The organism is Vibrio sp. E14, assembly GCF_020515785.1.
Classification (GTDB): Bacteria; Pseudomonadota; Gammaproteobacteria; order Enterobacterales; family Vibrionaceae; genus Vibrio; species Vibrio diabolicus.
Genome location: NZ_JAHPJI010000005.1, coordinates 1 through 57,671, shown reverse-complemented (window position 1 = coordinate 57,671; position 57,671 = coordinate 1). Strand labels below are relative to the sequence as shown.

The window sequence follows — 57,671 nt, the reverse complement described above, 5'->3', positions numbered from 1 at the left end:
AGCGGCATCACATCTAACATGGCAAATAGTTTTAACGGTAATTCCGCGTTGAACACGGCTTCATAACCATCGCTCACGTATTGGCTTATAGCGTTACCACCAAAAGCGGTCATCCATAACACACAAACAGAAGAAGGGATAAGGATAACGCAAATAATGAACTCACGAACGGAACGACCACGAGATACACGCGCAATGAACATACCGACAAATGGTGACCAAGAAATCCACCAAGCCCAGTAGAATGCTGTCCAACCTTGAGAATAGTTTACGTCTTCTCGTCCAAATGGCATTGATAGCGCAGGAATATTAGCCACATATGACACTATATTTTCGAAGAAACCCGTTAAAATCGCGATCGTCGGGCCGACAACAATAACGAAAAGCAGTAAAAGCGCAGCGAGACCCATGTTGATCTCAGATAAGATTTTCACGCCTTTGTCTAGTCCCGCAACGACTGAGATTAAAGCGAGTGCGGTGATGCCAATAATCAATAGTACCTGCGTAGTATTCGTCATTGGAACATCAAACAGGAAGTTCAAACCCGTTGCGGCTTGAGACGCACCGTAACCTAGAGACGTTGCCAGACCAAAAACTGTCGCGACAACGGCAAGAATGTCGATAATGTGACCAGTCCAACCCCATACACGCTCACCAAACAGTGGGTAAAAAATGGATCGCATGGTAAGTGGTAAGCCTTTGTTAAACGAGAAAATCGCCAAACCAAGAGCCAATAGCGCATAAATTGACCACGGATGAAGTGCCCAGTGGTAAATCGTCGCCGCCATGCCTAGTGCAGATGCAGCACTTGCATCGCCTTCTGCACCACCTAGAGGGGCCCAGTCAGTACGAACACCGTTCTCAACGTTCACGCCACCAATAGCAGAACTAAAATGAGACATAGGTTCTGATACACCAAAGAACACCAGACCGATACCCATACCTGCTGCAAAGAGCATTGCCAGCCAACCCGCATAGGAATAATCTGGCGTCGCTTCTGTACCGCCGATTCGTACCCGACCTAGCGGTGTAAAAATCAACCCAACACAGACAATGACAAAAATATTACCAGATGCGAGAAAGAACCAATCCAAATGGTGTAACAAACCCGCTCTTAGATCTGCGAAAAACGGCTCTACCTGTTCTCGAAATAATAGTGTTACTACAACAAATAGGATGATTGCTAAACCAGAAATTGCAAAAACACGGTTATGAATATCAAGGCCAAACGGGCCTACTTTTAACGCGACGTTATCCTGACCAATTTGATAGTCAGTGTCTATCGCGTTTACCTTTCCATCGGGGCGTTGAATGCCACCGTTATTATCGGTGCTCACGGATAATCTCCTTAAAAATACGTGACCAAATTTAAATTACTTTCGTCGGAGTTTGAGTGATGAAGCCTCCCATCACTACCAAGCACATGTTCAAAAAACATAGTTCTTATAAGCGGTTACTCAGTCCGCCATCATAATCGCAAAGCCCCCTACCTTTCATTGCATTTTATTGTCTTCATCATAAACAACGCTTATTGCCAAATCGAAGAGATTGGCATGCTTCGATTAAAATGATATTGCAACTGTGCTTGAAACAGTTCAGCAGTTGCCAGCGCATCGGTCAAAGCATGATGAGGTTGATAAGCAGGAAGGTGATACCTTTCACGAGCATGCCCCAGCCTGACAGAGCCTGGCTTCTTACCTTTTAACTTATTGAATAGGCCACTGCATTCACGGCGCTGTATCGCGTGTTCAATGTCTAGCGTATCGACAACGGGAAACTGTATCCCCTCCCCAATGCTATTTAGCAACGCGTTATTAAAAAACTGCCTTTCGATATTTTTATAATGAACAAGCACAACTTTGCCTGACAGCGCATCCAATATTTCCCCTAAAATGTGGGTTAATTGGGGCGCGTTTTTGACTTCAGAATCAGTGATGCCATGAATCACGACTGACTCTTCGTTTAACTCACGATTAGGGTTAACAACCCAATGCGCAGAGCCACTACATTGAACACGATCAATGGTAAACGGCACAAGTCCAATCGTGAGAATTGCATCCTCTTCCGCATTCAAACCTGTCGTTTCAAAATCTACCGAGACAAATGGCACTTCCTCAACTGGGGTTTCCCCATTAACCATCGGTGTCGAGTAATAACGTTTGAGTCTCTCGTCTCTTGCTTCTTTCTCGAGCTGTTTGAATAACGTTGACCACTCTGGCGTCCGAGACGTATCCAACAACGGCTGATCTTTTGCTGCCTTTTTTGAGAACCACATTACTTGCTACTTCTCTGGTATCGGAACTTGATGAAGTTCTGTGCATTACTAAGGATTTGGAAAGCAGCTTTTAAGTTTCGGCGCTCAAACTCTGACATGTTCTCTGGCTCAATGTTGTTATCTGGTTCATCTCCATTTTCGATATCGAGTGCTTGATGACGAATTCGAACCATGTAGATCAATTCCATTGCATCCCTCAAGTCCATTCCTCGACCTTTAGGTAAAATGCCCGCATTATTGATATCGTCTAAACGGTCAAACGAGTTTTGCGAACGGGAACCAATTGCCAATGAATGTACTCGAATCAAATCTGCCAATGGCGCAGTACCTCTTCTTTTCAAATTAATAGAATTGCGGTGACGACCATCTTTTTCCATAACAAAATCTTTGAAGAAGCCCAATGGCGGTGTACGACGTATCGCGTTGTAAGCCATACATGCAAGGAAGCGGTTGTTTCTTTTCGCGCGCCTAACAATAAAGCTGCTTAATTGTTCCGCCCACTTCACTCGCCCATGAACACCTAATAAATCAAAAAAGATATTACTGTTTAACAACCTTTCAGGAGTTGGGTTATCTATCCAGTTGCCAAAGCACTCCTCCCACTCCGCTCGGGTTTTTCGCCACTCTGGATTGGTTGCCATAATGTCGCCAGTACAGTAAGCATAGCCGCATGCTGCTAAACCATCACAAACAAATTTGGCAAACTTTTCAAAGTACTCCCCGTGCATCTCAACATCATAACTGTTGTCGAGAATAAGGGCGTTGTCTTGGTCCGTTACAATTAACTGCTCATCCCTGGCCATCGATCCCATAGCGACCAAACAATACGGAATTGGCGCAGGGCCAAGTTCTTGCTCTGCTAATTCAGCCAAACGCTGTTTAAAGCTACTACCAATTACCGACATGGCTCGACCAATCATATGAGCGTTGGCATCTTCATTCACCATTCGTACAAAGCAGTCTTTCACTTGTTCAGAAACTTGCTTGAGATCTTCAACGCTGGTTTGTTGGAAGATAGAGCTAACGAGCAGCAAGCTGTTTTGAGATTCATAACGGACAATATCCGTCATGCCAATAATTCCTATCGGCTTTTTATCTTTTAAAATTGGGAGATGGTGCACGTTGTAGCGCAACATGGTTAACATGGCTTCAAAGACATAAGCGTTGTAATCCAGAGACACCACGTCATAACTCATGACCTCACTCACTGGGATATTGGTATCAATGCCCTGAGCTAATACGCGAATGCATAGATCGCGGTCAGTCAATATTCCAAGTAGTTGTTCATCATCTTCTTCTGTGAGTTCTTCTGCTGGGCGAACAATAAGCAAAGAGGTGACATTTTCCTCCGCCATCAGTATCGCGGCTTCTTGAATCGATGCCGTCGCCTCCAACGTTACCGGATCTCTCGCTAAGATCTTACGTGCCTTGGCAGTGGTAAAGTCATTGCTTTCTGAGCGGCTGGATATTGCGCTTCGCAAACGCGCGCTGTCTTCCAGTTCCATGTAGTCAGCAAAGTTTTCAAACTCGTCACAAAGCTCGTTGAAAATATCCTCCGGAATACAGTAAACCAAGGTGTCTTCTATCGCTTTGGCAGGCATACGCACACGGTTGTTCATTAACAACCCCATCTGTCCAAACAGTCCACCAGCGTCAATCCTGTTATAGAGTTCGCCTTTACGTCGGTAGATCTCCACAGCGCCGCTTCTCACCATATATAAGTCGCGGATCGTGTCTCCAAAATTGAGTATCTCTGTGCCTTGCCGAAAGTATGCAACCTCGGCATTTAGAGCGATCTTTTTTAACTGCTCTTCGGGTAGATCATCGAAAGGTGGGTACTGACTAATGAAGTTGAGCACTTCTAACTGTTCGGCTTCCATCTTTTATTCCATACGTTGCCTAAACTACAGCGATAAATATCACCAAGATTGAAATCAATCAATGAATAAATCTAAGAATAACAACACCTAACCCAGTTCGCAGAATAAAACTCCAATTAAAAATTAGAGCTCTAACGTTTTTAAATATAGACCTCTAATCTATTTCTCCTTATAGCTATGCAGGTGGGCTGAGTTGAAATGTACTAAAAACTTCAAAATAAATTCAAACCAATGTCATGGAAAAGTTATGCAAAGACAAGACTAACCATAAGTATCTATTTTTGTTAATAAAAACACCATTTAGCCACACCTACTTAATTGTTCATTGTATGCACATAAAACCCAGTTAACCGAACCCCATTCGTTGAAAGTTGAACTAAAATTAATTAGAGTACAAATCGTTAAACAGTTATAAACACACAAAAAAGGACAGATAACATGGATCCCATACTGGAAGTTAAGGGACTGTATAAAGTGTTTGGAGAAGACCCAGAAAGAGCCTTCTCGCTTATCGAAAAAGGTATCGATAAGGACGGTATTTTTGAACAGACAGGTTTAACAGTCGGCGTAAACGATGTATCTCTCACCATTAACGAAGGTGAAATTTTCGTAATCATGGGGCTTTCTGGTTCGGGAAAATCTACTCTCGTTCGACTCCTAAACCGACTCATTGAGCCAACGAAAGGCAGTGTTTATCTCAAAGGGAAAGATATTGCCCATATCTCTGAAGACGAACTTCGAGAAGTTCGTCGCAACAATATCTCAATGGTGTTTCAAAGTTTCGCACTTATGCCTCACATGACGGTGATCGAAAACGCTGCATTCGGTTTAGAACTTGCTGGCATTGATGTTAATGAACGTCAGAAAAGTGCCCTTTCCGCCTTGGAAAGAGTTGGCTTAGACCCTTATGCAGAATCTTTCCCTGACGAGTTATCCGGTGGTATGAAACAGCGCGTGGGTTTAGCAAGGGCATTGGCTTGTGACCCAGACATTCTATTAATGGACGAGGCGTTTTCCGCTTTAGACCCATTAATCCGTTCTGAGATGCAGGATGAGCTTATTCGTCTACAAAACGATGATAAACGCACAATTGTCTTCATATCTCATGATTTGGACGAAGCAATGCGTATTGGTGATCGTATCGCCATCATGCAAAACGGTGAGGTTGTTCAGGTTGGCACACCTGATGAAATATTGCACAGCCCAGCAAATGATTATGTTGAAGCATTTTTCCGCGGCGTAAACATCGCAAGTGTCTTGACAGCAAAAGATATCGCTCGCAAGAAGCCAGCCGCCGTCTTTAAGAAATCGGAAAATGATGGCCCGGGCTCTGCGATGCAGATTCTGATGGATCATGACCGTGATTACGGCATTGTCGTCGATAAATCTAGCCGATATTCCGGCATCGTGTCTCTTGACTCACTACGTTTGGCTCACAAAGAAAACCGCTCTCTAGCCAGTGCTCAATTGACGGATGAAGTCACTCTTCAGCCAGAGCAGTCAATCAATGACATTTTGGGACTAGTTGCAGGCGTTCCTTATGCCGTACCTGTCGTTGATGAGCAAGGTACTTACTTTGGTGTCGTGACTAAATCACGTCTTCTACAAACACTAGATAAGGATTAACACGATGTCTTCAGAGCAAACTAACAATGATCCCTGGTCGAATACCGCTCCTGCACAAGATGATCCTTGGTCACAAGGTGTAGGTGCTGACGCTGCCCCAAGTAATGACTGGTTAAGCTCAGAAACTGTAGAGCAAGCGCCATTCGACATTATGAACCCATTCCAAGATGCGGTTCTACCACTTGATAGCTGGGTAGAATCGGGATTGAACTGGTTGGTGGAACATGGTCGCCCTGTTTTCCAAGCAATTCGAGTTCCAATCGACTTTATTCTTACCTCGTTTGAAACTGCTTTGGTGTCCACACCTGCGCCCATCATGGTGCTCATTTTATTTTTGCTGGCGTGGCAGTTTTCCAATGTAAAACTCGGTTTTTCAACGCTTGTATCCCTTGTTTTTATCGGCCTAATTGGTGCGTGGTCACAGGCGATGACAACGCTCGCACTGGTTTTAACCGCCGTCTTCTTCTGTTTGCTTATCGGGCTACCGATGGGGATATGGTTGGCGAGAAGCCAAACCGCAGCCAAATTTGTTAGACCAATACTCGATGCAATGCAAACGACCCCCGCGTTCGTTTATCTAGTGCCAATCGTTATGCTATTCGGTATTGGTAACGTTCCTGGCGTTGTAGTAACCATCATTTTCGCACTGCCTCCCGTTGTGCGCCTGACTATTTTAGGGATTCAGCAAGTACCTGAAGAGCTGATCGAAGCGGGCCACTCTTTCGGGGCAAACAAAAAACAGATGCTTTACCGCATCCAATTGCCATTGGCGTTACCAACGATTATGGCAGGGGTAAACCAAACCTTGATGCTTTCACTTTCTATGGTAGTGATCGCTTCAATGATTGCGGTTGGCGGCTTGGGCCAAATGGTACTTCGTGGTATCGGCCGACTTGATATGGGTCTTGCTGCTGTCGGTGGCTTAGGCATCGTAATTCTTGCCATTTTATTAGACCGTATTACCCAAGTATTAGGGGTTAATGCGGGTAACACCAAGCTTCGCTGGTATCACACAGGTCCTGTTTCATACCTATTAAAACTGAAAACAAAGACGAACCAAGACGATCTAAAACTTAGGAGAAACATCAATGAATAATTCATGGAAGAAAGCGCTCTCTGTTGGAGCTCTAAGTACTATCGCATTTTCAACTTATGGTGTGGCAAGCGAACTACCGGGTGAAGGTGTGACTGTTCAGCCAGTTCAATCAACCGTTGCAGAGGAAACGTTTCAAACATTGATCGTAAACCGTGCACTTGAAGAGCTTGGTTACGATGTAAAACCAACTAAAGAAGTGGATTACAACGTAGGCTATACCTCTATTGCTAAAGGCGACGCCACTTTCTTAGCAGTAGGTTGGTTCCCTCTTCACGCCGATAAGTACACAATGTCTGGCGGTGATGATAAGTTTTTCCGCAAAGGTCAATATGTAAGTGGTGCTGCGCAAGGCTACTTGATCGATAAAAAAACCGCTGAAAAATATGGCATCACAAATATTGGTCAATTAAAAGATCCAAAACTGGCCAAGCTTTTCGATGCCAACGGTGACGGTAAAGCGGACTTAACAGGTTGTAACCCAGGTTGGGGTTGTGAAATGGTCGTTGAGCATCAGTTGGATGCATTCAAGCTTCGTGACACAGTAACGCACAACCAAGGTAACTACGCTGCGATTATCGCTGACACGATTTCTCGTTACAAAAAAGGCGATCCGATTCTTTACTACACTTGGACACCTTACTGGGTAAGCGGCGTCTTAGTTCCGGGTAAAAATGTTGTTTGGTTAGAAGTGCCATTCTCTTCACTTCCTGGTGAGCGTAAGGACATCGACACAACACTAGAGAACGGTAAGAACTACGGCTTTGAGATGAACTCTATGCGCATCGTTGCGAACAAAGAGTTTACTGAAAAGAACCCAGCAGCAGAGAAGCTGTTTGAAATCATCAAGCTAAACATCAATGATGTTAGTGCGCAGAATATGATGATGAGCCAAGGTAAGAACAGCTCAGCAGACATCGAGTCTCATGTAAATGGCTGGATCAAAGCGAACCAGAAGAAGTTCGACGCATGGGTAGACGAAGCTAAAAAAGCAGCCATGTAACCGACACGACCATTAAAATACGTGACACCTAACTTTAGAGCCAACCGATCACATCGGTTGGCTCTAATTTTATTCACCGTAGTAAAAAGGGTTACAACAATATTGAGCCCTGCTCCCAAGTATTTTCTTAAAGTTTCTATTTAATTTCATTCCTTAAGAGTTTCTTAAGTTTCGCGTTTTATTTTGTTGATATCCAATCAAACAAAGGAAGCGCTCATGAAACACCATGCACAAATTTCTGCAGATGGCTTTACTTTAGACATCGTCTATCCAATGCATCCGCTTTGGAGCCAAGTTATCGAGCATGTTTCTCAGCGTTATCAAGAAGCATTCTTTGCCGAGCTCAAACAGTTTATGCCGGCGTATTTAACCCTCATTGACGGCGGTCAAATTATTTCCGTATGCGGCTTTCGCATCGCCGAAGATGAACCTTTGTTCCTTGAACAGTATTTAGAAGACGACGCCCAAAAGCTGGTTTCTAACGTATTTAACTGCGACGTAAAACGTTCGAACTTAGTGGAGTTTGGTCACTTGGCATCTTTCGCTAAGGGCATGTCATCTCTGCACTTCTACCTGATCGCAGAAATGCTGGTCAATCTCGGTTTTGAATGGTGCATCTTCACCGCGACAGACCCACTTCACGCAATGATGGCGCGTCTAGGATTGGAGCCTCATATCATCGCGCAGGCCGATCAAAATAAAGTCCCCTATGCCAAGTCCACTTGGGGTTCGTACTACGAACATCAACCGCGTGTGTTAGCAGGCAATTTGCAAAAAGGACTCGAACGTCTTCGATTAGTCCAAGAAAGAAAACGCAAGCAAGCCTAGATAGAAAAGTAAACGTCGTTAAAAACGCAAACACAACCACAACAACTTGGTTAAACACAACGCAGAATATAGGTGATGTATGAATATTCTCCTCGATGCCATTACAAAATGGGCAAAAACGACACCAGATCGAGTAGCACTTGTCGGCTACGAAGCGAATCAAACGGTTGAACTGACTTACTCTGAATTGTTAAACAAGATCGAACTCGTTGCCGCCGAGCTTATTGCACAGAACATCAAAGCACTCGCGCTACGCGCAGAAAACAGCATCGATTGGGCCATTGTTGATTTGTCGGCGATGGCGGCAGACATAGTCGTCGTGCCTATTCCGACTTTTTTCTCTGATGCACAAGTTGAACATACGTTAGAACAATCAGACGTCGATGCTTTAGTCGGCGATTGGCAAGCATGGTTGGCTTCTCATCCTAAGCAAAACTTTAACCAGCAAGACCATCCGTTTTCCATTGCAAATTTGCCTTTGCTGCGTCGTAACCAGTTGGGAGATGAAGATACACAGGTAGCTTATCTACCAGAAACCGGAAAAATCACATTTACGTCGGGCTCGACTGGTCAGCCTAAAGGCGTGTGTTTAAGCAATGATCATTTGTGTTTAGTGGCGAAATCGCTCGCCGACGCAGTAAACGGCACGGCGCACTCGCACTTAGTGCTGCTTCCGTTATCGACGCTTCTCGAAAACATAACCGGTGTTTATGTACCACTCATGTTGGGCGTGACGTCATATATTTTACCCGGAGAGCAAACCGGCCTACTCGGTTCAAGCCAATTCGAACCGCGTTTGTTTGCACAAGCATTAGCGACCATCAAACCAGAAAGTTTAGTGCTAACACCGGCTTTATTGCTTGCGCTCATTCACATCGCGAAACAGCAGCCCTCTCTTGTGGATTCTCTAAAATTTGTCGCCGTTGGCGGTGCAAGAGTATCGCCACAACTGATTAACACCGCGCATGCGCTGAACATCCCTGCATTTGAAGGTTATGGCTTGTCTGAATGTGGCTCCGTCGTTTGTTTGAATACACCAGCCGCATTTAAAGCAGGAACGTGTGGCAAACCTCTTCCGCACACTCAAATTCGTATCGCGGAAGATGGTGAACTGCTCGTCAAAGGCAACGTTGCTCTTGGCTATTTGAATGAGCCGTTTACTCAAGAATGGTTGGCAACTGGCGACTTAGCCCAAATTGATGCGCAAGGCTTTGTCACTCTCTCGGGGCGTAAGAAGAACCTTATCGTCACCGCGTATGGAAGAAATGTCTCACCGGAATGGATTGAATCAGAAGCGTTGGCGTATTTGCCGATGACGCCACTGATCGTTACGGGCGATAACCAACAAACATTATGCGCTGTCATTGCCAATAGCGAAGACGTCGAAGCAAAGGTTCATGCATTAAACCGAACCCTACCCGATTACGCTCAAATCCGAACCTTATTGCTGCTGGACAACCCACGAGCCATCTCTGGTTGGTACACGGATAACGGCAAGCTCAAACGAAATCAAATCGAACATGATGTGGCTCAGTTATTAGCGTGCACAACGCCTGAATTAACGCTGCAAGCGCAAAAGATCCAACGCATCGATTGGCCCTTTCAGCAACACATTACGTCTTTCCAAACTGCATCTTAGTTAACGGCTTCTTAAGGAGAAGGTTATGACTTTATTTTTCGAACAACTCAAACAAAGCACTGCAGCTGCTCAACAAGCAATATTAACTGCGCCAGTCATCGCAGACGTTCAACAAGGCAACATTTCCAAAGGTATGTATATCGCCTTTCTAACCCAAGCTTACCATCACGTTAAGCACACCGTTCCCTTGCTGATGGCGTGTGGGGGCCGACTATCTGGCGAATACGAATGGGTACGAGACGCCATTGCCGAATACATCGAGGAAGAGAAAGGCCATCAAGAATGGATTTTAAATGACATCAAAGCGTGCGGCGGCGATGCCGAAGCGGTGCGCAATAACAAAGATGTAGGTCACGTCGGTGCGCCGATTGAATTAATGGTTTCCTACCTTTACCACAACATTGACCGCCACAACCCACTCGCGCTGTTTGGCATGGTGTGGGTATTAGAAGGCACTAGCGTCGGTATTGGTGGCCAAATGGCTGAAAAAATCCAGTCAACGCTAAGCCTACCGCCTTCCGCAATGACTTACCTAGTTTCACACAGCGTGTTAGACCAAGATCATCTGCAATTTTTTGAATCACTGATGAACAAAATCACCAAAGTGGACGATCAACAAGTCATCATCGACTCCGCAAAAATGGTGTTCGCATTGTACGGACAAATGCTGCGTTCTTTGCCTTCTTTCTCAACCCAACAAGCGGCGTGAGGTGAAGCATGATCATTGACAACAGCACCATTCTCCTGACAGGCGCAACGGGCGGAATTGGGCAAGCCATCGCGCAAGAGTTAGCAAAACGCGGTGCCAGCCTCATTCTTGTTGGGCGAAACGAAGAGAGCTTGCAAACACTACAGCGTGAACTGTCGAATCCAGAATGCCATAACCTAGTCGTTGCAGACATCACCTCATCAGAAGGATTAACTATGATTAAAGATCGAGCGCGCCAACATCAAAAAGTGGACGCACTGATTAACAATGCGGGCAGCAACGATTTCTCGTTGTTAAGCCACAAACGACCAACGCAGATTGCAGACGAAATCCAACTCAATCTCGTTGCGCCAATGCTGCTGTGCCAATCGGCGTTAACGTGGTTAAAACAGCCTGGGGTGATTCTCAATATAGGTTCCACATTCGGCTCAATTGGCTACCCAGGCTATACCTCCTATTGCGCGGCAAAAGCGGGGTTGCACCGTTTTACCGAATCGCTCGACAGAGAGCTGTTCGCAACCGGAATCCGTGCGCTGTATTTGGCACCAAGGGCGACAGAAACCTCACTCAATAGTGATGCCGTCAATGAAATGAATCGACAACTGGGTAACAAAACGGACTCGCCGCAAGTTGTAGCCGATCACGTTGTCACCATGTTGGAAAAAGAAATTTCCGCGAAATGGATTGGTTGGCCAGAAAAGCTTTTTGCGCGCATCAATCAACTGCTTCCAAGCGTGGTTTCTTCTGCGATTCGTAAGCAGCAAGAAACCATTCATCAATACGTAAACCGAGTCAGTCACTGAAGAGGACATAGACGATGAAGACCAAACAACTACTTTGCGCTTTGACGGTTTGTTCAACGTTAGCTTCGACCGCTGCGTTGGCAGGTAATACTCCACTGCAACAAGTTCAAAAGAAATGGGCGGAATGTCAGTACAACACGCCCGATGGAGACGAAAAGGAACAATGCTTCCATCGCGCGATTGCCAAAACCAGTATTTATCTCGACAGAGAACCGGGCAATCCCGAACTCACTGTTTGGCTGGCAATCAATAAAGCATCGCTGGCTGGTGCTCAAGGTGGCTTGGGTGCACTATCACTCGCCAAAGAAGCCAAATCTTTACTCGAAGGGGTAATCGCAACTTCACCGCAAGCACTTGATGGATCTGCATACACCAGTTTAGGTTCTCTGTATTACAAAGTTCCGGGGTGGCCAATTGGCTTTGGTGATGACGATAAAGCCGAAGAAATGTTGAAAAAGGCGTTAGAGATCAATCCAAAAGGCATCGATCCGAACTATTTTTATGGAGACTTCCTTGCAGAAGAGGGTCGAGACAAAGAAGCGAAAGTGTATTTGACTCGCGCAATGCAGGCGTCACCTCGCCCTGACCGACCTTTGGCTGATAAAGGTCGAAAACTGGAAATTGAAGCGACTCTTGGGAGTTTGAAATAATCCATGCGCTTATTACTCGTAGAAGATGACAAACTACTCGGTCAATCCATGGTGACTTCATTAAGTCGCCATGGGTACACCGTGGATTGGGTGGAAAAAGGCTCTGGCGTGACTAGCGCACTCAAAACAGAAGCGTTCACCGCCGTAATATTGGATCTCACTCTCCCCGATATCGATGGATTGGAAGTTCTGCGTAATATTCGCAAAGGCGGATTTAAGCTCCCAGTGATGATACTTACCGCACGAGACGACATTCGCGATCGCGTTCAAGGCCTTGATGGCGGCGCAGATGATTACCTCGGAAAACCGTTTGCACTCGAAGAGTTGCTCGCTCGCTTGCGTGTGTTGATTCGCCGTCAATCCGGTAGTGCAGAAGAAATCATTCAAGTTGGACAGTTATCTTTATCCTTATCGGAACAAAGCATTCGCTACGATGACGCGCCGCTTAAACTCACACGCAATGAATTTAAAATCCTCACCAGTTTGATGACGAACGCCGGACGCGTGCAAAGTAAGGAGCAATTGCAACAATCACTACACGGCTGGGATGAAGGTTCAAGCGACAACGCTATCGAAGTTCATATTCACAATTTGCGTAAAAAAGCGCCCAAAGTGGTCATTAAAAATATTCGCGGTGTGGGGTACATTCTTGAAAGATAAGAAATCGTACTCGATCAAACGTCAGTTAACTCTATCAGTAGGCGTGTTGGTAAGTGTTCTCTTACTCATCTCACTTTATTTCAGTTTCCAATCTGCGAAGCACGAGGTCGAAGAAGTTTATGACGCTAGGCTTGGACAATCCGCAAAATTAATGTTGCTGACGCTCTCAATTTCAACGGAAGAGAGGACTCTCGCTAACCATCGAGAATTATTTAATGAGTGGATGGAAAACATTGAGTCAATGTCAAAGTCTGACGACGACAATGTCACAAAATTCGGCCACCCTTATGAACAAAACTTGGTTTTTCAATTCTATCGAGACAACACACTGATCTGGAGCTCTGATCAAGGCTTGCACGCACTCTCTACGTCCTTTGATAATAACGGCTACGCTGATATCGTAAAAGACGGTACACAATGGCGTACATTTCAGATTTCACTGCCACAAACAAAACATGATAATGAATACGTCGTGGTTGCAGAAAAATACAAGATACGTAAAGAGATCATTCACGAAATTGCCCTATCCACATCAATAGAACAATTGCTGATACTACCAACTTTGTTGCTTTTGCTGTTTTGGTTGATCGATAAACATTTCCGACCGATTAACGACCTGCGCACCGCCATCACACAAAGAAACGTACACCGATTAGATCGCATTCATGTAAAAGACAACACCGTTGAACTCGCACCACTTGTCGATTCACTCAACTCTCTCCTCTCTGAACTAGAGTTAGCCTGGCAAAGAGAGAAACGCTTTACACGTGCTGCAGCGCATGAACTAAAAACCCCACTAACAATCCTTCGTCTTAACGTAGAAAATGCACTTGAAAGTAATGATCCGGAGCAACTAAGAGGAGATTTATACAACATTCTACAAGGCATTGAACGCACTGACCGCCTTATCCATCAGCTACTGACTTTAGCTAAAGTAGATAGCTTATCAGAACGTGTATTCGACACCGTTAAGCTAACCCCTTTGTTGCAAACCGTTGTTGCTGATTTGGCACCGTTAGCATTGAAGCATAAGCAAGACATCAGTTTATCATCTTCCAACATCGCTATATCCGGTGATCGAATGTTGTTAGAGGTGTTATTTCGTAACCTCGTCGATAATGCGATTCGTTACTCCGGCGAGCACAGTGATATCCAAGTAAGCGTCACAGAGAACAATAATACAATCAAAGTCTTAATTTCCGACACTGGCCCAGAGATTCCACAAGAAACGCGAGAAAGGATCTTTGAACAATTCTACCGAGGTCACTCAGAAAAAGGCGATGGTGCGGGGTTGGGCATGTCTATTTGCAAAGATATCGCCACGCTACACAGCGCAACGATAGAGCTGATTCCGAGAGAAAACGGCAAGAACACGTTTGTCGTCGCATTCCCAAAGTACTAGCGAAAAAAGACGACTAAAAAGGCGATATGGAGCACACTTCTATCGCCTTGTTTCGCACCAAGCATGAGACGTCCCCCACTCTTACATAGACATACCAACACTTACACTACTCGACCATAAACCCACATTATAATTCACGTTTATTTCACGCTTGCTTTGTTAAAAACAACACAACATAACAATTAAACTATTCGAATAAATATGAAAAACTTATCTAAGGGCTCTGTGTGGGGGCCTTTGCAGCCAATTGCTGCTTTTTCTTTGTTTTCACTTATATTTTTGTCTATCTCACGCGTTTTGCTCGCCTTTTGGCAGCTTGATCGAATTGACTCTTTCAACGACTTAATTTATATCCTAGGCCAAGGCTTACGCGTAGACATTGCAACACTGTGCTGGTTGTTCATTCTCCCTGCACTGCTTTCTGCCCTAATGCCATTAAACGGCAAGATTGGGCAATGCTGGAAATGGATATTGCGCATATGGATGGTTTTAGGGCTTTGGATTCTCGTATATATGGAACTGGCAACGGCACCATTCATTCAGGAATATGACCTACGCCCAAACCGTCTGTTTGTGGAATACCTTATCTATCCGAAAGAGGTCATGAGCATGCTTTGGACTGGCTATAAGCTAGAGCTGTTTATTGGCGCGTTAGGCACGGCATTAACTCTAGTTTTGGGTTGGAAGTGGAGCAAAAAACTGACCGACAATGCACAGCAGATCAAATGGAAGTGGCGCCCACTATTAGCCATTTTTGTTGTACTTCTTGGTGTTGCAGGCGCACGCTCGTCTTTAGGCCACCGCCCACTAAACCCTGCCATGGTGGCATTTTCTAACGATCCACTGCTTAACGACTTAGCATTAAACTCATCTTACTCACTGCTGTTTGCTGTCAACAGCATGAAGTCAGAAAAAAGCGCAGAGCAGTTCTACGGCAAGATGGATAATCAAAAGATGCTGGAGCTAGTTCGCGCTTCGTCAAAAAAGTCCGACTTTGATCCAACATTGCTTCCAACCATGAACAGTAACCCCGCGACTTACCATGGTAAACGTAAGAACTTAGTGATCTTGCTACAAGAGAGCTTAGGAGCGCAATTTGTGGGTTCTTTGGGTGGTCTGCCTCTTACGCCAAACCTAGATGAACTCATGGCTGAAGGTTGGCAGTTCACGCAAATGTACGCAACGGGGACTCGTTCTGTTCGTGGTATCGAAGCTGTAACCACGGGTTTTCCTCCATCCCCTTCTCGCGCAGTGGTGAAACTAAGCAAAAGCCAAACAGGCTTCTTTACCATCGCAGACTTACTCAAAGCACAAGGCTATCACACGCAATTTATTTATGGCGGTGAAGCAAACTTCGATAACATGAAAACCTTCTTCTTCGGTAATGGTTTTGATCAAATCGTCGAAGAAGATGATTACAATAACCCAAGCTTTGTTGGCTCTTGGGGGGTCAGTGATGAAGACTTATACAACAAAGCAGACGAAGAGTTTGAACGTCTTTCAAAAAGCGACAAACCTTTTTTCAGCTTAGTTTTTACGTCAAGCAATCACAGTCCTTATGAGTATCCGAAAGGTAAAATTGAGCCATACGATTCCGAACACATGACGCGTAACAACGCTGTGAAATATTCAGATTACGCTTTGGGTACGTTCTTTGAAAAGGCGAAAAACTCATCCTACTGGGATGATACTATTTTCATTGTCATTGCAGACCACGATGCCCGCGTGTCTGGCGCTAACTTGGTTCCAGTTAAGCACTTCCACATTCCTGCATTGATCATTGGTAAAGACATTCAACCACGTAAAGATGACCGTATCGCAAACAACATAGATATGCCGCCTACGCTGTTGTCTCTTATTGGCGTAGACGCCAAAACGCCGATGATTGGTCGTGATTTAACGAAACCACTGGCTCGCGAAGATGAACGCGCAATGATGCAATACGACAAAAACTTTGGTTATTTAACGCGTGACAACCTAGTTGTGCTTTCTCCTGGTGAAAAAGTATCGACCCTGGCGTACGACTTTGAAAGCCAAACCATGAAACCGCTAGAAGTCGATGAATCCGTTATTGAACGCGCAAAAGCAAACGCATTGTTTGCATCTAAGGCGTATCAAAACAACTGGTACGCTTCGAAACGTACCAACTAATATCCGCTGATTCAGTTAAAAGGGAGCCAACTGGCTCCTTTTCTTTATTCTTACACTCTCCTTCGAATCTTCTACTGACAGAACTCGTCTTACCCTTCCGTTAGATTCAACCTCATACTTCTAGTAAATTGAGAAACAGACCATGCTAACTATCAATTCATTCGTCCTCTATGTTGAGGACATCCACGTAAGCCAAGCTTTTTACTCGAAACTGTTTGATTGTGAGGTCACGTTTTTGTCTCCAACATTTGCTTCTATGCCACTCGCAAATGGCTTAAAACTGTCACTCAAGCAAAGTGATGTTCTTTCCCCTTCCAGCGACATCAAAGGTGGTGGCACCGAGTTATCATTTGCAGTGCGCAACCGCCATACGTTAGAGCACGTTTACAACAGTTGGAAAAACATGGGCGTTGAGTTTGCTCAACCACCAATGACTTCGGTGTATGGCTTAAATTTTGTGGCTACCGATCCGGATAAACATCGCATTCGCGTTTTTATTAGTGAATAAAAATGCGTTAAAAATGCTTTTTACCCATTCCCAATGTGACTTCAATAAATTAGACTCAGGGAAACATCAAAAGCTGCGTTGTATATAAGAAGGAATGCCCATGAGCTCAAGTATGATCCTTAGCGAATCTCTAATCGAGAGTGGAAGAGATATCCCCCTCAAAGAACTGCTTTATGCAAAGCGCGTGCTGGATAACTACATGGCGGTAGCAAAAGAGAGCAGCCCACTTGAGCTGTTGACAGAGATGAAATCGGCAGCAAAGCAAGTGGAATACTTTACCACTACGAGTAACCCGTGTGAGGCTCGTAATGTCATCAGTCAGATGATTGATAAAATCGACACCGCGGAATCTTTTGAGTCGTTCAAGGCTTTAGCAGGCAAGCCCTCACTAGCTCTCAATGAACTGATTGAAGATCGCGCCCAACTGATTAAACATGAGCGAGAATTGCTGCTTGCTTCAGGCTATGACGCCTCGCGTATCTAAGAATAAACGCTAGCTCCCGAGTTTAAAGCTAGCAACGAAAAAGGAGCTCTTAAAGAGCTCCTTTTACTTTCCAAAATCAGGTATAAAAGATCTAGAGGCCGATATCTTCAGTTATTGCTTTGATTTGCTTGAGATCCATTTTATAAACTTCAATCATTTGATCGACCTGACTTAGTCGTGAATTGGCTTCATCGTGTTTATCACACGCGTCCGATTTCACGTCCCAAGATTTACCTTCCAAAAATACATCACACTCTTTTTTGAGTTTCTCGATCTTAGGCAATAATTTCGCCCTTTCTTTCTCTAGAGACTCCAATTCTTGCGAAATTTTCAGCTCTTTTTGAAACACCTCGCGCGATCGTTCAAAGATAGTCGCTTGCATATCCGCTTGACGACTCAGCTTCTCATTTTCCGACTTCGTCGTGTTGATCTTATCTGCCTGTTGTTTCAATTGAGACTCTAGCGACAGGTTAACTTTCTCGACCTCAGTCAATTGCTTTTGTAACTTCTTAAGCGCTTTCTCGTGCGCTTCATCTTTCGCTGCGAGCAGTTCAGTGACTTTATCTTGTATTTCTTGGTCGAGCGCTTCTTCACGCACTTTTACTTGAGACACCAACTGCGTTTTATCTTGCGTCAACGCTTGGTATTTTTCTTCTAGCACATGATAAGTCGATTCCCACTTATTCGCAGTGACAATCGATCCAACAAGGCCACCAAATGCCAAGCCTAATACCGCAGCAATCGCGATATAGATATGAGTACGTTTGTCACGCTCTTCAATGACAACAACGTCGTCTTGTTCTTCCATCTTGTTCTGAGAACTCACCGTATACTACTCCAAGGACTCTTTTACTTTGCTAGCGGATCAATTCCGCAAACATAATCGATGCTGTATAAATCAGAAAGGCGCCAATTAATGTTATAACGGTCGCTTTTTGGACTTTTTCATTGGTTCGATAACGAAACAGCACAAATGCTACTGCAATCAACACCGCAATGGCTAATAATCTGGTCATACCGCCTCCTTGTCCACTCATGAAAAACTGCCTAGGTCCATAGACGGTTTCACAAAGATTTATTGTAACTCATTTATACGCCCCATAAGGTCAACTTAGCGTAGATTTTAAAATAAGTGCTTCGATTTTAATCAAATTTGTGTTCTCAATTGAATAACTTATGCCGTAATAATCGAAACACATTTATCGTTCTGAAGTGTGTTCTTGGTTCTATTCCCTAGCCCAATGAGTTTTGTTTGTGCAGTTGCTCACACAAAAAACTTGGTAAACATAGCTTCGTGAAAATAAGTGGGGTTATTTCGTTGAAAATAAATTGACATAGGGTGTTGAAATGGACCAAAAACATGATAGAGTTCACACGTTAATGATGACCAGCATCATTAACTAACCTTTACTCATTTAATTGAGTAATTGTTCCGATGAAGACTGCAGGAGAGTGGTTATTAATCAAATTTTAACATTTGATTAGCATAACTCGCCGAAGAATTAACTATTTCAGGTGCTACCTAGGTAGCGGGACTGTAGTTGGAGGAACCTCTGGAGAGAACCGTTAAATCGGTCGCCGAAGGAGCAAGTCTTGCACTCACGCAAGGTGAAACTCTCAGGCAAAAGGACAGAGGAGTGGAAAGTTACAACCTAACTATTTTGCTTGGCCTTCCCGCCTACAACCAATAGCTTAGTTCTTTTAGAGATCGTTGATCTCGTCCTTTCCCTCTTCTCCTTATTAGTTGTTTTATTAAGGGGAAATCATGAACGACCTACAATCTTTACTACAAACCATCGATAATTTTGTCTGGGGTCCACCACTGCTTATTTTGCTAGTGGGTACCGGTGTTTACTTCACTTTTAGCCTCGGCTTGATCCAGTTTAAACATCTCCCAACAGCGCTAGCGATGGTATTCAGTAAAGATAAGTCATCTGATAAACAAGGTGACGTTTCTAGCTTTGCAGCACTTTGTACTGCGCTCTCAGCAACGATTGGTACTGGTAACATTGTTGGTGTTGCCACCGCGATCAAACTTGGTGGACCAGGTGCCCTATTCTGGATGTGGCTCGCCGCCCTTTTCGGAATGGCGACTAAATACGCCGAATGTTTGTTAGCGGTTAAATACCGAAGAGTAGATGATAAAGGCCAAATGATTGGTGGCCCGATGTACTATCTGCAATACGGTGTTGGCTCAAAAGCCCTCGCGATCATGTTTGCAGTGTTTGCTTTGGGTGTTGCTTGTTTTGGTATTGGTACGTTTCCACAAGTAAACGCGATTCTGGATGCAAGTGAGATATCTCTCGGTGTTGACCGTGAGCTCTCTGCCTTTGTACTGACTCTTTTGGTTGCGTTCGTGACTTTGGGTGGCATCAAATCCATTGCTAACGTTGCAGGAAAAGTGGTTCCTACCATGGCTGTATTTTATGTGTTGGCGTGTCTAAGCGTGATCATCATGAATGCAGACCAATTAGTCAACGCCGTTGAATTAGTGTTGGTCTCAGCATTTACATCAACAGCAGCGACCGGAGGTTTCTTAGGTGCAAGTATCATGCTGGCAATCCAATCAGGTATCGCTCGTGGCGTATTCTCAAACGAATCAGGTTTGGGTAGCGCGCCTATGGCAGCAGCGGCAGCGAAAACAGACTCTTGTGTGAAACAAGGCCTGATTTCAATGACAGGTACCTTCTTTGATACCATCATTATTTGTACCATGACGGGCCTAGCCTTGATCCTTACTGGCGCATGGCAAAGCGACTTTTCTGGTGCAGCAATGACGACTCATGCCTTTGCGGTAGGTTTGAATGCGGATACATTTGGCCCAATGCTGGTTTCAATTGGTTTGATGTTTTTTGCATTCACAACCATTCTTGGATGGAACTACTACGGTGAGCGTTGCGTTGTGTTCCTCTTTGGTACAAAAGCGGTGCTTCCTTATAAGCTGATTTTCGTTGCTTTGGTGGCATCAGGCGCGTTCCTCCATCTAGACATGATTTGGCTACTCGCCGATATCGTAAATGGTCTGATGGCGATTCCTAACCTAATCGGTTTGATCGCACTGCGTCACGTCGTACTGGCAGAAACCAAGCTGTTCTTTAGCTCAGCATCGCAATCTGATGAAATTGAAGCAGTAAAAGCTTAGTGACATGACAAGTGTTCAGTAATGAACCGTCAATCGCTGAAAGTAAATTGGAAATGGTAAAAACATAAAGCCCGCTGGTCTTCAGCGGGCTTTATTTTATCTTAAGCTAAGCGGTTAATCTCTCAACCATCGATGCTCAACATTTTCTCCGCGTTCTTGAAAAAACTTCGCATTTTTTTGCTTGAATTGATCCGACTTCAGCTCTGATAGCGGCCAGTCTGAAAACGCCTCTGTTACGAACGAATCTCCAACCCCAACTTCAATCGATTCAAGATGCTTCCCGATGTAGCGATAAAAGTAGCTCTGCCCCAGTGCATCACAAACCATCGGCACATGTCTCATGCGTTGATGGTTGACGGATACTGAAGCCCAAGTTGTCGTTTTAGGTTCGCAACTTTGCTCTTTTACAACATCAACTTCAAATTTATTGTCCATTGTTGTCGAGACAAAAACGACAATACCGTCATTCATATACACACGTCGAAGTAATAGCTGTTTCGTATCTTGAGTTCGCGTCTGTTGTATTCCATTGGAAAATGGCTCGAAATAGCCCCAGTGCCAAGACCAGGTCATGCCACGTTGCGCAAACTGTACCTGTGGCCATGTCTGCCAAACAATCGCACCAACCACGCCAGTAATAAACACAACGAGCAATATCAAAAGGTGGTAAATATTGCGCATTACACGGGCTTTTCAATCAATAACTTTACGCCAAGTGCGACTAAGACAGCGCCCGTCGCCCCTTCCATCCACTTCATAAAGCTTGCATTCTTTAACAGGCTCTTAGCTGAGTTAAGTGCGCCAGCCAAACCACACTGCCAAACCATCGCAATAATAAAGTGCACGGATGCCATCATCATTGATTGAAGCAAAGGAGAACCTTCTGGATTCACAAACTGTGGCAAGAACGCCAAGTAGAAAACTGCCGTTTTTGGGTTCAAGACGTTAGAAAGAAAGCCCTCTCTAAAAGAGCGTTTGCCATTAAACACTTCATGAACCTGCTCAGTCACTGACAAACCATTCTTCGACGACATCAGGGCTTTTAAACTGCTCAGACCAAGCCAAATAAGATAAGCTGCACCAATCATTTTTACGATTTGGAACAACTCTGCAGATTGCGCCAGAATGGCCGAAATTCCAACCGCTGAAAAGAAAGCATGCACAAATAAGCCAAAGCAAATCCCTAAACTGGTTGTACATCCGTCTTTTAAACCCGCGCGACTGGTATTACGGATAACAAGGGCCGTATCTAAACCCGGCGTTAGCGTTAAAATAGTGATGGCAATAATAAATGCCTCAAAATTCAAGATATCCATATTATCGTGATAATTAATTGTTAATCCGTCATCAATACCGTCAATCTACAAGATTCGCAAGCTTCTTTTTTAAGAGATCTATACAACTGAGTGAATTTATGGACAATGAGTGACGATTAATTGTTAATTATTAGTAAATTAACGCAGGTTGTTTCGTGCAACTCGACGTAAAGGACCCGTTATCGGGTGTTTAGGGAAAGAACAAAAGAATAAGAGTAGTCACATGAAAGCATTTACAAAACTCATTGAACATTCCAAAAAAGTGGCAAACTTTGAGCACCTCTCTGCCATCATAGGTTGGGACCAAGCTGCGGTCATGCCATCTGGTGGCGCTGAAGCGCGCTCCAATGCTATGGCAGAGCTTGATGTACACATCCACTCATTGATGACTCAGCCACATTTGGACGAGCTTTTCGCTCAGGCAGAAGAAGAGACGCTATCTGCAAGTGAAAAGTCCATCCTACGAGAAATGAAACGTGAATGGCAACAAGCTAACTTGCTACCAGAATCATTAGTTCAAGCTCAATCTCTTGCTGGCTCCAAATGTGAACATGCATGGCGTACGCAACGCGGAGAAAATGACTGGTCTGGCTTTGAAAAGAACTGGGCAGAAGTCGTCAAACTATCGCAAGAAGAAGCGCAAATTAGAGCCGAAGCAAACGGCACAACGCCTTACGATGCCATGCTTGATATTTATGAACCAGGCACAACGTCTGCATCGTTAGACACGCTTTTTGCTGACGTAAAAACGTGGCTACCTTCCTTGATAGACGAAGCGCTTGAAAAACAGCAATCAGACAACATCTTATTGCCAACTGCGCACTACCCTGCGGAAAAACAAAAAGCGCTGGGACTGGAAGTCATGAAGCTACTTCAATTCGATTTTGAACACGGTCGGCTTGATGAAAGTGTCCACCCATTTTGTGGCGGTGTGCCAACAGATGTGCGTATTACAACACGTTATGATGAAAGAGAGTTTGTCCAATCATTGATGGGGATCGTCCACGAAACTGGCCATGCTCGATACGAGCAAGGGCTACCAAAAAATTTAGCAGGAACGCCAGCTGGCCAAGCCCGCTCTATGGGAATTCATGAGTCACAGTCGCTCTTCTTTGAAATGCAAATAGGACGAAACAACGCATTTATCGACCATCTTGCTCACATGGCTTCCAAGCATTTTTCTGGAGATGAGTTTGAAAAAGACAATCTAGCCAAAATCTACACTCGCGTAGAGAAAGGCTTTATTCGCGTAGATGCGGACGAATTAACATACCCTGCCCACGTTATTCTTCGATATGAGATTGAACGTGATCTTATGAACGGTGCCATCAAGCATACAGACGTACCAGAGCTCTGGAACGAAAAAATGAAAGCGTATTTGGGACTCTCAACGGAAGGCAATTTCAAAAACGGTTGTATGCAGGACATTCATTGGACGGATGGAAGTTTTGGATATTTCCCGTCTTACACTCTCGGTGCGATGTACGCAGCCCAGTTCATGGCCGCAATGAAGCAAACAGTAGATGTGGACGCGGTTATTCGCTCTGGCGATCTGACGCCGATATTCGATTGGCTGTCGAAGAACATCTGGAGTAAAGGCAGCTTATTAACAACGGATGATCTCGTAAGAGAAGCAACGGGTGAAACACTAAATGCTAAGCACTTCCAAGCGCACCTAAAAGGCCGCTACCTGTAAATAGAAAAAGAATAGAACGTAAAAGCCCAAGGTTCGTATGTTCCTTGGGCTTTTTTAAGCTCTTTCTATGCTATGCCAAGCTAGGGATAAGTCTAGGCTTGTACAAACAATCCTCGCCTTCAGGTCTGGTTTTAAACCGACGGTGAAGCCACATATATTGGCCCGGACTTGCCATGATTGACGTTTCAACTATCTTATTCACGAAAACTGCCGCACCTTGAGGATCTTCTTTCGGGAAACCGTCGACTGGCGCACTAATCGTCAAGGTATAGTGTCCGTCTTTTCCTCTTACCATCGTAAAAGGCACGATGGCACAATCTGTCGAATCAACCAGCAGACTTGTACCTGTCGTCGTGCAAGCATTTTTAACGGCAAATAATGGCGCAAACGTTGAGCGTCGGTTTCCATAATCATGATCCGGTGCATACCAGACCCGCTCACCCGTTCTAAGCGCTTCAAGCATGGCTTTAACGTTCTTGCGGTCAATAAGCGTACGATTAGAGCGAGAACGCCCCTTGTATTGAAAGTAATCAAAACACGGATTGTTGTTTGGGCGATAAACACCAGTGCCAGACTTTTTAATGCCAAAAGCACGAGCACCTAACTCTAAGTTCATCGAGTGTACGGCCAACATTAATGCCCCCTTGCCTGATTTTTCTAAAGCCTCGAGGTGCTCCATTCCTTTTATCGTAACGTGTTTGTTTACCCGTTTATCAGGCCAAAACCATGCCATCGCGGTCTCAAATAGCGCAATACCTGTATTGTCGATATTGTCTTTTAAAATTGCTTCGCGTTGGCATTCTTCCATCTGAGGAAAGCAAAGCTCAAGATTGCGTCTAATCGTAACTTGACGTTTTTTCATGATTCGCATGGCTAAACGGCCAATGCCACGTCCTAATGCTAACTGAACTTTGAAAGGAAGGAGACTGAGTAAGTACATCACGCTGATGATAATTAAGGTTCCCCAGTAACGAGGCAAAAGAAATTCAGCCTTGAATTCAGGCTTTTGGTATTTATTCATGTGAGTATTGTCAGATGTGCCCATCTATAAGTGATAAAAACAATGATAATGGACTGCACTTTTATCATTGATAGCGCTAATAACATAAATTAAAGCGCGCGGATTCTATGGTTCTTCGACACACTACACAATAAGAACTTTGCAGAAATATGTAGGGGGATGAAAAAGCAGCAAAGATGAATCACCACGTTAACATCGATTGGAGTGATTAATCTACCGCACTTTCATAAAGTTTGGACAAACATAACTTTGTGTTTTCAATGCGCTAGATAATGGTGTTTTTTTAACCCCATAATGCAGCTATCATGAAAATAACAATAAACATGATAATCATTACCCTGAACAAGTAAGACAACTTTCCGGTGCCACCTTTTGGCGCTTGGTTACAGCATCCCATTGTGTTTCTCCATCGTTTCATTTCGATATGGCATTAATGTACTCCTTAACCTTAGGGGAAAGTCAAACCTTTACCCAAAGGTTCTAATTTATCGCTATAAGTGTTTATTTATCCGACATATCACTCGTTTATATCCCATGGAAATAAAGCGCGTTGTTTTCAGCTCATTTTCGGATAAATACATACCGTTTTTCGCTATATACCCACTATTTATGAGGAATCTACAATACGCGAGTCTTACTTGTAGCACGCTACTTTTACAACCTAGAAGTTGTGCGCTCATCCATTAAAGGTATCGAATGAGCAATATCGTTAAATCCGCCGTTAAATTGAGTGTTTTCTCTATCATCATGATTACCGTAACTTCGGTCGACAGCATAAGGAACATTCCTGGGGCGGCTTTGTTTGGTAGCCATGCCATTTCTTTCTTCTTACTTGCTGGACTCTGTTTTTTTGTCCCTACAGCGCTAGTGTGTGCTGAGCTAAGTACCACTTATCCAGAGCAAGGTGGTGTATATCTTTGGGGCAAAGAAACACTAGGGCCAAACTTTGGCTTTGCCACCGTGTGGTATCAATACGCTGAAAATATTGTTTACTATCCACCTTTAATTTCATTCATTGTTGCAACGGGGGCCTACCCTTTTTCCCCAGATCTGGCGCAAAACAACATGTTTATGTTGGTGATGATTAATGTGATTTTTTGGGCGTTAACTTTAGTTAATATCTTTGGCTTGCGCCTCTCTTCCCTGATTACAAATGTATTCGGCACCCTAGGTTTGATATTTCCGATTCTATTGATTATCGGATTAGGCGGGTACTGGGCGTATACCCATCCTGGAGAGTCTCATATCTCGCTTCGCCACGTATCTGACTGGTTACCGGACCTTTCTCAAGATGGGATAGGAGCGGGTTTTACTGCGGTAGTCCTGTCACTTACAGGCCTTGAAATCACGACCTCTTATGCAAGCGAAGTCGAAAATCCGCAAAAAGCCTATCCCAAAGCTCTGCTGATCTCCACAATCTTAATCTTGGTTTCTCTGACGGCGTGCTCACTGTCTATTTCTTCGGTCGTCTCAAGTGACCATTCTAGTTTGAGTGAAGGAGTGATACTTGCCTTCAAAGCTTTTTTTGATGATCTGCACCTCTCATTCCTGCTGCCTATCATTGCCCTTGCTATTGTTTTTGGCACGCTTGCAAGCCTGAATAACTGGATAATCGCCCCGACTAAAAGTCTGCATGTTGCCGCAAAAGATAGTTTCATGCCGATGTCGCTCGCCAAAGAAAACCGCAACCAAGCCCCCGTCTCATTGTTGCTCTTGCAAGGCACGATTGTTAGCGTGCTCTCTTTGGTTTTCATTTTTGTTCCTAACGTCAATCAAGGCATGTGGTTATTGAATATCCTGATGACTCAGCTCTATATGGTGATGTACATCTGTATTTTTGTTAGCTTTTTGGTCTCACGCTACAAACACGCAGATATTGAGCGCCCATTTCGAATTGCGGGCGGAAAAATAGGAATGTGTTTAGTGGCAGGATTAGGCTTGATGAGTTGCTTGGTGACGATTGTTGTATCTTTTGACGTACCAGCAGGAATTAGCGCAAAAACTGGGGCATATGCACTGATATTAGGGTTTATCACATTTAGCCTCCCAGCGTTCGCCGCCGTGATGTATCGCACTCGAAAACATCGTCAACAAAGCAAAATACTTGAGGTACTAGTAAGTTAACTATTGGATTGACATTAAAAAGCCGCAGCAATTTCTCGCTACGGCTTTTTCTTTGGCATCACAAGTGGTGTTGGTTATCCGTGTCCTACAGTCTTGGATAACAGGTTAACAATCATCACACCAGTGAGGATAAACCCAATGCCAACAAGCGCCGGCAAATCTAGCCGCTGTCCATAAACAAAGTAGCCAACCGTCGCAACTAAAACAATACCCGCCCCACTCCATATGGCGTAAACAACCCCAACAGGCATCGTTTTTACCGTGACGGAAAGCAAGAAGAAAGCAATGCCGTAACCAATCAGAACGACTGTACTCGGCATCATTTTCGTAAATTGCTCTGTTTTGGGAATATAGGAAGTGGCAATCACTTCACATACAATCGCGATCGACAGCGCCAACATTGGCGGCATAGAGACAAGCATTTTGAACATAAGGCATTAACGCTCAACAGAAATGTAACCGACAACACGTCCGGATAATTAGGTCGCGCATTATACCCAACTCATCTCTCGATGGAATACCTCTTACTCAAGCAGCTTCAAAATGCAGGATTCACAGCGTGATCACTTGAATATAGAGACATTCACACGCCATCGCTTTCACTCACTTCTTGATGAGTAAGCGACAGGCCTGCTTTTTGGTGCTGCCGAGCAATTTCAAAGTAGATGTGCATATCAATTGGCTCTGGTGTATTGAGTAGCATCTTGCCCACTTCTCGTTGAAAGTGACCATAATTACCTAACTCATCCGTCAGCCCTAGCTGCTCGTAAGAAGCTTCATTGGCAAACATTCCATAGGCATACTGATAATGACTTAGATCCTTGCTCTTATCATGACCAAGCTCTTGAAGGGCTTGATCAATTTCTTTCGGCGTATAAGTGTCTTTATCGCCAAACAAGCGCAATAGTACGCTAGGAACCTCTTGAGCGATGCTCTGAATTTTTGTCTTTCTTTTAAAAATACCGAACATAATGTCCTCCACTGACGATGTTTCCAAATACACACTTTAATGCATATTGGTGAGCTGATTGTTTTTAGTATGGCTCATTAATCTGAGACTTCCTTACAACGAAGTCACTTTCGCATATTAACGTGATCACATAATTACCAGCAAATAGTACGAACAGCGTTTCAAACATATCTCATCAGAAACTCCGCTCTAGTCACAATTGTGTGACAGCTTCGAGCTCGGTTTACCATAATGTAAAGAGTAGATTGAAAAGTCATATTTCGTATCGACATCTAAACTTAATTAAGTTAGCTTTAGAAGTATAGACGTCTAGATTGACTATACTTAGGGAGAGAAAGTCGTGCCAATTAGAATTCCAGATCAATTACCAGCCACCGATGTGCTAAGGACAGAGAACATCTTCGTAATGAGTGAAACGCGTGCTGCGAGTCAGGAAATACGTCCTTTACGAGTGCTGATCCTGAATCTGATGCCCAAAAAAATAGAAACTGAAACTCAGTTTTTGCGTCTACTCTCAAACAGCCCATTACAAGTCAATGTCGAGTTATTGCGCATTGATAACCGCCCAAGCAAAAATACGCCAACCGAACATTTGGATACTTTTTATCGTCAATTTGAAATGGTGAGAGATAAAAATTTCGATGGCATGATCATTACTGGTGCCCCACTAGGTTTGGTTCAATTTGAAGATGTCATTTATTGGGACCACCTAAAAACCATCATGGAATGGGCAAAAGATCATGTGACATCGACTCTTTATGTCTGCTGGGCAGCACAAGCAGGGCTGAAGTTGCTCTACGATCTACCTAAGAAAACGCGTAAAGAAAAACTTTCAGGCGTGTACCATCACCAGATTCATCATCAATTCCATCCTATGTTACGTGGGTTTGATGACACATTTTTAGCGCCTCATTCACGCTATGCTGACTTTTCCCCTCACTTTTTAGAAGAACATACCGACTTAGACATCCTAGCCACATCGGATGTTGCAGGTGTTTACTTAGCTACAACAAAAGACAAGAGAAATGTGTTTGTTACTGGGCATCCTGAATACGATTCGCATACCTTACATAACGAATATATCCGCGATTTAAGCGAAGGCATGGAACCAGCCATTCCCGTCAACTACTATCCAAACAACAATCCTGATAATCCACCAATTGCCAGTTGGAGAAGTCATGGACATCTCCTCTTTTTAAACTGGCTGAACTACTGCGTTTACCAGCAAACACCTTATGATCTTGATCACTTCAGTGAAGACGCTTTTACTAAAGACGATTAACCTCAAAGCACGCAAACAAAGCGCTTATGATGCCTAAATGTAATATGTGAACCAAGCCGCCATATGGCGGCTTTTTCATACCAGTTTGCAAACCTGATCGCATAGTGTTTTTTCCTCCATAGGCTTTTGCTACGTAATTCATATCATGCTGGGAGATTCAGGGATGTAGGGACAAAGAATGAAAACAACAAAGCTCGGTGCACTACTATTAATCTCTCAGTTTGCACTTGTGGGCTGCGTGACGGTGAAAGAAGATGGTAGTCCTGTCGTTAAAGCCGATCCTGTAGCAATGGCAGAATCACGTATCGCACTTGGCCTAGGTTATTTAGAAGGCGGCAATATGATTCGCGCGCATGATAACTTGCAACAAGCCTTAACCCACGCACCTCAATACTATCGTGCTCAGTTATCGATGGCTCACTACTATGAAACGGTTGGTGAAGATGCTAAAGCCGAGCAAATGTATAAACGGTCTCTACGCCAACACACCAAAAACGGTAACGTGCTCAATAACTACGGCACCTTTCTTTGCAAGCGGGGTGACTTCGAGAAAGCCGATCAAATGTTTAATCGAGCCATTGAGCAGCCTTATTACTATCTCATTCCGGCCAGTTATGAAAACGCCGCATTTTGCGCGTTGAAGTCACAAGATAAAGACAAAGCGAAATACTACTTCGCCCGAGCTATTGATCATGACCCTCATAGGCCAAAATCTATTTTGCAGCTAGCCAAGCTAGAAATTGATAGCGGCAATTACACTGAAGCCAGAATTCGATTAATGAGATTTAATCAAATGTATGGCGTTAAGAAACCCTCTTTACAGCTCATGATTCAACTTGAACGTGCAGCAGGTAATGAAGCACTCGAGAAAAAATATCAAAAGCAATTGGAGAGATTTTCTTAACACGACATCATGATAAAGAAGGTGTACTCGCTCACAGACACTACTGAACTTGACTAAGAATCCAGTGAATTAAAACCCACGGTGAAACATTCATCCTGTACATAAACTTCAAATTCGGTACTATTTGAACGGAATAAGTGACCAAGTCACGTTATAAAAGTGCGCTAGTAAAACGAAATTTGTACATCATACTGTTTTTACTATTGATTTGGGGCGCATTGATAAATGCTAAATATTACTGACATGCACCAGAAGGAAGTTGAAGCCGGATGAAACCTGCCTGCACTCTGTTATCACTCACTTTGCTGAGTTCGCCTTTTGTCGTCAGTGCACAAGAAAATATTGAAAAAACATTCACGTTTGGCATTGTTTCCAATAAAGCTGAAAGCAAAATCAAAAAGTCGACGCCTTTCACGCAGTACGTGACCAATGGTTTGGCTGAATACGGATACACCAAGGGTGCTGTAAAAGTATTTAAAAATTATCGCCAGCTCGCGGTGGCACTTGAAAATGGCACCGTTCAAATTGCAACAGCCACCCCCTTCAATGCAATGACCCTCGAGGCAGAATCTGGCAGCCAAGCCATTGCCATACGCTGGAAAAAAGGTTTACAAAAATATCATACGGTATTCTTTACCCACAAAGAGAGTGGTATCGAGTCGATTTCTGATCTGCGCGGAAAAACACTTGTTTTTGAAAAGCGTACATCCACCAGCAGCTATTACTTACCCGCTATTACACTGCTTAATCAAGGGGAGAAATTAGAATACCTCCCCTCCTCCGATGACAAACCAGCCAAAGACAGTATTGGATATTTATTCCTTGACGAGCACTTGGCTCAATCAAATGAAATCAACCTTTCAGTATGGGTGTATAAACAGAGAGTCGCAGCAGGAGCGTTCAGCAATTTCAATTGGAGCAACCCTAAAGATCTTCCAGAAAGCATGAAAGACAAACTAACGATTTTCGCTCGCTCGGTAGAAATACCTAGAGACTTAATTCTCGCCTCTCCGACCTTAAGTCAAGATCAGCAACATAAAATCACGTCAATATTGCTCGGTATGGAGGCATCTCAGCAAGGTGCTTTAGCACTTAAACAGTTCCAAAACACGAAAAAGATCACCGCTCTAACGCCAGAAATGTCCGCGTCTTTAAATACCGTTCGAACATCTATTCACTTGTTACCGAAGGTGGATTGATGTTCCACAAACTCTCACTCGAAACTAAATACATTTGCTCGACCATTTTTGTTGTCCTGTTTGTCGTAGTGATAAACCTCGCACTATATATGCATGGTTACGATACGTACTCAAATAACTTAACCCGCCAAATCACCGAGAACTCACAAGAAAAAACAGAGTCTTACGTCAAGCAAAAAGGATTGGTTTACGCAGAGTTATTATCAAAGCAACTTTTTGACCCACTCTATACGGATAATATCAGCCAAGCATACGAGCAGATTAAAGCAACATTAAGCCAACCAGATGTCTCGAAGATACACGTTGTTGATAATGAAGGGCTAATCTTTCACGACGGTACTACTCAGCTGAGTATGTTTGCCCAGCCTCATTACCGTTCTCGCTTTATTTTAAAAGCAATAGAAGAGTCTAGAATTCTCATTTCTTTTTCTAAACATCAATTAGAAATTGCGGCACCGATTCAGCAATCGAATATCACACTGGGCGCGGTGTATCTTGAACTCAACCTAGCACATCTATTAGAAGAGAAAGAACAAAACATTGCTCAAGTACAAGCGCTTACCTCAAACGATAAGCAAAAGATGTTTAACTTGCTGCTCACGATCAGTGCGATATCCGTTCTGCTCGGAAGTGCCATCGCGTATGCTTTGGGTCGCTCATTGATAAAGCCACTCAAACAACTTAAAGAACAATTTACAGAGTCAAATACTCAAGCACTGCCAATCACTGATATAAAAAGTAAAGATGAAGTAGGTGATCTTATTTCGGCGTATAACAAAATGTCGAACAAAGTGAACCGATACACAAGCCGGGTGGAGTTCATGGCGTATCACGACATTCTTACCTCCCTGCCTAACCGAGAAAAGTTGCTCATTGATATCCAAAAGCAAATAACGAACCGCAAATCACCCTCACTCGCGGTTGTTTTTATTGATCTGGATGACTTTAAACATATTAACGATAACTACGGGCATAGTATCGGGGATAAATTGCTAGGTCATCTCGCCTCTGAACTTCAAGGTCGTTTGCCGAGTTACTTCCAGCCTCTTTACCGTCTTTCAACCATCGTAAGCCGAGTCGGCGCTGACGAATTTGTGCTGGTCTTTCCATGCAAAGACAGTCTCGACGCTAGAGAAAAAGCGGACGATATTCATCGCCAACTGCTTTCTCCTTTTAACTTGGAAGAGAACGATATTCAAATTACGGCAAGCCTTGGAGTCGCGGTGTATCCGGAATTTGGCTCAAACGCAGAGTCTCTTTTACAACTCTCCTCACTGGCGGCGCAAGAATCTAAACGACGCGGAAAAGATATCATGACGATATACGATTCCGCGTTTGATGAGACCGTGAAGCAGCGCTTATACATAGAAAAGGAACTGCGCCGCTCAATACGTGATTTATCTCAGTTCGAGCTTTGGTATCAACCCCAGTTCGACCTCAACACCTACCAGTTGATTGGTGTCGAAGCATTGGTTAGGTGGAATCACCCGGAGAAGGGTTATATCAGCCCAGAATTATTTATCCCGATTGCAGAACAAAGTGACTTAATTTTAGAGCTTGGTGAATACCTCATCGAGACAGCAATTAGCCAGCGAGCACAATGGGCGGATCATTTCGCTGCTGATTTTCATATCGCATTAAATTTGTCTCCTAGGCAGATCTACCGCCAAGATTTAAGTCAGCTCTTTTCGAAATATTTACAACAATATCAAGTCCCCCCTCAAACCATTCATGTTGAAGTGACAGAGTCTCTGTTTATTGATGATATTGAGAAAGCGCAGTACGTGCTCAAAAAATTACAAGCTAACGGCGTAGAAGTGTGGCTAGATGATTTTGGAACTGGGTACTCAGCCCTCGCCTACCTACAACAAATGTCGTTTGATGGACTTAAAATTGACCGTTCATTTATCGCTCAAATCCAAAAAAATGAACAAGATGATTCATTAGTCCGTGCGATTATATCCATGGCTCATAACCTAAGAATGAGAGTGGTAGCTGAAGGCATAGAAACCCAGACCCAACTAATAAGGATGGAATCACTTCACTGCGACGTTGTGCAAGGCTTTTTCTTGGGTAGACCAGTGCCGGCAGAAGAAATCATAGAGTTTGAGCAACAACGCCAAGCAATAGATGACTCAACCGCAAGCAACTATGCTTAACTGAAATAATTTATCGCGTCCATTGAATTAAAGGGGATTCGTTCTGCAATATTGGTCACACTTCGCCATCTCGCCAGTATGAATTTCCTCTTAAAATCTAACATTTGAGATAGGTAAACTACACTTTTCATATCAACTCTTTGGATATGGAAACGCGTGTGGTCGGGATATTTGCTTGGAACAACTTGTCTGTGAAGCAGAAACTTTTTGGATTGGTCCTACTACCAATCTTATTGTTATTGCTTCTGGCGGGCAAACATGTACAAAACCTCTCTATCCAAGCTCAAGAACTTCAAAAAGCACAACTCTTCTCCCGATATATAGATCGTGTTTCCTCGCTTTATTATTTGACGAGCGATCCAAGGGTCGCGAATAACGCTCAAGAAACCCGCCAGCTCGTTCAAACTTTACAAGATACAGCTTCACCTGTTTTTGGTGACAATGCCGATATATTAAATCAGCTCGCAAATTTCGAAGAAGCAACACTGTCAATGCTCTCGTCCAATAATACAGAAGATAAGTTAGATGCTGCTGAGTGGCGTGCCGACACATTCAAAGAGATTCTTTTGAGTTTGGATAGGGTCTACTTCAGCCATGTAAGTTATGAAACCAACACTCACCTCTCCTCATTGATGCAGCTTGAGTGGTTAATGTTTTGGTCAACAGAAGAGCATAGACTCAGCAAATACTTAGTGGAATCCACAGAACAGGGGCAGATTTACGATCCAGCTATCCAAGCCAGTATCCAATCATTAATCCAGAACCAACAACTGCTGTTCGAACGTTTTGTCACACTTAATGCGAATAAGCAGCAAGTCAACCTCCTCATCGAAACCTTTACCGATAATGTGTTTGTTAAAAGCCAAGCATTTCGAACCAATTTGTTGCAGCCAACAAACCTTAGCGTGTTGACCCCCGCTCAAATAGATGACGGGTTGTCTGCGCTTTATAAACGCTTAAGTTTATTACGTAACGTTGATGACCAGATGGAACAACAACTTGTGAAGGATATATCCAAGACGATCAGTGAAACAACACAGCACCGCATTGGCTTCATTGCGCTAATGAGCCTCGTGACATTACTGGTTGTGAGTTTGACACTGAGGTTAGTGCGTAAGGTCACTGGCAACTTGAATTTAGTCCTCGAATTCCTAAGTCGAGAAACTTACGAAGAGGACAACAATGAAAACTCACCACTGACAGAGTTGACCAAAGGGAAAGATGAACTCAGTAAGTTTGCTAAAGAGGTAAAAAAACTGAGTTATGAACGTGAGCAGTCAAGACAAAAGTTAACCCAAGCCAAAGAAGATGCTGAAAAGGCGAAAGATGATGCCATCGAGGCAAGCAAAGCCAAAAGTAGCTTTCTGGCGAATATGTCTCATGAGATTCGAACCCCTTTAAACGGCGTTATTGGCATTTCAGAAGTTTTGTCAGACACGCCGCTAACGGCGACACAGCGTGATTATGTCGACACGATAGAAACCTCCTCGCAATTACTGTTGAGCTTAATAAATGACGTTCTGGACTTCTCTAAAATTGAATCTGGTATGTTGCTTATCAGCCCTCATTCAACCTGTGTTCGTGAATCCATCTACGATATTGCTTCTATTATTTCCCCGAAAGCGAAAGAAAAAGGCATTGATGTTCAAGTCAGCATCAGCCGCAATACGCCCTATCACGTTATGTTGGATGATCACCGTATACGCCAAATTATCATGAACTTCATGTCCAATGCCGTAAAGTTCACCGAACAAGGTAGCGTTGAACTCTCTGTCATCACTAGAGAAATCAAAAATGGTGAAGCGAGCATCGAGTTTTCAGTCAAAGACTCAGGGATCGGTATTGATGAGCAGCAACAAAAGAAGATATTTGCTCCTTTCGCCCAAGAAGATAACTCCACCACCCGACAGTTTGGAGGGACAGGGCTTGGGCTTGCAATTAGCACGCAGCTGGTAGAATTGATGGGAGGTGAGATTCAGCTTGAATCCGAGAAAGGCAAAGGTAGCCGATTTCTCTTCGAACTTACGGCTCCAATTGTGACTCAAGAGTTCAATGGCTATCACTCCCTTAATCACAACGATATATGGATAGTTTGCAACAACCCTACTTTGGAGCAAAAGCTCCGTGACGAGTTGAGCTTTTTCCACATCAATGTTCAGCAATCAGTAAATACACTGGATGCTCTGCCAACGTGGATTGATAACGAGCGCATCATTGTTATCAACGTAGAAACTTCTCCAAATACCGCAGCCAAACATCTAGGTGAAATGAAAAGACTTTGCATGCAAAATGTTCGAGTTTGTCTTATTAAACACCTTCATAGCGCCCAACGTGATTTTGGTAACAGCATTAGTGCATTGGTCACTCAACCCCTCTTAGGACAGCGCTTAGTAAAAGCACTTGAAACTTGTGCTGCAAACTTCCCTCAAGTAAACAAAGAGAACACGACAACAACCAATGCTAAGACTTTCCCAAAAATCTTGGTGGTCGACGACAACACCGTCAATCAAAAAATCGCTGGATTACACGTCACAAAAGCGGGCTTCGACTTTGATATCGCCGTAAACGGAGAAGAAGCCGTAGATATGTTTCAACAAAATCAATACTGCTTAATCTTAATGGATTGCATGATGCCTGTGATGGATGGGTTTGAAGCAACCAAAATGATCCGTCAAATTGAAGCAAAAGAAAAACGGACGATCAGAATCCCAATTATCGCGCTAACAGCAAGTGTAGTCGATGATGACATTCAAAAGTGTTTTGATGTTGGAATGGATGATTATGTGCCCAAACCTTTTAAAGCGGGTTTGTTGAAAGAGAAATTAGATAAAGCTATTGGACTACGCATTTCCAATATTGCTTCTGATGAAAAGCGACTGGCAACAAACACCATTCACACTCCTGCAAAAACCTCGCATGCTGAACAATCAGAAGCGACCGTGACGCCTATTCGCTCAGAAAGGATTTTGCTCGTCGAAGATAACAGAGTAAATCAAAAAGTCGCTTCGCTGCTTTTATCCAAAGCAGGTTATCAATTTGAAGTGGCCGAAAACGGACAGGTTGCGGTCGAAATGTTCCAAAAAGATGGTAGGTTTGACATCATTTTGATGGACTGCATGATGCCGATCATGGATGGGTTCGAAGCCTCACGACAAATACGCGCCTATGAAGCAAGTAAGGGTCTTCCGAAGACTCCCATTATCGCGCTAACGGCAAGTGTTGTGGATGATGACATTCAACGCTGCTTCGATTCAGGCATGGACGCTTATGTACCCAAGCCTGTTCGTAGAGAAAAGCTGTTGTACCAGATTGAAAATGCGATATAGGTAGCGATGATGAGCGGCGACATTTCTCTCCTCTGTTTTCTTTTGCGCTGCATAAAACGCTACCTATTCATTGTTGTTTTCCTTCTACCAATAGATAGTCAAGTACTTGCTGCAGAGAGCTACGCCGTTTTCTCGTTTAATAGTGAGTTCTCGCCCCTAACCATCAATAAAGCGCGAAAGTTGTACAGAGGAAAAACGCAACTCTTACAAGGGCAGAGAATTGAGCTATCTGACTGGCCAGCGACATCAGCGGAGAGAGCGGAGTTCTATCGCTACCTTCTCAATAAAAACTTGGCGCAAATGAACGCGCACTGGGCGAGCTTGTCTTTTTCAGGCAAAGCGAGGCCACCCAAAGTGATTGCAAACTCTAGCATTGATGCGCTGATCACGTGGATGCAAGAAAAGCCCAATCGGATTGGTTATGCCCCTGCTTCGAGCGTGCCTGGAAATGCTCGTATTTTGTGTGTGGTGAGCTCGGAGGATTAATATGAAAAAATATTTGACCATGTTATCACTGAGTATTGTCGCCTTTCCGAGCTTAGCCACCATTGAGTTATCAGAACACCTGTCTTTGAGTGGTTTTGGTTCGACATCTTGGTCTAAGTCGGATAACTCCACAACGGTTCTCGTCAACCGCTTTATTCATGATGAAGCCTGCTACGATTGTGACACAACCTTCGGCCTGCAGCTTGATTACTTTTACAAGGCATTTCGAGCATCCGCACAGATAGTCAAGCGTCCGCAAGATCATTGGAACTCGACCCAATTAGAGTGGGCATATTTAGCTTATACCTATAAAAATGTAGAGATACGTGGGGGACGATTGAGGCTGCCGCTGTTTTTGATGTCTGAGTATAATTATGTCGGTCACGCTTTTACTCAAGCTCGACCACCAAATGAAGTGTATGACAGCATATTAGGCATCACCGCTTACAATGGTTTATCCATTCGCTGGAATCACGACCTCAATGAGCAAATCATGCTTACTGCAATGCCGTTTATAGGGTTTAAAGACAGCAGTGATGTCACCCTCAACGAAGACACTGAACTGAAGATCGAATCAGACAACACAGCCGGAATAAACTTAACACTCAGCGGAAATGCCTACCGTTTAAACTTCTCTTATCTACATGGCGACTATGACCAAACTACGGTTCTCTCCAACACCAAGCAATCCACACCTGAAGGGGGAACCATGTTAATTGACCGTTTGGTTCTAAAAGAAAAAGGCAATACGATTGACCAGTTTTCTCTAGGAGTAAGGTATGAGCTTGATAACGTTGTGATAATGGCGGAAGGACAAACCAGCAACATTTCCTCCTCTTGGTACGCAACAACGAGTTACAACGTGAATAAATTGACCCCCTACATAGTTTACGGCCAGCAGTTTAATAGCAGTGATACAAAGAATGGGGACAGCTATCTGTTTGGGGTGAGATACGACCTAGATTATAACGTGTCACTGAATGCTGAATGGCAAAAGTTTAACGCCCACAATAACGATACTGGCGCGTTTTCATCGATACCAGAAGATAACGGCGCCAATCTTTACACCCTGATGTTAAATTTCGTTTTTTAACTTTTCTATACTGACATCGTATAAACCATGGGCATTTACCTTTGTTATCGTTGATACATGTTGTGCGTGATTTGACGCTCTTTGTAATAGAATTCTTTGTCATGCTCGCCTACCTCTCGCAATACACGACACGGGTTCCCTACCGCAACAACATTACTTGGTATATCTTTCGTTACCACGCTACCAGCACCAATTACGCTGTTTTCTCCAATCTTGACGCCAAGCAATACCACTGAGTTAGCGCCGATCCATACATTATCACCAATATGAATAGGGATATTGAATTGCGCAACTTCTCTTCTGAGCTCCGGTTCAATCGGGTGGCCTGCCGTTGCTAGTGTCACATTGGGCCCAATCATGACGCTATTGCCAATATAGATATACGTATCATCGACTAGGGTTAAGTTAAAGTTTGCATACACGTTATCACCAACGTATGTATGCCTCCCCCAATTCGCTCGAAGCGGCGGCTCAAAATAGCAGTTGTCACCAACAGCGCCGAGCAAACGTCGTAATATTTCTGTACGCTTTTCAGATTCAGAAGGCCGAGTTTGGTTGTAATCGTAAAGAACTTCTAAACACTGTGTTTGCTGCTCGACTAACGCTTCATCATTACAAAAATATATTTTCTGACTATGAAGCATTGATTCACTATCCATAATATCCTCCGTTCTATCTGCCCAGTAGCTTCAGGCTGCTGGAACACCTCGCAATACGAGTTCCTGTCGAGATTGACTAACAGAATGTATGATGTCGTTTTTTGCAATAAGTTTAATGACATGCTTGCGAGGCCTAACGCAAAATACCGAATAACTTGAAAGAAATATGTGAATCAGACGAGTAAATAACACAAAGATCGATGCAGAGTTAGCTTTGTTTATCTCGATTCATTTTCAAGCGTTTTTCTTTACGTCGTAACGCTCGGAAAAACTTCGACTCCTCGTGATACCAGCCGATAACACTAACCGGGAAGCCCACTAGCATCATGATAAAAAGATCCGCGGGCAGCTGCTCCAAAATATCACTCAGGGAGTGCAACTCACCAAAAATGAATAAACCAATGACTTTACCAAGCAATAGTGCGCAACAAATCATAAAAAAAGACTTCATGATGTAATGCCATTTGCCTTTTTTACGCTCTTCTCGCCAATAGGCATATTTATGTTGTCGGTCGTACATTCATCCCCCCAAGTGACAATGTCACTAGCCACAAACATTCAGGCAAAGTAACGGCTTTAGCTGCACTCTAATGATAGTGTGAATCAGAAGCGAATGCTTGTCATGGCAATGAGAAAGCGGCACATCATGCTGCGCATTTTACGACCTTATGGACGCTAGCATGATCGCACAATACAGGGAGATATCAGCTTGTTAATTACGGAGTGAGTTAATGTTTTCGGAACACCCAAATTGGACCAATAAGAAGAAACTGCAAATCTTCGAAAAAAGACGGTTTCTTCCCTTCTATTTTGTGACCAATGAACTGCAAGATCCACAGTACACCGAATAGGAGCATCGAAATATGCAGTACGGGCAGCGCCAATACCTCCAAAGACCATATCAGGCCGATGCACGCTAATGTATACCCTAACATCATCATAAAGACGCTGAGAGACAAACGAAAATAGAAAACCCATACAGGTATGACAGCAATCCAGACCCAGTTAAACTCGAAACCCAAGATGGAGATTTGAGGAATTGACCAAATTAGACCAACCACAGATAGGTAAATACCCGGAACTGCGATTGTGTGAATCTTTTGGTTGATGGGGTTTTGATGGCTCTCCCCATATTCTTTTAGCCATTCAGATAATGCTCGCATATCATTCCTACTTTTCCGCCTACTTATTCTTATATAGCTTGAGGATGGAAAAGGTGCGAATTTTTCTGTAATAGCTATTACTGACCAAGCAATGCTCGTTGCACTTTTGGTAGTTTGGCAACGACGAGAGTATAAGAGCGTTCACATAAATCCTGAATCAATCCATCTTCCACATCACCATTAAAATAAACCGTTATCCAGTGACGCTTATTTAGGTGATAACCAGGAGTAATATCCGTAAACTGCGATGTTAAGACTTCTCCATCTTCTGGTTTTACTTTTACGCTGACATACTCCCGACCGTTTCTCTCTGCAATAATCGCAAACATTTTACCTTTGATTTTGTATACAAGTGCTTCTGGCCCAAATGGGAAATCACTCTCTGCACACATAAAGGTACTTAAATAGCCTTCTAACTCTTTGCTTCTCATTCCGCCCCACCCTTCCTGTATCTTTTACTCAAACAAAGGCAATAGTAGCCTTAACGCCTGGTTAACCTGCGCTTTCTCATTGCCTTCTAAACCATGTAGCAGCGATTGCTGAACGTCCACATGCTCTAAGATCAACTTGTCAATTAAGGTTAAGCCCTTTTCGGTTAACTCAACGGTGACACTGCGTCTATCTTCTTTACTGTGTGTTCTGGTAATAAAGCCTTTCTTCTCGAGTTTATCTAATCGGTTCGTCATCGCGCCCGAAGTGAGCATCATCGAATCAATTAGCGCCGAGGGAGTAAGGCAGTATGGTGAACCTGCTCGGCGAAGTGTCGCCAACACATCAAATTCACCCATCTTAAGATCGTACTTCTTATGTAGGTCAGCGACCTGACACTCCATGTGCTTAGCAATTCGCATTAGCCGACCCATAATTGCCATCGGTTCAGTGTCGAGCTCTGGTTTCTCCTTAGCCCACTGCTCTACCACTCTATCAATTGCGTCCATGGTTTCTCTCCAAACGTCATTTAATTTTTATTTTAACATAAAGATACTTTACAAAAAGTAACCTTACCGATATCTTTACAATTAATTATCTCAACGTAAAGATATTTAACATGAATATTTTGCTTGCAATGATCCCGGCTTTTTTTTGGGGGACAACTTATGCTGTTACTCAGTTTACGCTTCCGGACTGGCCTCCCGTTTTACTTGGTGCGCTAAGAGCATTGCCTGCGGGTCTTTTGCTCCTCGCAATAAAGCCATCTTTCCCGAAAAAGAGTGAATGGAAAGTGCTGCTTGTTTTAGGAACTATCAACATCGCTTGCTTCTTTGGTCTCATTTTTGTCATGGCGTTGACGCTTCCTTCTGCGATCTCAGGTGTCGGTATGGTATCAGTGCCCGTTTTTGCGATGCTATTTGGCTGGGCAGTCTATAAGCGCCAGCCAAGCGCAATACAGGCAATAAGCGGAGCGACTTTGATTGCTTTGGCTTGGTTCTTATTTGATCCTAGCTCTATTTCGCTCAACCCTATGGGCTTGCTGGCGATGATCTCCGCCATCATGTGTATTGTGGTAGGCAGTAGCGTAACGAAGTCACTAGGAACGAAAATGCATTGGTGGACAGTATTAACATGGCAGCTCATTTTGGGTGGTGTGATTATGTCTGTCGCAACAAGCATGCTGGCAATAAACAATCCAGAGCCATACGTTACAGCCATTCAAAACTTATCAATGACGAACACCCTTGGGCTGCTGTGGGTGATCATTCTGAACACTGCATTAGGCTACGGCATGTATGTTTGGCTATTGCAGCGTATGTCGGTCGTTGACTTTACTTTTGGTGGTATTGCCAACCCCGTTGCGGGCATTGTGTCAGGTTTGCTGCTATTAGGTGAGACTTTCACCCCTCTCCAATACAGCTTGATGCTAGGGATGATTGTTATGTCATTGCTCCCTCAATTGATCGCTTCATTAAAAACCAAAAAAGCCGCCCTTTCTTCCTAAGTAAAATCCTAACGCCCGATGCTAGAATCGGGCGTTCATATTCTCTGTAAACTCCGTTTGAATTCTAAGACCTCACAGGTGTTCTATCGAACAGTGAACCCAAAAAAGTTCAGTAATAAAAAAGGTGCCGAAAGACACCTTTAATAATGAATACGCCCCATTATGCCTTGCTTTAAGTCATCACAAGGTTGTTAATAGGCTCTGGTTTAGCGTAGACATACCCTTGAATAAGGTAAATAGAATGCTGAGCCAAATACGCGACTTGAGCCTCGCTCTCTACACCTTCTGCAATCATCTCACATTCCGCTTTCTTTGCTGCCGAGACAATAGAATCCAACACTTTCAATTTTTGGTCATCAGAGCCTATTGGGTCGATGAACATCTTATCCACTTTCAAGCATCGGATACCCAGATCTTGCAAATAAGAAAAGCCGCCATACCCAGTCCCAAAATCGTCAATTTTGAACTTGTAGCCTTTATTCGCCAGATACAAAATCTCTTTTTTCGCTGCCTCTGTATCTTTTACAGGAATTCGCTCGGTCAACTCAAAATGCACTCTCTTCGGACATGGCCAATTCAGTTCTGACAGTAACTTAGTGAGTTCACCTGACTCTAAATGGGAAGAAACAATATTGATGCTGACCCACACATGCTCAGGTAACACACTAAGATCTTGTATGATTTTACGAATAAGCTGATTCGTCATTGGGACAATCAGACCACTTTCTTCTGCAGCGCCAATGAACATGTTTGGCGACACCATACCCTCACGACGAGACCACCGAATCAGTGCTTCATACCCCACTGTTACACCATCACGGCTATCGACAATCGCTTGGTAATAAGGGATAAATTCCGCATTATTAATCCCATTCTGGATCAAGCCTTTGATAGACTTTCTCAAGCTCTTACTGGACACATATACAAACGCAAGAGCCAGCCCCATAAGCACACTGGTTAGGCCTCCCCATAGAAAGACTCTTTCCTGAGCATAGCTCTTCAGTTTCTCGCCACTGTGTATTTTGATGAGCATATTGGCTTGAGAATCAGCCGAGAAGAATAACTCTTTTGAAACTGCCGCTTCTTCTGCTGCAATGGCTGGTTTTCCTCGACTTATTGTTAAATCTCCAAATACAGGCTCATCATATATAAACTCGACGAACAAACAGTCTTCACAAGGCGTTTTTATCACTTCTTTAACCCAACTATTATCGAGAACCCAGACAACTTCAACATGTTCATTTTCATAAATGACCATCCACTCAACTTGATCTTGGTGTTCCGGTAAAATAAGTGATGCAAAAAAGTTTTCGCCAAGCTGAAATCGTTGCGCATTGGATAAATGAGATACTTCACGACCAATCGTGGAGCATGTTTTACCGTCACTCGTTTCCATCGCAATAAAACGGATGTAATGGTTATAAAAACGTGGATCGCGTAATGTTCTAACATCACTATTACTGCACGTGAAATCTAACTGCGCAACCTGCTTTACAATCGCCTCATCCAAATACATGGATCGTTGGTGTAAATAATCGACATAGGTGTCTATTTTAGTCTCTTTGATATAGCTGATGTAAAAATTGGCTATTGAATTAAAAGCCACAACAAAAACAGCAATGGGAACTAGGCCAAGCAAAATGGCATTTCTTGTTATCTTTGTAATCAAAGCTCCTCCTAACGTTCAGCCAAACAACTTAAATTAATGAGTGACATGAACACTATCTCACGTTCACACACCAAAAAGTGAGGATCGAATCTCAATAAGAAGTATAGAAGCGCAAGGCTTGCCACAGAAAATGAGAGTACTGCTGCATATCCAAGATAGCAACTCTCTTGAGTGAGACTTACCGACGATAATCGCGAGAAAAGAGGGGCTTATGCTCAACATAACCAATGTATAAAACGACTTTTTTGCCATCCAATGACTCGCCACAGTCACTAACTTTCCAATTGACCTTTGAAGGCACTAGCAACACACTGCATGATAAAATAGGAAAAGCTACTTAGAGCTTTTTACCAGCATTACAGGCTTATCGACCAGGGAGGGTCATGAAATGAAATTAGCTCAATTAAATATTGCGCTTGCTAAATATCCTTTGGATGCACCAGAAATTAAAGATTTCGTAGACAATTTGGACTTAATTAATGGTATAGCTGAAGAAAGTGAAGGCTTTATCTGGCGTCTAAAAGACGACTCCGGTGATGCAACAAGCATTAAATTATTTGATGACCCGAACATGATTGTAAACATGTCTATTTGGGAAAGTACTGACTCACTTAAAAACTTTATGTTTCGTACCGGTCATAGAGATTTTATGCGCCGAAAAAGCGAATGGTTTCATCGTCTAGCGGAGGATAGCTATGTTCTGTGGTGGGTAGAAGACGGCTATATACCAACACCACAAGAAGCCTTGTTACGCCTTCAGCATTTGCGCGAAAACGGAGATACGCCATTTGCTTTCACATTTAAAACAAACTTTACAGAAGCAGATCTTGTGTAAAGTACACGTATGCCAAAGAATCGGCGTTCAAAATTACACTGACTATAAGGTTAATTGGTGTGAATCACTGTCAGTTCTACCGACTTACTCGGAAAGGCGGGCAAGTGAACGCATAAAATGCGTTCACTTGGTTTATCGTTAATAGGGTGTTCTATTTCAGAAATAAAGTTCATTCGTGCTAAATTTACGGTACCATGCACAATTGACCAAATTGTAGTTATTCATGATTATACCAACTAAGACTCCCTCTCCCCTGCCCTCTGATGTATCTTGCTCTAACTGTAAGGCTTGTTGTTGCCGTCTCGAGGTTATGATTATTTCAGATACTGGCGTACCTGAAGAGTTTATTGCACGTGACCAGTATGGAGGCGAAACCATGATGCGGCTAAATGATGGTTGGTGTGCAGCTTTAGACAGAGACACATTAATGTGTACGATTTACGAAAATAGGCCTTGGATTTGCCGCGAATTCGAAATGGGCTCCAATGAATGTTTAGATGAACGAGTTAAGTTCTTGTAAAACCAATCAAATTTACACTGATGGCAATACGGAGTATTTGTAGAAAGAGTGCAAAGGAAAAGTAAGGTGTTTAAATCTGAGTATCAACAAATTATGGATACAAAAAAGCCCACCGTTTGGTGGGCTTTTTCTAAAATTTGGTGGGTCCGGGCGAACTCGAATCGCCGACCCCTACCATGTCAAGACATTTAATTATATTTTAAATCATTGTTAAAACGTCAAAACCCTTTTGGAACGTTGATTTTGACTCATACCTTTGAACCAAATCACATTTATTTGCGTAAATTTGGACACATCTTGGTCAACAATTCTAAAATATTTATATCTGAGTTAATTGTGGCGGAAGGTAACTTTGAAAGGTGAAATTTTTAGGTTCGATGCTTCTCTACCCAATAATGTCGATCTTATAAATGTGAGTATCAAAGATCTAAGCTCCGACGATATTATCGTAGATCTATTTAAGCACGCCAATCCTCACGGCGGCCTAAGAACTTCAAACGAAGGGATAGACCGAACAGCGTTTTTGTTTAACTTACTATCTCTTCAGTCTCCAATCATCTGCTATAGATATCACAAACGCTATAAGATATTAACGGGTTGGTTTACTCTAACCAAGCTAAGCTGCGCTATCGCGCAGCATCAACTACCTGAGGATTCCTCGGTACTAGTTTTTGTGCTTAAGAAGAAACCCTCTGCGGCAGTTAGACGCGGAATTGTTCTCTTCGATTTAACCAACGACCTGCTATCAAAGTGCTTCGTCAGCGACACAAAAAAATCAGTTTCTATTTACGATCATGGTTTAGTAAAGACGAAGGGAAACGAAGTATTTACCAATCTAAAGAATGGCTCACCTACTTCCCCGCACTGAATTCAGCTGAAAAAGTAGCGAGCTTTCTATCAATATCTAAAGCTGATTTGTAGGAGAGCAACATGTCAACACCAAATCAAGATGACATAAAAGAACTTCTCCCACTAGCTTCAAATGAAATGCTAGATAATATCGAGCAAATCTTAGAGCTTATAGATTGCCCAGAAGATTTTCGTGGTTTACAAAAAGTTCATGCTTCACTGTTGTACCTATTTAAGCTTAATCAAGCATACTTTAGCCAAGCATTTGAAATCGACATTCCAACATTAAGTAAACTATTCGATTTGTTCACTGATATAAATCCTGATTATTATAAACAATACAGTAATTCAGTATCAGCTAAAGGATGGATGAGCCAACGACCACTTTATTCACTTTTATTTATTTTTTATGACCACCAAAATGAACTAGCAGCCAACGCTCTTCTTTTTTTTATACCACTGCCAAATTGGCTTAAAGCGAATCGAGCACTATTTGTCGAATAGTATGATGGCAAGAGAAAAGCACGACCCAGTACTGTTAGAGATCTTAAGTGGTGAATTAAGCTATTACAGTCGCTCTCCCAGACATTACGCATGGTACTCCGAAGAAGAGGTAAACCAAAAAGCGCAGGATATATGGGCAGAGATGTTCGAACAGATTCAACTATACGACCCACAGTATCAGCTACCAACGCTCAAAAATGCGATAGTTTACGACGAAAAAATAGGTATCGGGTCTCAATACACCCCGACCAAAGAAGCTCTGACTAACTGGATAGCTCAACATCGCCGCAAACTGGAACAATGGAGCACATTTGATACCGTCAAAAACATTGCGGAATTAATTAACTACAACAATCAATATACCGTTTATACACTAATATTACTTATCAATGCTTCTGGATATCGAGCAGTTTATAACCCTCCCCCTAGTTTTGACTTGTTGTTGATACGCTATCACGCACTGTGTATTTCAGACAAAGACTCTAGCAAAACCTTTTCTCATACTAGAATCATCGCATGCCCTTCGATACTCGAAACGCAGTTAAGATATTATCAAAAACATGTGCAGACAATGGCCAACTTGATAAGTCACCATTATCCCCGTGAATCTCAACAATTTCATGCACAGTGTTGTGATCACCAAGCAATAAATTTGCCGTCCAAAGTTGAAAAACTTGAATGGTTTTTATCAGTGAAAAACTCACATACCAACGACGGATTATTCCTATTATTTTTACAAGACAACCCAAATAACCAGGGGAATGAAGAAGAACAGAGCTCAATACGTATCCAGAACTCAGGGCCAAAGTATCTACGTGAGTTCATAGACTTGCCGCTCAACTTTGGCCGCCATTACGTAAGGCGTTACTTACAATGTCATAGTGTTCACCAAGAATTAATCAAGTTTCAGCTTGGCCATTGGGTTGTTGGTGAAACCCCCTTAGAAAAATGTTCGTCGTTAGTTCATAGCGAAGCTATCAACCACTTACTCCCTCATCTTGACGACATGCTAAATGAATTAAACTGGCAGGCTGTTCCATCGTTAATCACTCGTAAACGGGCATGTAACCCTCCCTGAAACCACTTGGAAATCAAAACGCCGTAGAAAACGAACTTTGAGCACCAAATAAACCTTTTGGAACGACAATACAGCAGAGCAGACTTTCAACAAGTCTAATCAGCTTCTGAAGCGGCAAACCAACAAAAGAACGAAGAGCGATTTATGCAGACAAAACCCTGAAACTCGAAACACAAAACCAAGCAAAAAACACGCTAGTTATTAGACCTAAACATCCTGTTTTAGCTACGTTTTTCTCGTTGGCAACTAACGCCGCATTAAGGTGTGAGCGACGCTTGGCTATACTTGAGCGAAGCGAAAACGCCAAGCGTTGCGAATCACTCTTAAATGCTTTGTTAGCTGTGTTGTCACGACACGGCTATCAGTATTGGCATAGATACAATTACAAGAGTTGACCCCAAAAGCCACAAGTACAGCAACAACGAAATATAAGTAGATATTAGCCACCTAACCCCTTTGTCCAGTGCGTATCCAATATCACTTTGTATAAAGTAAGCATGCTCTGCTTTGGGTATACGATTAAGAAGGAAGTTGAACTTTAACTTAGTTAACACAAACCCCATTAGCAATGGGATTGAAGCCCCTATCAACCCCAGTGGTATGGAAACCCATTGCTGTTGAGAGGCATCACCAACCAATAAATTCACAACAATAAATAAAGCAAATATCGTAAAAAAACCTTTCACTGAAGTTAACGGGAATCGATTTGTTTTTTTATACACCCAATAAAGCGGTCTATCTAACTTTCTCATATATACCCCATTACACTTTAACAGCTAACGCCTTGTTAAGGGGTGAGCCAACGCAATACCGATGTCTCCGCATACCACCTTAATCACTAAAACCAACGCACAATAAAAATGCCACGCGTTGCGAATCCCTCTTGAACAACTTGTTAGGCGATTTTTTCTTCGATGCTAAGGGCTGTTTTTAACAACTTTTCGTTGAACTCTTTGTTGTCGATTGAATAATGCGCTCTCCTGTGACACGTAGGGCATAGAGCGATAACATTTTCCGGGCAATCAGCACCACCGTCAGCAAGCCTGGTTAAATGATGGACTTCTAAATAAGGTCCAGCCTTAGTTTCAAAGGGTGACTTACTTCTGCAACCTTCACAAACCCCATTTGCGCGCTTTTTAGCATATAACTTTATAGCTTCACTACGATAACGGATATGAGCAACTTGTTCTTTAACATCCACATTACTTGGGGTGACAGCGGTAGCGATATCGCGTAATTGCTTAAGTGATTTACTTCTGGTTGGTTTTGTTAAGTAAGGAGACTTTCCATTTTCCACTCCTGGGAGCCTTGATTGTGGAAGTACATCCAAGTGAAAGATGAAAGCATCTCGAAGCTGACCATTTCTGTCTGGTCGCTGCTCGATGTGGTGTTCAATGTAACTACATACACCAACGAAACGCACAAAACCTTTTGTCGTCGACTCAAACAACAAGATTTCTTTTTTATTTTTCTGGTGATCGAAGATTGCCAAATTACCTTTGACCATCTGCATATCACCTTCTTGGCCTTCGCCTGTATACCTAAACGTACCATCAGGGCCAAAACCATCAGAATAGCCGAACTCTTCACCAGCATCGCTGGTAAATATAAATACATAAGGATGATTAGCTGGTGTAGCAATACCACCATACTGTTGCCCTTTGTATACTCCGTGAATATCAGAGCGACGGTTATAAAATTTACCAACTTCGAACAATGAACTCTCCTAATCGCCTAACGCCCTGTTAAGGGGTGAGCTACGCAATACCAAAGTCGCCGCATACCATCTTAAACACCAAAACCAACGCATAGTGAAAATGCCACGCGTTGCGAATCCCTCTTGAACAGTTTGTTATATGCAATTTTCTGGTGCTTACTAAATCGGCTTAATCCTTAACCTAAATGATTCGATTTGCTCGACTTGCGATGGCACAAACCCACATTTGATTTCAAGATAAGAGGTTTCTTTTGGCTGCATAATGAAGATTTCATTTTCACCGATACAATTACCAATAAAATTACCATTCACATCGAACGCAGATGCTAAAACCTCACGAGAATATAACGCTTCTTCTGTAAGGTTTTCCTGTACGACAGCCAAACGCACATCGTCCCCATCTTTGAAGACATTTTCCAATGTTAAACCATAGGCAGTTTTGAAATCTGCCAAATACTCAATTGCTTTATCATCGATTTCTTTGTCTTCAAGAATATTTCCGAGCGACGGTTCAACGAACTTTGTATAAACCAACCCACTCAGAATGAGTGCAACTGAGAAGCCAATTCCCCAAGAAAAACCATTTAAGATCTGATTAAATCCTTTCATAAATATTCCAATCCATTGCATATAACGCCGCATTAAGGTGTGAGCGGCGCTTGCCTATACTTTGAGCGAAGCGAAAACGGCAAGCGTTGCGAATCACTCTTAAATGCTTTGTTAGGCGAAAATTTCACCACAGACCTGTTTTATTCTAGCTTCTACATTTAGCCTGCTATAAACCTCATCGAAGTCCACGTGAAATCTTTCATACAACGTCCCATCAAGATCAGTCATAAGAAATTTTTCTCGAATATCATTGAAGCCATTCTCCAATGTTTCACGCTTAAAGATAAAGTCAAAATAGTGCTTCTTATACTGAGAATGAGTCATTGCGTTTTCGGGCGTAATTCGCCGATACACTTGATAGGTTTCTTCAAATCTATTCAATAGAGGGACAATTGCTAACTGCTCGGTAAAGTAATTAGTAAATGCACCTACCAAGAGCGCACCTGCTTCCAAATGAGTTAAATTTATATCATGTATGTTTAACTGTGTATTCGCACGAGTTTCAATTTCCATAAGACTATCATTGCAGTAGAAACCATCCACTAGAGCTTGATTCATTTTAAGCAAGCGATCAGCATAAATGCTGTTATCAACTCCAAACATTACATAATAAGGACTTCGTCCCAAAATCGACGTCTGCCTGTAAAAGTGAACACCAAAGCAACATGAAAAAACTACCACTAGCCCCATATGTAATCTTTCATTTATGGCTTGAAGGATTGTCGTTAGTTCCGACCATGGAACAAGATCCCCTCCAAGTTCAATTCCTGCGACAGATCCATGCACTTCAATAAACAATAGAAAACCATCATCGCTAGTAGCAGCATTTAGTATTTCGTTGAGATGCCGTAAAAAGTCTGACTTGCCGATACAGTTTAAATATCTTACATCCGCATTTGGTTCTTGAGCTAAGATATGTTCCATGATCTTCGTACCTGTACTCAAATCATTTTCACGTAAGCACTCGACTACGAACACCCTATTTATATCTTGTTCACCAATCTTCATATCTTACCTTTCGCCTAACGCCCTGTTAAGGTGTGAGCAACGCAATGCCGATGTCACCGCATACCACCTTAAACACCTAAGCCAACGCATAGTAAAAATGCCACGCGTTGCGAATCACTCTTAAACAGTTTGTTATATTTTACTACTGCGTCTGTAGGCTTCTTTAACTGAAAGCCCAACTCTAGCAAACTTATCTAGTGAATTAGGTTTGTAAATTTGAGGAGTATACTGAATATTAGTTGCACATAGAGATTTGTTACAATTCTCGTACATAGAATCAACTTTTGAAACTAACCCTGATGCAAATAATCCCCCGGTTGTACCTCCACCAACTAACGTTACTATTTGTGCGAACAATTGGAAAAAGTTGTCAATTGATATAACCAAGTACTCTTGCACATCTCTAAACATTTGAATTTCACTAGGGTCCGTTATATCTGATACAAGTTGAGCTTTTTTACCTGTCACCACCACGAGAAAAGCAGCAGTGATTCCACCAATCAACATCCCACTAATCATCAAGCGGTTACCTTTTGAAGAAAAAGTTAATTTTTGATTAAGTAAGTACATATTTACAATTATTGAAAAAGCTACTAACCAAAAAACAAAACAAAACACCGTAAATATTAAAAACTGATTGACTTCCAAAATAACTCCAAAAAATATAACGCCCTGTTAAGGTGTGAGCAACGCAATACCAATGCCACCGCACACCACCTTAATCACTAAAATCAACGCATGGCAAAAATGCCACGCGTTGCGAATCACTCTTAAACAGTTTGTTATATTTAATATTACACAATCGATAACCATCTCATTATGAGTCCGGCGATATACAAGCCTAAACAAATCGCCCAAAATCGAGCCATTGCATGCCCGATTTTTGCTTTAGGGTTATTCGCAGATCTCCATAAAGATCTAGTGGCAAAAATACCAAATGTTAAGAAGAATATAGACATTGAAATTTTCATGAAAACTATATAGTAGCTATCAATCCAACCAACTAACTTAATTTGCAGTAAAGCCATATTAATAGCTGTAACCACTGCAAACGTAAGAATATAGCCAACAATACTTACCAATACGACGGATTGCCAGACTGCTATTTCGCCGTTCCATGCTCGCTTAATAAACACCAAGTACTCCTTACTTATATTAAATATAACGCCCTGTTAAGGGGTGAGCAACGCAATACCGAAGCCACCGCACACCACCTTAATCACTAAAATCAACGCATAGTGAAAATGCCACGCGTTGCGAATCCCTCTTGAACAGTTTGTTATGTGCGTGGTTGAAACCTACTCTACACTTGGCTCCGGTAAAACTGGTGGTGTACTGTCCATATAAGTTAAAAAGTTTTCCCATAACTCGTGCGTTCTTTGCTTAGTTAACTTAGTTTTGCACGATATCGCCATAATTCCACGAATAGTTCCATCACGCCATTGCGTATAAACTGAATCACAGTGAGAGGACATATATGCTTGCCAATCTTGTTGAGCAAGCTTAATTGCTGCGATCAGTTCTGAGTCATGAGAGTTGTGCTCAAAGCTAGTGTTTAGATATTTGTCTAATTTAACTTGTGCTGACTCTAGTTCAATAGCAGCACATTGGTTTATCTCGATTATGGTCATCGCATTATTACAGTCAATGGACTCTTCTTCAGCAAGAGCACCAAGTGAAAGACTAGCTAATATGATGATTAGACACTTATTCATCGTTTTCTCCTAAAGCACATAACGCCGCATTAAGGGGTGAGCGACGCTTGGCTATACTTGAGCGAAGCGAAAACGCCAAGCGTTGCGAATCACTCTTAAATGCTTTGTTATACGCGTGCTGACACTACAACGAAACTGTCATAACCTTATGATTTGGCTCACTTTCAATGTCAACCACTAACCAACCTAATGACTCGTACAACGATGGTACATTGGTGTAAGCATACAGGTTACTTTGAGTTGCTGCTGATACTTGGCTAACACCTCGGTTAATCAGTTCACTAGCAATACCCTGACCACGCCACTCTGGTGAAACATAAACAGCATTAAACCAAATAACTTCTGAATCACCATGAGGTTCTTTAAAGCGCGAGTAAGCAAGACCACCGATAACTTGATTGTCTCTGAGAGCGACAATTACCGGTGGAAGATTAGATTCTGGTTTTATAAGTATCTACGAGCAGAAAATCAGACCATTCTGTTTGAAACAGCTTCTCTAGAACAACCCAATACTGACTATTCTCATCGCAACTTCTGAATACTACCTTGTTCATATTGGATTATTTCCTCAAAAGCGTATAACGCCTTGTTAAGGTGTGAGGCACACAATACTGAAGCTTCCGTATACCATCTTAACCACTAAACTTAACGCATAGTAAAAATGCCACGCGTGCCGAATCACTCTTGAACAATTTGTTAGGCAGATAGCTCCTTAGCTAACTCTATATCATTCAAAACAACGTCATTAGTACGCTCTTTACTGATCTCACCTGTTGGAGTAAAGCCCTGCTTTGTATAAAAATTCAATGCACGTTCATTACTATCAAGTGCCCACAACGAAACCTTTTGAGCCTTCAATACGCGGAGCAATCTCTCGCACTCATTATAAAGCGCTTGACCAATACCAGTCCCAACCTTATCAGGGGCAATGTAAATCGAGCTCAGTTCATACACTTCAGTGCCTTTCAAAGTTTTAGGCTGCCCAAAGCACAGAAAACCAACTAATCCGTCATCACAATCCGCGACGAGAACTTCCGCCAAATTTCGCTCAATGATGTTCGACCACAATTTTTGACGCTTTTCTAATGTATAGCTTTCGATAAAGCTCTGAGGCATCAGACCATTGTACGCATATGCCCATGAACTAACGTGTATATTTGCGATTCTATCGACATCATCTAGTAATGCTTTTCTAACTCTAAACTTCATGATTTCCTTATCTGCCTAACGCCAAATTAAGGTGTGAACAACGCTAAACACCTTACCTAAACCATTGTGCCATAAACACTAAACTGGCTTGAAGTGAGAGCGCCGAGCGTTGTGAATCACTCTTAAATTTATTGTTATGTACGTTGTACCGAACGCACTGGTACCCAACCAATTTCACCCGTTGACCTCGAAACTCGATACCACTCATTGAGTTCGAATAGCACTGATAGTTTTTCACCAATGACAGTATTAAGCTCAACATTGTCATAGTCTTCAAGCAAGATACCTTCTGAGCTTCCTTCAATCTTCTCGATATATTGAACTGGAGCCCAACCCTGCTCCCCTTCGACACTGGTTATAAAGATCCAGTTGGGAAACTCGTCGTCAATTGTACCTAGAGCTACTTTCTCACCTTGCTTCAAATAAAACGGATTGGGATATTCTGAGACGTGTTTTTCAGTAGTAACAACTTCCATATTTTCTCCAAAGTACATAACGCTAAGCTAAGTAGTGAGCAACGCAATACGAAGTCACTGCATAACACCTTAAACACATAAATCAACGCATACTAAAAATGCCACGCGTTGCGAGTCTGTCTTAAGCGCTTTGTTAGTTTGCCACCGCGATGAAACCAGAGATTTAGCGCCAAGGTGCTGAATTAGCTATAAAACTACTGGCTTTGAACGCAAAAGTAAAACGGGCAGCTCAGAATTTAAACCCAACCAACAAAACGCACTTGGCTAAGAAGACTTTCGTAGATGCCGACAGCCACAAATGCAATGTTCAATGCTCACACTTAACTTTCAAAACCAAAGAAGCAGCGTGCAAGAATATTGAGAAATGAACCTTACTAACACGGAAGAATTGAATGACACAAAAGCCAATTAGCCGGAAAACTGGCTACGCGAGATGCCTATTTCGATGAAAAAGTCTTTGGGAAATAACAGGTGAATAGCTAGAACGCAGAACAAGGCTTTTAGACCATAAACGCTTTTCTGCCCTTTGCAAACTAACGCCTTGTTAAGGGGTGAGCAACGCAATACCAAAGCTGCTGTATACCACCTTAAACACTAGACTCAACGCATAGTAAAAATGCCACGCGTTGCGAATCCCTCTTGAACAATTTGTTATACAAAAACCTACAGCGCGTAGGCTACCCACTAAATCCTAGTGAATGTACTTTAATATCAATTACTTTGATTTCTGTCGTTTAGCCCATTCTTGTGAGGCATCCCCCATTGTCAAACCTGTGGCATTGTTAATCCAATTCATGAAATCACGATCAAACTTAAAGTTTTCGCCAAATTTTGATTTGAAATATCTGCGAACATTCTGAGTCGTTTTATAGCTATCTGTAATTATTGTGCTGTCATCAATATGATTTTTATGCCAATCAACCTTATCCATGGTTTTGAAACCTCCTTTTGTATAACGCAGCGTTAAGTGGTGAACAACGCCAACCACCAAACTTAAACCATTGTACCTTAAACACTTAAGCTGACTTGAACTAAAATCGCCAAGCGTTGTGAATCCGCCTTAAACGCCTTGTTAGGCGAAGTTTCCCACCAGTGTTTAAGTTGGTTTGAAAGCAGATTACCCGAAACAAAATAAGCTACCAAACACCCACTGACTTTTTGTGATTCAAGAACCACAAGACTCACTATGTTTCAGCCAAATTTCCAACGACCACGAAATGCGAATTTGCAGCGACTAAGCAGTTTTTGAACCTGAGAAACTAACAGCTACGAGCTAATAGCAAAAACGAAAGCTACGATTAACTTGCCCTTTCCACACGTTGAGCCAGTTAAACTCACAACCAAGCGACTGTGAAAACCAATGAGGCAACCCGCAAACCTTGGCATGTTTTACGGCCAGAGAGATTCAAGAATTTGAACCGACAATCTTGAATTGCCGACTTAGAAAAACGAATGCTCAAAGAGACCTAAGAAAATGAGAACAAAGAACTTTCCTGCCCGTCGCCTAACGCCGCATTAAGGTGTGAGCGACGCTTGGCTATACTTGAGCGAAGCGAAAATGCCAAGCGTTGCGAATCACTCTTAAATGCTTTGTTATGTGTGTCTATCAACCAGTACGCAGCGCTAAAAGTTCAGGAATATTATGAGTTTCTCTATACAAAGAAAGACTCTCGTCTTGAGACTCAATAGCTATAATGGACATCCTATCAGCTAACTCATTACCCTCAATACCAACATGCCCGTTCACATGGTGAATCGTAATTTGAGATGATATATCTTGGTAGAGAGAATAAGCTGGTTTAATTATGTCCAAATTTTTAATTTCACCGCCAGACTTAGTCCAACCTTTTTTCTCCCAACCACTAGCCCACTTTGTAATACAATCGATAGAGTATTTTGAATCGCAAAAGATACCAACTGAACTTCCTGTTGCTAGCTTTTCCTTAGCAAGTAATAGCGCCTGATTGAGTCCATGAAGCTCGGCAGTATTGTTAGTACCGAATGATTGGTACAAACCATACCAGAGTTCAGTTAGCTTGTTATTTTCATATACAGCAAGCCCCGTCCCCGCCTCTCCAGGGTTAGGTTCACAAGCACCATCGGTGTAGATTTTCACTTCAAACGGCATTGCGTCTATTTGTTCTTGAGATAGAGGAACTGATTTCAACTTGCTAGATTTTTTAACGATCTTGGTTTTAGCCTTTGGTGCTGTTGATTTTGCTTTTTTACCAAACGCAGATTCGGCTTCCTCTAAAGTTGCAAACGATTTAAATCTTGCTCCCGCAAAACCGTCAACTAATGATTTACACTTCGCCCACGTTGTGAAAATGCCAGTCTCTCGACCTTTCCAAACCACATAATACTTTTTAGCCAAACTGTACTCCTAAATGCAAATTGGCCCGACACACATAACGCCCGCTTAAGTGGTGAGCAACGCTACCACAAGACTCAATTATTGCACCGTACACACAAAAGCTAAACCAAACAAAAACCGCCGAGCGTTGCGAATCCGTCTTAAAGCGTTTGTTATGTGTATTTTTATAGGTGCTTTTTATCCCATTCCGCTAGATACTCCATGTACATTTCTTCATGAGGATCAACATATTCATTAGCATAGTTGTCATACTCACTGAGAGAAGCAGCACGTAACTCAGCTCTCAGAGACGCCATTTTCTCAGCCCGTAAAGTCGCTAATGTTGCAATTCTATAGTTCACTTGCGCACTGTTGAACAACGAAAGAGCATAAGTGACCAAAGATAATGAAATAAAAATAGCCACATACTCTGCGAAGTATATATAAGGTGAAACGGATAATAGAAATAAGCTAAAAACAATCATTACCAATGATTTCAGCAATGCATAAGAAACATCTAACTTTATGTTTATGACTTTGTTCTCATCTGAAGCAGCCAATATTACCTTCGATACATATGCCCGCTTCTTTTCAGTCTGTTTGGTTTTAAGCGAAGAAGAGAAAAAGGATAATAACTGATAAATTTTGGGAGTTAGCAGATTTGCTGCTACCGAAATTAAAATTGACATTCCTGTTGATGCAACAAGAAAGATTGGTTCTTTAATTAAATTCAAAATTTCCATCGGAACTCCAATACACATAACGCCGCATTAAGGTGTGAGCAACGCTACCACCTAACCTAAACAATGCCACCGTAAACACAAAACCCAACGATGGAGTGAAAAATGCCAAGCGTTGGGAATCACTCTTAAATGCTTTGTTAGAACGCAGTTTTACACATCATCTTCCGACAACATTTGACGACAATTACGAACTGTTAGT

General features: G+C 42.8%; 56 protein-coding genes, 1 pseudogene and 2 riboswitches (1 of these 59 running past the window's edge). Of the genes and pseudogenes, 28 read left to right on the top strand and 29 right to left on the bottom strand.

What is annotated here, in order from left to right; all coding sequences use genetic code 11:
- From LIX84_RS14920 to LIX84_RS14910, 3 genes are all read right to left on the bottom strand, one after another.
- Positions 1-1,337: the 5' portion of a BCCT family transporter gene (locus LIX84_RS14920; protein WP_006741592.1), read on the bottom strand. 325 nt of this gene lie to the left of the window's left edge; only the first 1,337 of its 1,662 coding nucleotides appear in the window; the start codon lies at positions 1,335-1,337; its stop codon lies beyond the left edge, outside the window.
- A 191-nt stretch (positions 1,338-1,528) separates the two neighbouring features.
- Positions 1,529-2,275 carry a 3'-5' exonuclease gene (locus tag LIX84_RS14915; protein WP_226421629.1) on the bottom strand — a complete coding sequence of 249 codons (747 nt, stop codon included), beginning with the start codon at positions 2,273-2,275 and terminating at the stop codon, positions 1,529-1,531.
- A complete protein-coding gene (locus tag LIX84_RS14910) occupies positions 2,275-4,155 on the bottom strand; it encodes a DUF294 nucleotidyltransferase-like domain-containing protein (RefSeq protein ID WP_226421628.1) in 1,881 nt (626 codons plus the stop codon). Before LIX84_RS14910 ends, LIX84_RS14915 begins: the two co-directional genes overlap by 1 nt.
- 438 nt (positions 4,156-4,593) lie before the next feature.
- Between LIX84_RS14910 and proV the strand changes: the two genes are divergently transcribed.
- The 13 genes from proV (at position 4,594) to LIX84_RS14845 (ending at position 17,711) form a co-directional block, all read left to right on the top strand.
- On the top strand, positions 4,594-5,781 hold the full coding sequence (gene proV, locus LIX84_RS14905; protein ID WP_005393388.1) for a glycine betaine/L-proline ABC transporter ATP-binding protein ProV: 1,188 nt from the start codon (positions 4,594-4,596) through the stop codon (positions 5,779-5,781).
- A 4-nt stretch (positions 5,782-5,785) separates the two neighbouring features.
- Positions 5,786-6,877, top strand: a complete 1,092-nt coding sequence (gene proW, locus LIX84_RS14900; protein ID WP_005393390.1) for a glycine betaine/L-proline ABC transporter permease ProW — start codon at positions 5,786-5,788, stop codon at positions 6,875-6,877.
- Complete coding sequence (proX, locus tag LIX84_RS14895) at positions 6,870-7,877, top strand: glycine betaine/L-proline ABC transporter substrate-binding protein ProX (RefSeq protein WP_226421627.1); 1,008 nt, start codon at positions 6,870-6,872, stop codon at positions 7,875-7,877. The genes proW and proX overlap by 8 nt, the downstream gene beginning before the upstream one ends.
- Positions 7,878-8,093: 216 nt before the next feature.
- Positions 8,094-8,705 carry a thermostable hemolysin gene (locus tag LIX84_RS14890; protein ID WP_124008934.1) on the top strand — a complete coding sequence of 204 codons (612 nt, stop codon included), beginning with the start codon at positions 8,094-8,096 and terminating at the stop codon, positions 8,703-8,705.
- 79 nt (positions 8,706-8,784) lie between these two features.
- Positions 8,785-10,344 carry an AMP-binding protein gene (locus LIX84_RS14885; protein ID WP_226421626.1) on the top strand — a complete coding sequence of 520 codons (1,560 nt, stop codon included), beginning with the start codon at positions 8,785-8,787 and terminating at the stop codon, positions 10,342-10,344.
- 25 nt (positions 10,345-10,369) lie between these two features.
- Positions 10,370-11,053: a TenA family transcriptional regulator gene (locus LIX84_RS14880; protein WP_226421625.1), complete on the top strand. Its 684-nt coding sequence runs from the start codon at positions 10,370-10,372 to the stop codon at positions 11,051-11,053.
- An 8-nt stretch (positions 11,054-11,061) separates the two neighbouring features.
- Complete coding sequence (locus LIX84_RS14875; RefSeq protein WP_226421624.1) at positions 11,062-11,856, top strand: SDR family oxidoreductase; 795 nt, start codon at positions 11,062-11,064, stop codon at positions 11,854-11,856.
- 14 nt (positions 11,857-11,870) lie between these two features.
- Complete coding sequence (locus LIX84_RS14870) at positions 11,871-12,506, top strand: tetratricopeptide repeat protein (protein ID WP_226421623.1); 636 nt, start codon at positions 11,871-11,873, stop codon at positions 12,504-12,506.
- Positions 12,507-12,509: 3 nt separating this feature from the next.
- Positions 12,510-13,166: a response regulator gene (locus LIX84_RS14865; RefSeq protein WP_005393404.1), complete on the top strand. Its 657-nt coding sequence runs from the start codon at positions 12,510-12,512 to the stop codon at positions 13,164-13,166.
- On the top strand, positions 13,156-14,568 hold the full coding sequence (locus LIX84_RS14860; RefSeq protein ID WP_226421622.1) for a sensor histidine kinase: 1,413 nt from the start codon (positions 13,156-13,158) through the stop codon (positions 14,566-14,568). Before LIX84_RS14865 ends, LIX84_RS14860 begins: the two co-directional genes overlap by 11 nt.
- Before the next feature lie 201 nt (positions 14,569-14,769).
- The gene (locus tag LIX84_RS14855) at positions 14,770-16,719 is read left to right on the top strand and encodes an LTA synthase family protein (RefSeq protein ID WP_226421621.1); all 1,950 of its coding nucleotides are present in this window, start codon (positions 14,770-14,772) and stop codon (positions 16,717-16,719) included.
- A gap of 142 nt (positions 16,720-16,861) precedes the next feature.
- Positions 16,862-17,227 carry a VOC family protein gene (locus LIX84_RS14850; RefSeq protein ID WP_226421620.1) on the top strand — a complete coding sequence of 122 codons (366 nt, stop codon included), beginning with the start codon at positions 16,862-16,864 and terminating at the stop codon, positions 17,225-17,227.
- A 100-nt stretch (positions 17,228-17,327) separates the two neighbouring features.
- A complete protein-coding gene (locus LIX84_RS14845; RefSeq protein ID WP_005393414.1) occupies positions 17,328-17,711 on the top strand; it encodes a hypothetical protein in 384 nt (127 codons plus the stop codon).
- Between the two features lie 91 nt (positions 17,712-17,802).
- On the opposite strand, the gene LIX84_RS14840 is transcribed toward LIX84_RS14845, so the two are convergent.
- Together LIX84_RS14840 and LIX84_RS14835 are read right to left on the bottom strand one after the other, a co-directional pair.
- A complete protein-coding gene (locus LIX84_RS14840; RefSeq protein ID WP_046874891.1) occupies positions 17,803-18,537 on the bottom strand; it encodes a hypothetical protein in 735 nt (244 codons plus the stop codon).
- A 31-nt stretch (positions 18,538-18,568) separates the two neighbouring features.
- Positions 18,569-18,727, bottom strand: coding sequence for a hypothetical protein (locus LIX84_RS14835; RefSeq protein WP_005377784.1), 159 nt, complete (start codon positions 18,725-18,727; stop codon positions 18,569-18,571).
- Positions 18,728-19,146: 419 nt separating this feature from the next.
- Positions 19,147-19,259: riboswitch (glycine riboswitch) on the top strand.
- A 2-nt stretch (positions 19,260-19,261) separates the two neighbouring features.
- Positions 19,262-19,347: riboswitch (glycine riboswitch) on the top strand.
- A gap of 129 nt (positions 19,348-19,476) precedes the next feature.
- Between LIX84_RS14835 and LIX84_RS14830 the strand changes: the two genes are divergently transcribed.
- Positions 19,477-20,853, top strand: a complete 1,377-nt coding sequence (locus LIX84_RS14830) for an alanine/glycine:cation symporter family protein (RefSeq protein WP_047008706.1) — start codon at positions 19,477-19,479, stop codon at positions 20,851-20,853.
- Positions 20,854-20,967: 114 nt separating this feature from the next.
- Here LIX84_RS14830 and LIX84_RS14825 read toward each other — a convergent pair whose 3' ends face one another.
- Together LIX84_RS14825 and LIX84_RS14820 are read right to left on the bottom strand one after the other, a co-directional pair.
- Positions 20,968-21,534 (bottom strand): threonine transporter RhtB, encoded by a 567-nt coding sequence (locus LIX84_RS14825; protein WP_226421619.1) that lies wholly within the window; start codon positions 21,532-21,534, stop codon positions 20,968-20,970.
- Entirely contained in the window at positions 21,534-22,169 is a 636-nt protein-coding gene (locus LIX84_RS14820; RefSeq protein ID WP_005393419.1) for a LysE family translocator, read from the bottom strand. Before LIX84_RS14820 ends, LIX84_RS14825 begins: the two co-directional genes overlap by 1 nt.
- 223 nt (positions 22,170-22,392) lie before the next feature.
- Between LIX84_RS14820 and LIX84_RS14815 the strand changes: the two genes are divergently transcribed.
- The gene (locus LIX84_RS14815; protein WP_226421618.1) at positions 22,393-23,865 is read left to right on the top strand and encodes a carboxypeptidase M32; all 1,473 of its coding nucleotides are present in this window, start codon (positions 22,393-22,395) and stop codon (positions 23,863-23,865) included.
- 70 nt (positions 23,866-23,935) lie between these two features.
- On the opposite strand, the gene LIX84_RS14810 is transcribed toward LIX84_RS14815, so the two are convergent.
- Positions 23,936-24,886 carry an LpxL/LpxP family Kdo(2)-lipid IV(A) lauroyl/palmitoleoyl acyltransferase gene (locus LIX84_RS14810; RefSeq protein WP_226421617.1) on the bottom strand — a complete coding sequence of 317 codons (951 nt, stop codon included), beginning with the start codon at positions 24,884-24,886 and terminating at the stop codon, positions 23,936-23,938.
- 696 nt (positions 24,887-25,582) lie between these two features.
- Here LIX84_RS14810 and LIX84_RS14805 point away from each other — a divergent pair.
- Positions 25,583-27,010 carry an APC family permease gene (locus LIX84_RS14805; protein WP_226421616.1) on the top strand — a complete coding sequence of 476 codons (1,428 nt, stop codon included), beginning with the start codon at positions 25,583-25,585 and terminating at the stop codon, positions 27,008-27,010.
- 74 nt (positions 27,011-27,084) lie between these two features.
- Here the strand turns inward: LIX84_RS14805 and LIX84_RS14800 are convergent, their stop codons facing one another.
- Complete coding sequence (locus LIX84_RS14800; protein ID WP_065646842.1) at positions 27,085-27,420, bottom strand: DMT family transporter; 336 nt, start codon at positions 27,418-27,420, stop codon at positions 27,085-27,087.
- A 173-nt stretch (positions 27,421-27,593) separates the two neighbouring features.
- Positions 27,594-27,980, bottom strand: a complete 387-nt coding sequence (locus tag LIX84_RS14795; RefSeq protein WP_012841885.1) for a DUF6559 family protein — start codon at positions 27,978-27,980, stop codon at positions 27,594-27,596.
- Positions 27,981-28,320: 340 nt separating this feature from the next.
- Between LIX84_RS14795 and metA the strand changes: the two genes are divergently transcribed.
- The 7 genes from metA to LIX84_RS14760 all read left to right on the top strand — a co-directional run bounded on the left by metA (position 28,321) and on the right by LIX84_RS14760 (position 38,429).
- Complete coding sequence (metA, locus tag LIX84_RS14790) at positions 28,321-29,262, top strand: homoserine O-acetyltransferase MetA (RefSeq protein ID WP_006741610.1); 942 nt, start codon at positions 28,321-28,323, stop codon at positions 29,260-29,262.
- A 178-nt stretch (positions 29,263-29,440) separates the two neighbouring features.
- Positions 29,441-30,166, top strand: a complete 726-nt coding sequence (gene pilW, locus LIX84_RS14785) for a type IV pilus biogenesis/stability protein PilW (RefSeq protein WP_053807335.1) — start codon at positions 29,441-29,443, stop codon at positions 30,164-30,166.
- Positions 30,167-30,435: 269 nt separating this feature from the next.
- Entirely contained in the window at positions 30,436-31,365 is a 930-nt protein-coding gene (locus LIX84_RS14780) for a phosphate/phosphite/phosphonate ABC transporter substrate-binding protein (RefSeq protein WP_226421615.1), read from the top strand.
- The gene (locus LIX84_RS14775; protein ID WP_226421614.1) at positions 31,365-33,524 is read left to right on the top strand and encodes a GGDEF domain-containing phosphodiesterase; all 2,160 of its coding nucleotides are present in this window, start codon (positions 31,365-31,367) and stop codon (positions 33,522-33,524) included. The genes LIX84_RS14780 and LIX84_RS14775 overlap by 1 nt, the downstream gene beginning before the upstream one ends.
- A 146-nt stretch (positions 33,525-33,670) precedes the next feature.
- A complete protein-coding gene (locus LIX84_RS14770) occupies positions 33,671-36,850 on the top strand; it encodes a response regulator (protein ID WP_226421613.1) in 3,180 nt (1,059 codons plus the stop codon).
- A 9-nt stretch (positions 36,851-36,859) separates the two neighbouring features.
- Complete coding sequence (locus LIX84_RS14765; RefSeq protein WP_005393443.1) at positions 36,860-37,336, top strand: hypothetical protein; 477 nt, start codon at positions 36,860-36,862, stop codon at positions 37,334-37,336.
- 1 nt (position 37,337) lies between these two features.
- Positions 37,338-38,429, top strand: a complete 1,092-nt coding sequence (locus LIX84_RS14760) for an outer membrane protein (protein WP_226421612.1) — start codon at positions 37,338-37,340, stop codon at positions 38,427-38,429.
- A gap of 44 nt (positions 38,430-38,473) precedes the next feature.
- On the opposite strand, the gene LIX84_RS14755 is transcribed toward LIX84_RS14760, so the two are convergent.
- The 5 genes from LIX84_RS14755 to LIX84_RS14735 form a co-directional block, all read right to left on the bottom strand.
- Complete coding sequence (locus LIX84_RS14755; protein WP_226421611.1) at positions 38,474-39,088, bottom strand: sugar O-acetyltransferase; 615 nt, start codon at positions 39,086-39,088, stop codon at positions 38,474-38,476.
- Positions 39,089-39,296: 208 nt separating this feature from the next.
- Positions 39,297-39,608, bottom strand: coding sequence for a hypothetical protein (locus tag LIX84_RS14750; RefSeq protein WP_005393448.1), 312 nt, complete (start codon positions 39,606-39,608; stop codon positions 39,297-39,299).
- A 208-nt stretch (positions 39,609-39,816) separates the two neighbouring features.
- Positions 39,817-40,251, bottom strand: a complete 435-nt coding sequence (locus LIX84_RS14745; RefSeq protein ID WP_012841889.1) for an Mpo1 family 2-hydroxy fatty acid dioxygenase — start codon at positions 40,249-40,251, stop codon at positions 39,817-39,819.
- A gap of 77 nt (positions 40,252-40,328) precedes the next feature.
- Positions 40,329-40,682, bottom strand: coding sequence for an MmcQ/YjbR family DNA-binding protein (locus tag LIX84_RS14740; RefSeq protein WP_005393450.1), 354 nt, complete (start codon positions 40,680-40,682; stop codon positions 40,329-40,331).
- Between the two features lie 24 nt (positions 40,683-40,706).
- Entirely contained in the window at positions 40,707-41,189 is a 483-nt protein-coding gene (locus tag LIX84_RS14735; RefSeq protein WP_226421610.1) for a MarR family winged helix-turn-helix transcriptional regulator, read from the bottom strand.
- Between the two features lie 110 nt (positions 41,190-41,299).
- Here LIX84_RS14735 and LIX84_RS14730 point away from each other — a divergent pair, with 110 nt between their 5' ends.
- Positions 41,300-42,187 carry a DMT family transporter gene (locus LIX84_RS14730; protein ID WP_170891379.1) on the top strand — a complete coding sequence of 296 codons (888 nt, stop codon included), beginning with the start codon at positions 41,300-41,302 and terminating at the stop codon, positions 42,185-42,187.
- Between the two features lie 172 nt (positions 42,188-42,359).
- On the opposite strand, the gene LIX84_RS14725 is transcribed toward LIX84_RS14730, so the two are convergent.
- A complete protein-coding gene (locus LIX84_RS14725; RefSeq protein ID WP_226421609.1) occupies positions 42,360-43,856 on the bottom strand; it encodes an EAL domain-containing protein in 1,497 nt (498 codons plus the stop codon).
- 388 nt (positions 43,857-44,244) lie between these two features.
- On the opposite strand from LIX84_RS14725, the gene LIX84_RS14720 reads away from it, so the two are divergent.
- The 4 genes from LIX84_RS14720 (at position 44,245) to LIX84_RS14705 (ending at position 47,642) form a co-directional block, all read left to right on the top strand.
- Positions 44,245-44,691: a DUF3291 domain-containing protein gene (locus LIX84_RS14720; RefSeq protein WP_005393454.1), complete on the top strand. Its 447-nt coding sequence runs from the start codon at positions 44,245-44,247 to the stop codon at positions 44,689-44,691.
- Positions 44,692-44,914: 223 nt separating this feature from the next.
- Positions 44,915-45,211, top strand: coding sequence for a YkgJ family cysteine cluster protein (locus LIX84_RS14715; protein ID WP_074191235.1), 297 nt, complete (start codon positions 44,915-44,917; stop codon positions 45,209-45,211).
- Positions 45,212-46,141: 930 nt separating this feature from the next.
- Positions 46,142-46,564 carry a hypothetical protein gene (locus tag LIX84_RS14710; protein ID WP_226421608.1) on the top strand — a complete coding sequence of 141 codons (423 nt, stop codon included), beginning with the start codon at positions 46,142-46,144 and terminating at the stop codon, positions 46,562-46,564.
- Between the two features lies 1 nt (position 46,565).
- On the top strand, positions 46,566-47,642 hold the full coding sequence (locus LIX84_RS14705) for a hypothetical protein (RefSeq protein WP_226421607.1): 1,077 nt from the start codon (positions 46,566-46,568) through the stop codon (positions 47,640-47,642).
- A 347-nt stretch (positions 47,643-47,989) separates the two neighbouring features.
- On the opposite strand, the gene LIX84_RS14700 is transcribed toward LIX84_RS14705, so the two are convergent.
- The 13 genes and pseudogenes from LIX84_RS14700 to LIX84_RS14610 form a co-directional block, all read right to left on the bottom strand.
- On the bottom strand, positions 47,990-48,394 hold the full coding sequence (locus tag LIX84_RS14700; RefSeq protein ID WP_226421606.1) for a hypothetical protein: 405 nt from the start codon (positions 48,392-48,394) through the stop codon (positions 47,990-47,992).
- Positions 48,395-48,537: 143 nt separating this feature from the next.
- Entirely contained in the window at positions 48,538-49,359 is an 822-nt protein-coding gene (locus LIX84_RS14690) for an HNH endonuclease (RefSeq protein ID WP_226421605.1), read from the bottom strand.
- 159 nt (positions 49,360-49,518) lie between these two features.
- Positions 49,519-49,968, bottom strand: a complete 450-nt coding sequence (locus LIX84_RS14680; RefSeq protein ID WP_226421604.1) for a metal ABC transporter ATPase — start codon at positions 49,966-49,968, stop codon at positions 49,519-49,521.
- A gap of 111 nt (positions 49,969-50,079) precedes the next feature.
- A complete protein-coding gene (locus LIX84_RS14675) occupies positions 50,080-50,976 on the bottom strand; it encodes a hypothetical protein (RefSeq protein ID WP_226421603.1) in 897 nt (298 codons plus the stop codon).
- Between the two features lie 132 nt (positions 50,977-51,108).
- A complete protein-coding gene (locus LIX84_RS14670) occupies positions 51,109-51,624 on the bottom strand; it encodes a hypothetical protein (protein WP_154217767.1) in 516 nt (171 codons plus the stop codon).
- Positions 51,625-51,770: 146 nt separating this feature from the next.
- A complete protein-coding gene (locus tag LIX84_RS14660) occupies positions 51,771-52,112 on the bottom strand; it encodes a hypothetical protein (RefSeq protein ID WP_226421602.1) in 342 nt (113 codons plus the stop codon).
- A 162-nt stretch (positions 52,113-52,274) separates the two neighbouring features.
- Positions 52,275-52,691, bottom strand: a complete 417-nt coding sequence (locus tag LIX84_RS14650) for a lysozyme inhibitor LprI family protein (RefSeq protein ID WP_137027298.1) — start codon at positions 52,689-52,691, stop codon at positions 52,275-52,277.
- Between the two features lie 124 nt (positions 52,692-52,815).
- Positions 52,816-53,245, bottom strand: a pseudogene (locus LIX84_RS14645) (GNAT family N-acetyltransferase).
- A gap of 142 nt (positions 53,246-53,387) precedes the next feature.
- Positions 53,388-53,900 (bottom strand): GNAT family N-acetyltransferase, encoded by a 513-nt coding sequence (locus LIX84_RS14635; protein ID WP_226421601.1) that lies wholly within the window; start codon positions 53,898-53,900, stop codon positions 53,388-53,390.
- Between the two features lie 134 nt (positions 53,901-54,034).
- Positions 54,035-54,376, bottom strand: a complete 342-nt coding sequence (locus LIX84_RS14630) for an SH3 domain-containing protein (RefSeq protein ID WP_029807792.1) — start codon at positions 54,374-54,376, stop codon at positions 54,035-54,037.
- Between the two features lie 715 nt (positions 54,377-55,091).
- Entirely contained in the window at positions 55,092-55,307 is a 216-nt protein-coding gene (locus LIX84_RS14620; RefSeq protein WP_226421600.1) for a DUF6434 domain-containing protein, read from the bottom strand.
- Positions 55,308-55,982: 675 nt separating this feature from the next.
- Positions 55,983-56,750, bottom strand: coding sequence for a ribonuclease H family protein (locus LIX84_RS14615; protein WP_025634655.1), 768 nt, complete (start codon positions 56,748-56,750; stop codon positions 55,983-55,985).
- A 164-nt stretch (positions 56,751-56,914) separates the two neighbouring features.
- Positions 56,915-57,472, bottom strand: coding sequence for a hypothetical protein (locus tag LIX84_RS14610; protein ID WP_226421599.1), 558 nt, complete (start codon positions 57,470-57,472; stop codon positions 56,915-56,917).
- Positions 57,473-57,671: the final 199 nt, after the last annotated feature.

What these genes read in the sequence shown, in the direction of transcription:
- LIX84_RS14915 (WP_226421629.1), bottom strand. Translation starts at nt 2,275, where the DNA reads ATGTGGTTCTCAAAAAAGGCAGCAAAAGATCAGCCGTTGTTGGATACG.
- LIX84_RS14910 (WP_226421628.1), bottom strand. Translation starts at nt 4,155, where the DNA reads ATGGAAGCCGAACAGTTAGAAGTGCTCAACTTCATTAGTCAGTACCCA.
- proV (WP_005393388.1), top strand. Translation starts at nt 4,594, where the DNA reads ATGGATCCCATACTGGAAGTTAAGGGACTGTATAAAGTGTTTGGAGAA.
- proW (WP_005393390.1), top strand. Translation starts at nt 5,786, where the DNA reads ATGTCTTCAGAGCAAACTAACAATGATCCCTGGTCGAATACCGCTCCT.
- proX (WP_226421627.1), top strand. Translation starts at nt 6,870, where the DNA reads ATGAATAATTCATGGAAGAAAGCGCTCTCTGTTGGAGCTCTAAGTACT.
- LIX84_RS14890 (WP_124008934.1), top strand. Translation starts at nt 8,094, where the DNA reads ATGAAACACCATGCACAAATTTCTGCAGATGGCTTTACTTTAGACATC.
- LIX84_RS14885 (WP_226421626.1), top strand. Translation starts at nt 8,785, where the DNA reads ATGAATATTCTCCTCGATGCCATTACAAAATGGGCAAAAACGACACCA.
- LIX84_RS14880 (WP_226421625.1), top strand. Translation starts at nt 10,370, where the DNA reads ATGACTTTATTTTTCGAACAACTCAAACAAAGCACTGCAGCTGCTCAA.
- LIX84_RS14875 (WP_226421624.1), top strand. Translation starts at nt 11,062, where the DNA reads ATGATCATTGACAACAGCACCATTCTCCTGACAGGCGCAACGGGCGGA.
- LIX84_RS14870 (WP_226421623.1), top strand. Translation starts at nt 11,871, where the DNA reads ATGAAGACCAAACAACTACTTTGCGCTTTGACGGTTTGTTCAACGTTA.
- LIX84_RS14865 (WP_005393404.1), top strand. Translation starts at nt 12,510, where the DNA reads ATGCGCTTATTACTCGTAGAAGATGACAAACTACTCGGTCAATCCATG.
- LIX84_RS14855 (WP_226421621.1), top strand. Translation starts at nt 14,770, where the DNA reads ATGAAAAACTTATCTAAGGGCTCTGTGTGGGGGCCTTTGCAGCCAATT.
- LIX84_RS14850 (WP_226421620.1), top strand. Translation starts at nt 16,862, where the DNA reads ATGCTAACTATCAATTCATTCGTCCTCTATGTTGAGGACATCCACGTA.
- LIX84_RS14845 (WP_005393414.1), top strand. Translation starts at nt 17,328, where the DNA reads ATGAGCTCAAGTATGATCCTTAGCGAATCTCTAATCGAGAGTGGAAGA.
- LIX84_RS14835 (WP_005377784.1), bottom strand. Translation starts at nt 18,727, where the DNA reads ATGACCAGATTATTAGCCATTGCGGTGTTGATTGCAGTAGCATTTGTG.
- LIX84_RS14830 (WP_047008706.1), top strand. Translation starts at nt 19,477, where the DNA reads ATGAACGACCTACAATCTTTACTACAAACCATCGATAATTTTGTCTGG.
- LIX84_RS14825 (WP_226421619.1), bottom strand. Translation starts at nt 21,534, where the DNA reads ATGCGCAATATTTACCACCTTTTGATATTGCTCGTTGTGTTTATTACT.
- LIX84_RS14820 (WP_005393419.1), bottom strand. Translation starts at nt 22,169, where the DNA reads ATGGATATCTTGAATTTTGAGGCATTTATTATTGCCATCACTATTTTA.
- LIX84_RS14815 (WP_226421618.1), top strand. Translation starts at nt 22,393, where the DNA reads ATGAAAGCATTTACAAAACTCATTGAACATTCCAAAAAAGTGGCAAAC.
- LIX84_RS14810 (WP_226421617.1), bottom strand. Translation starts at nt 24,886, where the DNA reads ATGAATAAATACCAAAAGCCTGAATTCAAGGCTGAATTTCTTTTGCCT.
- LIX84_RS14805 (WP_226421616.1), top strand. Translation starts at nt 25,583, where the DNA reads ATGAGCAATATCGTTAAATCCGCCGTTAAATTGAGTGTTTTCTCTATC.
- LIX84_RS14800 (WP_065646842.1), bottom strand. Translation starts at nt 27,420, where the DNA reads ATGCCGCCAATGTTGGCGCTGTCGATCGCGATTGTATGTGAAGTGATT.
- LIX84_RS14795 (WP_012841885.1), bottom strand. Translation starts at nt 27,980, where the DNA reads ATGTTCGGTATTTTTAAAAGAAAGACAAAAATTCAGAGCATCGCTCAA.
- pilW (WP_053807335.1), top strand. Translation starts at nt 29,441, where the DNA reads ATGAAAACAACAAAGCTCGGTGCACTACTATTAATCTCTCAGTTTGCA.
- LIX84_RS14780 (WP_226421615.1), top strand. Translation starts at nt 30,436, where the DNA reads ATGAAACCTGCCTGCACTCTGTTATCACTCACTTTGCTGAGTTCGCCT.
- LIX84_RS14775 (WP_226421614.1), top strand. Translation starts at nt 31,365, where the DNA reads ATGTTCCACAAACTCTCACTCGAAACTAAATACATTTGCTCGACCATT.
- LIX84_RS14770 (WP_226421613.1), top strand. Translation starts at nt 33,671, where the DNA reads ATGGAAACGCGTGTGGTCGGGATATTTGCTTGGAACAACTTGTCTGTG.
- LIX84_RS14765 (WP_005393443.1), top strand. Translation starts at nt 36,860, where the DNA reads ATGAGCGGCGACATTTCTCTCCTCTGTTTTCTTTTGCGCTGCATAAAA.
- LIX84_RS14760 (WP_226421612.1), top strand. Translation starts at nt 37,338, where the DNA reads ATGAAAAAATATTTGACCATGTTATCACTGAGTATTGTCGCCTTTCCG.
- LIX84_RS14755 (WP_226421611.1), bottom strand. Translation starts at nt 39,088, where the DNA reads ATGGATAGTGAATCAATGCTTCATAGTCAGAAAATATATTTTTGTAAT.
- LIX84_RS14750 (WP_005393448.1), bottom strand. Translation starts at nt 39,608, where the DNA reads ATGTACGACCGACAACATAAATATGCCTATTGGCGAGAAGAGCGTAAA.
- LIX84_RS14745 (WP_012841889.1), bottom strand. Translation starts at nt 40,251, where the DNA reads ATGCGAGCATTATCTGAATGGCTAAAAGAATATGGGGAGAGCCATCAA.
- LIX84_RS14740 (WP_005393450.1), bottom strand. Translation starts at nt 40,682, where the DNA reads ATGAGAAGCAAAGAGTTAGAAGGCTATTTAAGTACCTTTATGTGTGCA.
- LIX84_RS14735 (WP_226421610.1), bottom strand. Translation starts at nt 41,189, where the DNA reads ATGGACGCAATTGATAGAGTGGTAGAGCAGTGGGCTAAGGAGAAACCA.
- LIX84_RS14730 (WP_170891379.1), top strand. Translation starts at nt 41,300, where the DNA reads ATGAATATTTTGCTTGCAATGATCCCGGCTTTTTTTTGGGGGACAACT.
- LIX84_RS14720 (WP_005393454.1), top strand. Translation starts at nt 44,245, where the DNA reads ATGAAATTAGCTCAATTAAATATTGCGCTTGCTAAATATCCTTTGGAT.
- LIX84_RS14715 (WP_074191235.1), top strand. Translation starts at nt 44,915, where the DNA reads ATGATTATACCAACTAAGACTCCCTCTCCCCTGCCCTCTGATGTATCT.
- LIX84_RS14710 (WP_226421608.1), top strand. Translation starts at nt 46,142, where the DNA reads ATGTCAACACCAAATCAAGATGACATAAAAGAACTTCTCCCACTAGCT.
- LIX84_RS14705 (WP_226421607.1), top strand. Translation starts at nt 46,566, where the DNA reads ATGATGGCAAGAGAAAAGCACGACCCAGTACTGTTAGAGATCTTAAGT.
- LIX84_RS14700 (WP_226421606.1), bottom strand. Translation starts at nt 48,394, where the DNA reads ATGAGAAAGTTAGATAGACCGCTTTATTGGGTGTATAAAAAAACAAAT.
- LIX84_RS14680 (WP_226421604.1), bottom strand. Translation starts at nt 49,968, where the DNA reads ATGAAAGGATTTAATCAGATCTTAAATGGTTTTTCTTGGGGAATTGGC.
- LIX84_RS14675 (WP_226421603.1), bottom strand. Translation starts at nt 50,976, where the DNA reads ATGAAGATTGGTGAACAAGATATAAATAGGGTGTTCGTAGTCGAGTGC.
- LIX84_RS14650 (WP_137027298.1), bottom strand. Translation starts at nt 52,691, where the DNA reads ATGAATAAGTGTCTAATCATCATATTAGCTAGTCTTTCACTTGGTGCT.
- LIX84_RS14635 (WP_226421601.1), bottom strand. Translation starts at nt 53,900, where the DNA reads ATGAAGTTTAGAGTTAGAAAAGCATTACTAGATGATGTCGATAGAATC.
- LIX84_RS14630 (WP_029807792.1), bottom strand. Translation starts at nt 54,376, where the DNA reads ATGGAAGTTGTTACTACTGAAAAACACGTCTCAGAATATCCCAATCCG.
- LIX84_RS14620 (WP_226421600.1), bottom strand. Translation starts at nt 55,307, where the DNA reads ATGGATAAGGTTGATTGGCATAAAAATCATATTGATGACAGCACAATA.
- LIX84_RS14610 (WP_226421599.1), bottom strand. Translation starts at nt 57,472, where the DNA reads ATGGAAATTTTGAATTTAATTAAAGAACCAATCTTTCTTGTTGCATCA.